The 56,886-nt window shown below is 70.3% G+C and carries 51 protein-coding genes (2 of these 51 running past the window's edge); 30 read left to right on the plus strand and 21 right to left on the minus strand.

What is annotated here, in order from left to right; translation table 11 throughout:
• Positions 1 to 682, minus strand: partial view of a 4-hydroxy-tetrahydrodipicolinate reductase gene (gene dapB / locus METY_RS10040; protein WP_103121352.1) — the 5' portion only. 125 nt of this gene lie to the left of the window's left edge; 682 of the gene's 807 nt are visible here — the first part of the coding sequence; its start codon is at positions 680 to 682; its stop codon lies off the left edge, out of view.
• A gap of 223 nt (positions 683 to 905) precedes the next feature.
• Here dapB and METY_RS10045 point away from each other — a divergent pair, with 223 nt between their 5' ends.
• From METY_RS10045 to ku (METY_RS10065), 5 genes are all read left to right on the plus strand, one after another.
• Positions 906 to 1,934 (plus strand): extracellular solute-binding protein, encoded by a 1,029-nt coding sequence (locus METY_RS10045; RefSeq protein ID WP_103121247.1) that lies wholly within the window; start codon positions 906 to 908, stop codon positions 1,932 to 1,934.
• 13 nt (positions 1,935 to 1,947) lie between these two features.
• Positions 1,948 to 3,651, plus strand: coding sequence for an ABC transporter permease (locus tag METY_RS10050; RefSeq protein WP_103121248.1), 1,704 nt, complete (start codon positions 1,948 to 1,950; stop codon positions 3,649 to 3,651).
• Between the two features lie 114 nt (positions 3,652 to 3,765).
• The gene (gene hemA / locus METY_RS10055) at positions 3,766 to 4,992 is read left to right on the plus strand and encodes a 5-aminolevulinate synthase (RefSeq protein WP_103121249.1); all 1,227 of its coding nucleotides are present in this window, start codon (positions 3,766 to 3,768) and stop codon (positions 4,990 to 4,992) included.
• 48 nt (positions 4,993 to 5,040) lie between these two features.
• Positions 5,041 to 5,553 (plus strand): RNA pyrophosphohydrolase, encoded by a 513-nt coding sequence (locus METY_RS10060; protein WP_103121250.1) that lies wholly within the window; start codon positions 5,041 to 5,043, stop codon positions 5,551 to 5,553.
• Between the two features lie 63 nt (positions 5,554 to 5,616).
• Positions 5,617 to 6,417, plus strand: coding sequence for a non-homologous end joining protein Ku (gene ku / locus METY_RS10065; protein WP_103121251.1), 801 nt, complete (start codon positions 5,617 to 5,619; stop codon positions 6,415 to 6,417).
• A 241-nt stretch (positions 6,418 to 6,658) separates the two neighbouring features.
• Here ku (METY_RS10065) and ligD read toward each other — a convergent pair whose 3' ends face one another.
• From ligD to METY_RS10080, 3 genes are all read right to left on the minus strand, one after another.
• Positions 6,659 to 9,184: a DNA ligase D gene (gene ligD, locus METY_RS10070; RefSeq protein ID WP_103121252.1), complete on the minus strand. Its 2,526-nt coding sequence runs from the start codon at positions 9,182 to 9,184 to the stop codon at positions 6,659 to 6,661.
• Between the two features lie 2 nt (positions 9,185 to 9,186).
• Entirely contained in the window at positions 9,187 to 10,098 is a 912-nt protein-coding gene (ku, locus tag METY_RS10075; RefSeq protein WP_103121253.1) for a non-homologous end joining protein Ku, read from the minus strand.
• A gap of 68 nt (positions 10,099 to 10,166) precedes the next feature.
• Positions 10,167 to 11,192, minus strand: a complete 1,026-nt coding sequence (locus METY_RS10080) for a LacI family DNA-binding transcriptional regulator (protein WP_103121254.1) — start codon at positions 11,190 to 11,192, stop codon at positions 10,167 to 10,169.
• A gap of 203 nt (positions 11,193 to 11,395) precedes the next feature.
• Here METY_RS10080 and METY_RS10085 point away from each other — a divergent pair, with 203 nt between their 5' ends.
• The 4 genes from METY_RS10085 to METY_RS10100 all read left to right on the plus strand — a co-directional run bounded on the left by METY_RS10085 (position 11,396) and on the right by METY_RS10100 (position 15,187).
• Complete coding sequence (locus METY_RS10085; protein WP_103121255.1) at positions 11,396 to 12,307, plus strand: phytanoyl-CoA dioxygenase family protein; 912 nt, start codon at positions 11,396 to 11,398, stop codon at positions 12,305 to 12,307.
• A gap of 128 nt (positions 12,308 to 12,435) precedes the next feature.
• Positions 12,436 to 13,794: an MFS transporter gene (locus tag METY_RS10090; protein WP_103121256.1), complete on the plus strand. Its 1,359-nt coding sequence runs from the start codon at positions 12,436 to 12,438 to the stop codon at positions 13,792 to 13,794.
• A 66-nt stretch (positions 13,795 to 13,860) separates the two neighbouring features.
• A complete protein-coding gene (locus tag METY_RS10095; RefSeq protein WP_103121257.1) occupies positions 13,861 to 14,739 on the plus strand; it encodes a lipid kinase in 879 nt (292 codons plus the stop codon).
• A 1-nt stretch (position 14,740) separates the two neighbouring features.
• Positions 14,741 to 15,187, plus strand: coding sequence for an MEKHLA domain-containing protein (locus tag METY_RS10100; RefSeq protein WP_103121258.1), 447 nt, complete (start codon positions 14,741 to 14,743; stop codon positions 15,185 to 15,187).
• Here METY_RS10100 and METY_RS10105 read toward each other — a convergent pair.
• Positions 15,184 to 16,476 carry an MFS transporter gene (locus METY_RS10105; protein ID WP_103121259.1) on the minus strand — a complete coding sequence of 431 codons (1,293 nt, stop codon included), beginning with the start codon at positions 16,474 to 16,476 and terminating at the stop codon, positions 15,184 to 15,186. The two genes, METY_RS10100 and METY_RS10105, sit on opposite strands and share 4 nt — an antisense overlap.
• Positions 16,473 to 16,955 (minus strand): DUF2938 family protein, encoded by a 483-nt coding sequence (locus METY_RS10110; RefSeq protein ID WP_103121260.1) that lies wholly within the window; start codon positions 16,953 to 16,955, stop codon positions 16,473 to 16,475. The genes METY_RS10105 and METY_RS10110 overlap by 4 nt, the downstream gene beginning before the upstream one ends.
• A 168-nt stretch (positions 16,956 to 17,123) precedes the next feature.
• Here METY_RS10110 and METY_RS10115 point away from each other — a divergent pair, with 168 nt between their 5' ends.
• The 6 genes from METY_RS10115 (at position 17,124) to METY_RS10140 (ending at position 24,021) form a co-directional block, all read left to right on the plus strand.
• A complete protein-coding gene (locus METY_RS10115) occupies positions 17,124 to 17,807 on the plus strand; it encodes an RNA polymerase sigma factor (RefSeq protein WP_244593595.1) in 684 nt (227 codons plus the stop codon).
• Between the two features lie 104 nt (positions 17,808 to 17,911).
• Positions 17,912 to 18,853, plus strand: coding sequence for a FecR family protein (locus METY_RS10120; protein WP_103121261.1), 942 nt, complete (start codon positions 17,912 to 17,914; stop codon positions 18,851 to 18,853).
• Between the two features lie 110 nt (positions 18,854 to 18,963).
• A complete protein-coding gene (locus tag METY_RS10125) occupies positions 18,964 to 21,438 on the plus strand; it encodes a TonB-dependent receptor (protein ID WP_244593596.1) in 2,475 nt (824 codons plus the stop codon).
• A gap of 59 nt (positions 21,439 to 21,497) precedes the next feature.
• Positions 21,498 to 22,496 (plus strand): calcium-binding protein, encoded by a 999-nt coding sequence (locus tag METY_RS10130; RefSeq protein ID WP_103121263.1) that lies wholly within the window; start codon positions 21,498 to 21,500, stop codon positions 22,494 to 22,496.
• 62 nt (positions 22,497 to 22,558) lie between these two features.
• Entirely contained in the window at positions 22,559 to 23,161 is a 603-nt protein-coding gene (locus METY_RS10135) for a biliverdin-producing heme oxygenase (protein WP_103121264.1), read from the plus strand.
• Entirely contained in the window at positions 23,158 to 24,021 is an 864-nt protein-coding gene (locus METY_RS10140) for an energy transducer TonB family protein (RefSeq protein ID WP_103121265.1), read from the plus strand. Before METY_RS10135 ends, METY_RS10140 begins: the two co-directional genes overlap by 4 nt.
• Positions 24,022 to 24,042: 21 nt before the next feature.
• Here the strand turns inward: METY_RS10140 and METY_RS10145 are convergent, their stop codons facing one another.
• Together METY_RS10145 and METY_RS10150 are read right to left on the minus strand one after the other, a co-directional pair.
• Complete coding sequence (locus tag METY_RS10145; RefSeq protein ID WP_103121266.1) at positions 24,043 to 25,458, minus strand: FAD-binding oxidoreductase; 1,416 nt, start codon at positions 25,456 to 25,458, stop codon at positions 24,043 to 24,045.
• Positions 25,459 to 25,616: 158 nt separating this feature from the next.
• Positions 25,617 to 26,939, minus strand: a complete 1,323-nt coding sequence (locus tag METY_RS10150; protein WP_444849081.1) for an MFS transporter — start codon at positions 26,937 to 26,939, stop codon at positions 25,617 to 25,619.
• A 347-nt stretch (positions 26,940 to 27,286) separates the two neighbouring features.
• On the opposite strand from METY_RS10150, the gene cyoA reads away from it, so the two are divergent.
• The 7 genes from cyoA to METY_RS10185 are packed head-to-tail and all read left to right on the plus strand — an operon-like array spanning position 27,287 to position 34,074.
• Positions 27,287 to 28,372, plus strand: coding sequence for a ubiquinol oxidase subunit II (cyoA, locus tag METY_RS10155; protein WP_244593601.1), 1,086 nt, complete (start codon positions 27,287 to 27,289; stop codon positions 28,370 to 28,372).
• Positions 28,373 to 28,390: 18 nt separating this feature from the next.
• Positions 28,391 to 30,394, plus strand: a complete 2,004-nt coding sequence (cyoB, locus tag METY_RS10160; RefSeq protein WP_103121269.1) for a cytochrome o ubiquinol oxidase subunit I — start codon at positions 28,391 to 28,393, stop codon at positions 30,392 to 30,394.
• 4 nt (positions 30,395 to 30,398) lie between these two features.
• Positions 30,399 to 31,019 carry a cytochrome o ubiquinol oxidase subunit III gene (cyoC, locus tag METY_RS10165; protein WP_103121270.1) on the plus strand — a complete coding sequence of 207 codons (621 nt, stop codon included), beginning with the start codon at positions 30,399 to 30,401 and terminating at the stop codon, positions 31,017 to 31,019.
• Positions 31,019 to 31,462: a cytochrome o ubiquinol oxidase subunit IV gene (cyoD, locus tag METY_RS10170; protein WP_103121271.1), complete on the plus strand. Its 444-nt coding sequence runs from the start codon at positions 31,019 to 31,021 to the stop codon at positions 31,460 to 31,462. The genes cyoC and cyoD overlap by 1 nt, the downstream gene beginning before the upstream one ends.
• Positions 31,459 to 32,250 carry an SURF1 family protein gene (locus tag METY_RS10175; protein WP_103121272.1) on the plus strand — a complete coding sequence of 264 codons (792 nt, stop codon included), beginning with the start codon at positions 31,459 to 31,461 and terminating at the stop codon, positions 32,248 to 32,250. The genes cyoD and METY_RS10175 overlap by 4 nt, the downstream gene beginning before the upstream one ends.
• Positions 32,247 to 33,548 (plus strand): ATP-binding protein, encoded by a 1,302-nt coding sequence (locus METY_RS10180; RefSeq protein WP_103121273.1) that lies wholly within the window; start codon positions 32,247 to 32,249, stop codon positions 33,546 to 33,548. Before METY_RS10175 ends, METY_RS10180 begins: the two co-directional genes overlap by 4 nt.
• Positions 33,541 to 34,074, plus strand: coding sequence for a response regulator transcription factor (locus tag METY_RS10185; RefSeq protein WP_103121274.1), 534 nt, complete (start codon positions 33,541 to 33,543; stop codon positions 34,072 to 34,074). The genes METY_RS10180 and METY_RS10185 overlap by 8 nt, the downstream gene beginning before the upstream one ends.
• A 193-nt stretch (positions 34,075 to 34,267) precedes the next feature.
• Here METY_RS10185 and METY_RS10190 read toward each other — a convergent pair whose 3' ends face one another.
• The 7 genes from METY_RS10190 to apaG all read right to left on the minus strand — a co-directional run bounded on the left by METY_RS10190 (position 34,268) and on the right by apaG (position 41,595).
• Positions 34,268 to 35,257, minus strand: a complete 990-nt coding sequence (locus METY_RS10190) for an Ldh family oxidoreductase (RefSeq protein ID WP_103121275.1) — start codon at positions 35,255 to 35,257, stop codon at positions 34,268 to 34,270.
• An 18-nt stretch (positions 35,258 to 35,275) separates the two neighbouring features.
• Positions 35,276 to 36,304, minus strand: a complete 1,029-nt coding sequence (locus tag METY_RS10195) for an ABC transporter ATP-binding protein (RefSeq protein WP_103121276.1) — start codon at positions 36,302 to 36,304, stop codon at positions 35,276 to 35,278.
• On the minus strand, positions 36,304 to 37,848 hold the full coding sequence (locus METY_RS10200; protein ID WP_103121277.1) for an ABC transporter permease: 1,545 nt from the start codon (positions 37,846 to 37,848) through the stop codon (positions 36,304 to 36,306). Before METY_RS10200 ends, METY_RS10195 begins: the two co-directional genes overlap by 1 nt.
• The gene (locus METY_RS10205; RefSeq protein ID WP_103121278.1) at positions 37,845 to 38,864 is read right to left on the minus strand and encodes an extracellular solute-binding protein; all 1,020 of its coding nucleotides are present in this window, start codon (positions 38,862 to 38,864) and stop codon (positions 37,845 to 37,847) included. The genes METY_RS10200 and METY_RS10205 overlap by 4 nt, the downstream gene beginning before the upstream one ends.
• Positions 38,865 to 38,974: 110 nt before the next feature.
• A complete protein-coding gene (locus METY_RS10210) occupies positions 38,975 to 39,895 on the minus strand; it encodes a hypothetical protein (protein ID WP_146035704.1) in 921 nt (306 codons plus the stop codon).
• A gap of 88 nt (positions 39,896 to 39,983) precedes the next feature.
• Positions 39,984 to 41,153 (minus strand): acetylornithine deacetylase, encoded by a 1,170-nt coding sequence (gene argE / locus METY_RS10215; protein WP_103121280.1) that lies wholly within the window; start codon positions 41,151 to 41,153, stop codon positions 39,984 to 39,986.
• A gap of 10 nt (positions 41,154 to 41,163) precedes the next feature.
• Positions 41,164 to 41,595: a Co2+/Mg2+ efflux protein ApaG gene (gene apaG, locus METY_RS10220; RefSeq protein ID WP_020187030.1), complete on the minus strand. Its 432-nt coding sequence runs from the start codon at positions 41,593 to 41,595 to the stop codon at positions 41,164 to 41,166.
• A gap of 308 nt (positions 41,596 to 41,903) precedes the next feature.
• On the opposite strand from apaG, the gene METY_RS10225 reads away from it, so the two are divergent.
• The 3 genes from METY_RS10225 (at position 41,904) to METY_RS10235 (ending at position 45,057) form a co-directional block, all read left to right on the plus strand.
• Positions 41,904 to 43,034, plus strand: coding sequence for a TRAP transporter substrate-binding protein (locus METY_RS10225; RefSeq protein WP_103121281.1), 1,131 nt, complete (start codon positions 41,904 to 41,906; stop codon positions 43,032 to 43,034).
• 77 nt (positions 43,035 to 43,111) lie between these two features.
• Positions 43,112 to 43,726 carry a TRAP transporter small permease subunit gene (locus METY_RS10230; protein WP_103121354.1) on the plus strand — a complete coding sequence of 205 codons (615 nt, stop codon included), beginning with the start codon at positions 43,112 to 43,114 and terminating at the stop codon, positions 43,724 to 43,726.
• Positions 43,723 to 45,057: a TRAP transporter large permease gene (locus tag METY_RS10235; RefSeq protein WP_103121282.1), complete on the plus strand. Its 1,335-nt coding sequence runs from the start codon at positions 43,723 to 43,725 to the stop codon at positions 45,055 to 45,057. Before METY_RS10230 ends, METY_RS10235 begins: the two co-directional genes overlap by 4 nt.
• 85 nt (positions 45,058 to 45,142) lie before the next feature.
• Here METY_RS10235 and METY_RS10240 read toward each other — a convergent pair whose 3' ends face one another.
• Positions 45,143 to 45,832, minus strand: coding sequence for a GntR family transcriptional regulator (locus tag METY_RS10240; RefSeq protein ID WP_160147340.1), 690 nt, complete (start codon positions 45,830 to 45,832; stop codon positions 45,143 to 45,145).
• A gap of 143 nt (positions 45,833 to 45,975) precedes the next feature.
• On the opposite strand from METY_RS10240, the gene METY_RS10245 reads away from it, so the two are divergent.
• The 5 genes from METY_RS10245 (at position 45,976) to METY_RS10265 (ending at position 51,228) form a co-directional block, all read left to right on the plus strand.
• A complete protein-coding gene (locus tag METY_RS10245; RefSeq protein WP_103121284.1) occupies positions 45,976 to 46,965 on the plus strand; it encodes a Bug family tripartite tricarboxylate transporter substrate binding protein in 990 nt (329 codons plus the stop codon).
• Positions 46,966 to 47,051: 86 nt separating this feature from the next.
• Positions 47,052 to 48,194: a mandelate racemase/muconate lactonizing enzyme family protein gene (locus tag METY_RS10250; protein ID WP_103121285.1), complete on the plus strand. Its 1,143-nt coding sequence runs from the start codon at positions 47,052 to 47,054 to the stop codon at positions 48,192 to 48,194.
• 3 nt (positions 48,195 to 48,197) lie between these two features.
• Positions 48,198 to 49,088 (plus strand): fumarylacetoacetate hydrolase family protein, encoded by an 891-nt coding sequence (locus tag METY_RS10255; protein ID WP_103121286.1) that lies wholly within the window; start codon positions 48,198 to 48,200, stop codon positions 49,086 to 49,088.
• Complete coding sequence (locus METY_RS10260; protein WP_103121287.1) at positions 49,081 to 50,067, plus strand: NAD(P)-dependent oxidoreductase; 987 nt, start codon at positions 49,081 to 49,083, stop codon at positions 50,065 to 50,067. The genes METY_RS10255 and METY_RS10260 overlap by 8 nt, the downstream gene beginning before the upstream one ends.
• Positions 50,068 to 50,088: 21 nt before the next feature.
• On the plus strand, positions 50,089 to 51,228 hold the full coding sequence (locus METY_RS10265; RefSeq protein WP_103121288.1) for a mandelate racemase/muconate lactonizing enzyme family protein: 1,140 nt from the start codon (positions 50,089 to 50,091) through the stop codon (positions 51,226 to 51,228).
• A gap of 247 nt (positions 51,229 to 51,475) precedes the next feature.
• On the opposite strand, the gene METY_RS10270 is transcribed toward METY_RS10265, so the two are convergent.
• The 5 genes from METY_RS10270 to METY_RS10295 form a co-directional block, all read right to left on the minus strand.
• Positions 51,476 to 52,897, minus strand: a complete 1,422-nt coding sequence (locus METY_RS10270) for an amidase (RefSeq protein ID WP_103121289.1) — start codon at positions 52,895 to 52,897, stop codon at positions 51,476 to 51,478.
• Positions 52,898 to 53,084: 187 nt separating this feature from the next.
• The gene (locus METY_RS10280) at positions 53,085 to 53,780 is read right to left on the minus strand and encodes a cyclase family protein (protein ID WP_103121291.1); all 696 of its coding nucleotides are present in this window, start codon (positions 53,778 to 53,780) and stop codon (positions 53,085 to 53,087) included.
• 38 nt (positions 53,781 to 53,818) lie between these two features.
• Positions 53,819 to 54,553 carry an ABC transporter ATP-binding protein gene (locus METY_RS10285; protein WP_103121292.1) on the minus strand — a complete coding sequence of 245 codons (735 nt, stop codon included), beginning with the start codon at positions 54,551 to 54,553 and terminating at the stop codon, positions 53,819 to 53,821.
• Positions 54,550 to 56,346: a branched-chain amino acid ABC transporter ATP-binding protein/permease gene (locus METY_RS10290; RefSeq protein WP_103121293.1), complete on the minus strand. Its 1,797-nt coding sequence runs from the start codon at positions 56,344 to 56,346 to the stop codon at positions 54,550 to 54,552. Before METY_RS10290 ends, METY_RS10285 begins: the two co-directional genes overlap by 4 nt.
• A protein-coding gene (locus tag METY_RS10295) for a branched-chain amino acid ABC transporter permease (RefSeq protein WP_103121294.1) crosses the window boundary here: on the minus strand, positions 56,343 to 56,886 show its 3' portion. The gene runs 332 nt beyond the window's last position; the window shows 544 of its 876 coding nt (coding positions 333-876); its start codon lies beyond the right edge, outside the window; its stop codon occupies positions 56,343 to 56,345. Before METY_RS10295 ends, METY_RS10290 begins: the two co-directional genes overlap by 4 nt.

Below are 56,886 nucleotides of genomic sequence, written 5' to 3' on the forward strand. Positions count from 1 at the left end.
GCTCCACACGCTCCCCCGCGCCCGCCAGGATCACGGTGTGCTCGCCCACGACCGAGCCGCCGCGCAGCGTGGCGAAGCCGATCGAGCCCTCGGTCCGCGGCCCGGTGTGGCCGTCGCGCACGCGCACCGAAGCCTCCTTCAGCGCGACCTCGCGGCCATCGGCCGCCGCTTCGCCCAGGAGCAGCGCCGTGCCGGACGGCGCGTCGACCTTGGCGCGGTGGTGCATCTCCAGCACCTCGATGTCCCACTCCGGACCGAGCGCCCGCGCGGCCTGGCGCACGAGGGCGGCGAGCAGGTTGACCCCGAGGCTCATGTTGCCCGAACGCACGATCGCCGCGTGGCGCGCGGCGGCGTCGAGGCGGTCGAGATCCGCCTCCGACAGGCCCGTGGTGCCGACCACATGGACGATCCGCGCCTGCGCCGCGAGTTCGGCGATGGCGACGGTGGCCGCCGGCGCGGTGAAGTCCACCACGCCGTCGGCATGGGCCACCAGCGGCAGGGGATCGTCGGTGACGGGCACGCCGATCGGGCCGAGCCCCGCCAGCTCGCCCGCATCCGCGCCGAGATGGGGCGAGCCCTCGCGCTCCAGCGCGCCGGCGAGCGTCACGCCCTCGATCTCGGCGATCGCCCGGCTCAACGCTCGGCCCATGCGGCCGGAGGCTCCGAGAACGATGAGGCGCATGTCGGTCACGGGCGGACTCCTCGGGCGGGACGGACGGCGGGGCGGCGGCGGCCGCTATAGCATCGCGGGCGGGCGTAGGCGACCGGGGCGCACGAGCTCTGTTGAATTGCTCTAATTCCAGACCTTTGAAATCTTCGCGACGTCGATTGACCGCCCGCCGCGGCGAGTCCTACCAGAGCCTTGCGCCGCTCCGTAGAGACGCGGCCTCGGGGGGACCGACGTCATGACCGCAACTTTCAAGGCCGCCGCCTTCGCCGCTTTCGCCTCGCTCGGGCTGGCTCTGCCGGCCGGCGCCGCGGAGGTGAACGTCTACACGACCCGCGAGCCCGGCTTGATCCAGCCTTTGCTGGACGCCTACGCCGAGAAGGCGGGCGTCAAGGTCAACACCGTCTTCGTCAAGGAGGGGCTCGCCGAGCGCGTGGCGGCGGAGGGCGCGAACTCTCCGGCCGACATCCTGATGACGGTCGACTTCGGCAATCTGATCGACCTCGTCGACCGCGGCCTGACGCAGCCGACGACGTCCGCCGCGATCGCGGCCGCGGTTCCCGCAAGCTTGCGCGACGCCGACGGCCAGTGGACCGCCCTCTCGCTCCGCGCTCGCGTGGTCTACGTCTCGAAGGACCGCCTGCCGGACCTCAAGGCGCTCGCCTACGAGGACCTCGCCGACCCGAAGTGGAAGGGCAAGGTCTGCATCCGCTCGGGCCAGCATCCCTACAACACCTCGCTGATCGCCGCGGTGATCGCGAAGGACGGCCGCGAGGCCGCGAAGTCCTGGCTGACGGGGCTCAAGGCGAACCTGGCCCGCAAGGCCAGCGGCGGCGACCGCGAGGGCGCCCGCGACGTCCTAGCGGGCCTTTGCGACGTGGCGATCGGCAATTCCTACTACGTCGGGCTGATGCGGTCCGGCAAAGGCGGCCCCGATCAGCAGAAGTGGGGCGAGGCGATCAACGTGGTGCTGCCGACTTTCGCCAAGGGCGGCGGCACCCATGTCAACGTCTCGGGCGCCGCGGTCGCCAAAAACGCGCCGAACAAGGAACAGGCCGTGAAGCTGCTCGAGTTCCTGGTCTCCGACGAGGCGCAGGGCCTCTACGCCAAGGCGAACTTCGAATACCCGGTGAAGCCCGGCGCGCCGGTCGATCCGATCCTCGCCTCCTTCGGTGAGCTGAAGGTCGACGACGCCTCGCTCGCGGAGATCTCGAAGAATCGCAAGGCCGCCTCCGCGCTGGTCGACGAGGTCGGCTTCGACGGCTGAGCCGGCGACCGCGGTGACGCTTGCGGCCGAGGCGGCGCCGCGCCTGAGCCGCCCTCCCCGCGACGGCGGCCGCTGGCTTGCGGCCGGCGTCGCGATCGCGTGCCTGACGCTTGCGCCGGTCGCGGGACTTGTGGGACTCGCGGCCAGAGGCTCGGGCGATCTCTGGCCCCACCTCGCGGCCTACGTGCTGCCGCGGGCCGCCTGGGAAACGCTGCAGTTGCTCGCAGGAGTCGGCCTGGTCACCGCCGTCGTCGGCGTCGGGACGGCCTGGCTGGTCGTCGCCTACCGCTTTCCGGGCCGGAAAATCTTTGAGTGGGCGCTGCTGCTTCCGCTCGCGATGCCGACCTACATCGCGGCCTTCGCCTATCTCGACCTGACGCACCCCATCGGCCCGATCCAGACGACGCTGCGCGCCCTGCTCGGGATCACCGACGTGCGGGGGCTGTGGTTCCCGGAAATCCGGTCCATGGGCGGATGCGTCCTGCTGCTCGGCGCGGTGCTCTACCCCTACGTCTATCTCACCACCCGCGGACTGTTCCTGATGCAGTCCTCCGCGACGCTTGAGGCCGCGCGCACGCTCGGCGCCGGCGGCCTGCGGACCTTCCTCACCGTCGCCTTGCCGCTCGCCCGCCCCGCCATCGCGGTCGGCGTGTCGCTCGCGCTGATGGAGGCGTTGAACGACATCGGGGCCGCCGAATTTCTGGGCGTGCGCACCTTCACGGTGGCGATCTATTCGACCTGGGTGAACCGCTCCAGCGTCGAGGGCGCGGCGCAAATCGCGCTCGTCATGATCGCTCTGGTCCTGGCGCTGGTCGCCCTCGAGCGCTGGGCGCGTCGCCGCCAAGGGGTGGCCGGAGAGGCGCGCGCCGCCCGGCGCAGCGAGCCGCGCGACCTCGGCGCCTTGAGCCAGACGGGCTGCGTGCTGGCCTGCGCCGCGCCGATCGCGCTGGGCTTCGTGGCGCCTGCGGCCTACCTCGCCCATGCCGCCGCCGTCCGCATCGCAGCCTTCGGCGTGCCGCCGCAGATCTATGGCGAGATCGCGCGGACCCTCGGCTTCGCGCTGATCGCGACCACGATCGCCGCCGCGCTCGGGTTCGTCCTCGCCTACGCCGCCCGCGTGCGCCGCGGCTTGCCGGCGCGCGCGGCTCAGGTCGCCGCGGGCGTCGGCTACGCCATGCCGGGCACGGTGCTCGCGGTCGGCCTGCTGACGCCGCTCGCAGGCTTCGACAACATGGTCGACGGGGTCGCGCGGCAGGCGCTCGGGATCTCGACCGGCCTGCTGATCTCGGGGTCCGGCGCCGCGCTCATCTTCGCCTATGTCGTGCGCTTCCTCGCGATTCCGTCCGGCGGCGTCGACGCCGGCCTCGCCAAAATCCCGCTGTCGCTGGACCACGCCGCCCGCACGCTCGGCGCGCGGCCGGCGGCCGTCGCCCGGGCGCTCCATCTGCCGCTCGCGGCGCCCGCGCTGGGCGCGGCGGCGCTGCTGGTGTTCGTGGACTGCATGAAAGAGTTGTCCGCGACGCTCTTGCTCCGCCCCCTCAACTTCGAGACCCTCGCGACCCATGTGTACGGCGAGGCGGCGCGGGGCACCTACGAGAGCGGCGCCGTCGCCGCCCTCGCCATCGTGCTCGTCGGTCTCGCGCCCGTCGCTCTCATCGCGCGGGCGTCCTCCCGGAACCGACCGGCGTCGGCCGAAGAACTGGGCGTCGCCCCCTAAGGACGATCCCGGAGTTGACCTCGGGCCCGGCGCGACGTTCTGTCGCGCAGCGTCCTTCGAACGACGACATCGCCGGTTCGAACGATTATGACCTGTCGGCGAAAAGAGAGGCCGATGAACTACGACGACGTTTTCCGTCACGCGGTCGAGCAGCTTCACCTCGAGAAGCGCTATCGCGTTTTCGCAGATCTCGAACGCCGTGCGGGCGACTTCCCGCACGCGACGTGGCACGCGGCCGAGGGCCCGCGCGACGTCGTGATGTGGTGCTCCAACGACTATCTCGGCATGGGCCAGCACCCCAAGGTGCTCGCAGCCATGACCGAGACGGTGAACCGGCTCGGCGCAGGGGCCGGCGGCACGCGCAACATCGCCGGGACCAACCACCCGCTCGTGATGCTTGAGCACGAACTCGCCGACCTTCACGGCAAGGAGGCGGGCCTGGTGTTCTCGTCCGGCTACGTTTCGAACGAGGCCGGCATCTCGACTATCGCCCGGTTGCTGCCGGACTGCGTGATCCTCTCCGACGCGCTGAACCACGCCTCGATGATCGCAGGCGTGCGCGGCTCCGGCTGCGACAAGAAGATCTTCGCCCACAACGACGTCGAGGATCTCGAGCGCCTGCTCAAGGAGGCCGGCGACCGGCCGAAGCTGATCGCGTTCGAGAGCGTCTATTCGATGGACGGCGACGTCGCCCCGATCCGGGCGTTCTGCGACCTCGCGGACCGCTATGGCGCCATGACCTACCTCGACGAGGTCCACGCGGTCGGCATGTACGGCCCGCGCGGCGCCGGCATCGCCGAGCGCGAGGGCGTCATGGACCGGATCGACGTGATCGAGGGCACGCTCGCGAAGGCCTTCGGCGTGATCGGCGGCTACATCACCGGCACCCGGTCGCTGGTGGACGCGGTCCGCTCCTACGCGCCGGGCTTCATCTTCACCACCGCCATGCCGCCGGCGATCGCCGCCGCGGCGCGGGCCTCGGTCGCCCATCTCAAGGCCTCGCAGAGCGAGCGCGACCGGCACCAGGCCCAGGCCGCCCGGACCAAGGCCGCGCTCGCCGACCGCGGCCTGCCGGTGATGGACTCCGAGACCCACATCGTGCCGCTGTTCGTGGGGTGTCCCGAAAAGGCCAAGGCCGCCAGCGACATGCTGCTGGCCGAGCACGGCATCTACATCCAGCCGATCAACTATCCCACCGTGCCCCGCGGCACGGAGCGGCTGCGCATCACCCCGACGCCGTTCCACGACGACGCGCTGGTGGCGAAGCTCGCCCGCGCGCTGGACGCGGTCTGGGCCAAGCTCGACCTGCCGCGCCGCCCGATCGCCCAGGCCGCCGAGTAAGGCGGCCTCCGGGCGGCGGGGCGAGGCGCCCCTTCACGAGGTGCGTCCCTGACCGACGCCGATGCGCTGCCCTACCGTCCGAATGTCGGCGTCGCACTGTTCGACGCAGGCGGCCGCGTGCTGATCGCGCGACGCATCGGCGACGACGGCCCGGAAGTGCTGGTCCCAGGCTGCGAATGGCAGATGCCGCAGGGCGGCGTCGACCCGGACGAGGACATCGAAGCCGCCGCGCGTCGTGAGCTGTTCGAGGAGACCGGGGTGCGCAGCGCCACCCTTATCGGCGCGCACCCTGCGTGGCTGACCTACGATTTTCCGAAGTACGACGGGCCGCCCCACAGGCTCGCGGCCTTTCGGGGCCAGCGCCAGCGGTGGTTCGCGATGCGCTTCCACGGCGTGGACCACGAGATCGATCTGGCGCCGGCCGACGCCGGCGCCGAGCCGGAGTTTTCGGAATGGCGCTGGGAGCGGCTGGACCGGCTCCCGGCAATGGTCGTGCCCTACAAGCGCGCGGTCTATCTGGAGGTCGCCCGCGCCTTCGCGCCCCTCGCTGGGGGCGGCTGACCGAGGTCGGGAACCGCAGCGCCCGCATGGCTGTTCTCCTCCCGCGCAGAGGGGAATTGGGCGATGGCCGGACGGGCGTTCTGGAAGGGATATCTCAAGCTCTCGCTCGTCACCTGCCCTGTGGCGATGACGCCCGCGACCTCCGAGAGCGAAAAGGTCCGGTTCCACACCCTGAGCCGCGCAACGGGCGCGCGGGTGGTGAGCGAATACGTCGACTCGGTCACCGGCGACCCTGTCGAACGCGAGGACGAGGTCAAGGGTTACCCGCGCGGCGAGGATGACCACGTCCTGCTGGAGGACGAGGAGCTCGACGCCGTCGCCTTGGACACCACCCACACCATCGACGTCGAGATGTTCGCGCCCGCCGATTCCGTTGGCTGGATCTGGTACGACAAGCCCCATTACCTCGTCCCCGACGACAAGGTCGGCGAGGAGGCCTTCACCGTCATCCGGGAGGCCATGGCCGCGACCGGCATGGTGGGCATCTCGCGGCTGGTGCTCTACCGCCGCGAGCGCGCAGTGCTGCTGGAGCCGCGCGGCAAGGGCATCGTGCTCTGGACCCTGCGCTACGGCGATGAGGTCCGCGATCCGGAGGACTACTTCGGCGGTCTGGAGGCGGACAAGCCCGATCCCAAACTGATGACCCTAGTCACGTCGCTGATCGACGAGCGCACCAAGTCCTGGTCGCCCAAGATGGTGGACGACCCCGTCCAGGCGCGCTTGCTCAATCTGATCGCGTCACGGAAGAAGGGGCGGAAGACGAAGCCGAAGGCGAAGGTCGAGGAGCCCGCCGAGACCGGCAAGGTCATCAACATCATGGACGCGCTGAGGAAGAGCCTCGCGAAGGAAGGCGGGAAGCGCTGAGCCGACGGCTGCTGCCGGCGTCGCCTTGAATCGGCCTGATCACACACGCCGTCGTGCTTCGGCTTGACCGGACGACCCACCTCGGGCGTCTAGCTTCGTCGAGCCGTGGATGGTCCGGTCAAGCCGGACCATGACGGTGGGGGGTCGAGAAGGGACCTTCCTCGCTGTGGGCGCCATGAATCGCAGGAGCTTCCAGGTCCCGGCTCAAGGCCGAACACGAGTCTGAGCTTGTCGGGGCGGCTTACCGCCTCTTACGACGCGACCCGCTCGTCTCGGCCTTAGGCAGCGGCTTCGCGGCCTTCCAGAAGCCGGCCCAAGGGTCCTTCTCAAGCGCCGCAAGCCGCTGCGGCATGTTCTGGACCGTGAAGTAGGCTGGTCCGATCTCGGACCCCAGCTCGTCCCAGGCGAGCGGCGCGGAGACGGCCGCGCCCGGGCGCGCGCGGGTCGAATAGGGCGCGACGGCGGTCTGTCCACGGCCATTGCGGAGGTAGTCGACCAGGATCTTGCCGCGCCGCTTGGCCTTCGACACCGTCGCGACGTAAGCCTTTGGGTCGTCCGCCGCCATGGCTTCTGCGATCGCCTTGGTGAAGGCCTTCGCCTCCGGCCATTCCGCCCGGGGCTCGAGCGGCGCGACCACGTGCAGGCCCTTGCCGCCCGAGGTCTTGACGAAGGCCGCGAGCCCCGCCGCCTCCAGCCGCGCCTTGGCCTCCTGCGCCGCCTCGATCACCTGGTCCCAGCCCACTCCGTCGCCCGGATCGAGGTCGAGGATGATCATGTCCGGGCGCTCGAGGTCCTTCAGCGTCGAGCCCCAGGGGTGGATCTCGAGCACGCCGCCCTGCACGAGGCCGAGCAGCCCTTCGCGGCTGTCGATCGTCAGCACCGGCTCGTCGTCGGTCGGGTCGGGGGCCTGTCCGATGGCCGCGTTCATGCCTTTCCAACCGTGCTTCTGGAAAAAGCACTGCTCCCCCACCCCGCCGGGGCAGCGCAGCAGCGACAGCGGCCGGCCGACGAGGAAGGGCGCGATCTTCGGCCAGACCTCCATGTAGTAGTCGGCGAGGCCCTGCTTCGTGACGCCGACGTCGGCCCAGTAGACCCGATCAGGATGCGTCAGGCGGACCTTCGGCGCGGAAACCTTCTCGGTGCGCGGCGTCTCGTCCGCGGACCCGGCGGCCTCTTCGCGCTTCACCTCCCCGGCAGGCTTGTCCTCGCGCAGGCCGCGGAACGAGGCGTGACGCAGGTGATGATCGCCGGTCCAGGCCCGGAACTCGACCTCCGCGACGAGATCAGGCCGGACGTAGCGCGCGCCGCGCGCCTCCTCGGCCGTAAGCTTCTGCGCGAAGGGCGAGCGCTTGATCTCGCGCTCCTGCAGCCGCGTGAACAGGTCGCGCGCGATCTTCGCGGAGAACCCGGTCCCGACGCGGCCCACGGGAACGAGCTTTCCGCCCTCGTGCACGCCGAGCACCAGCGACCCGATCGCCTCCTTCGCGCTGGTCGACGGCGTGTAGCCGCCGATCACGAACTCCTGCCGGTGCGTGCACTTGGACTTGATCCAACTCCGCCCGCGCCCCGAGGCGTAGGGGGCGTCGCGGTCCTTCGAGACCACGCCCTCCAGGCTGAGACGGCAGGCGTGCTGCAGCACCAGGCCGCCGTTCTCCTCGAAATGCTCGCTGAGCTTCACGATGGGGCCGCCGGCGCCTACAAGCTTGGCCAGCGCCGCCTTGCGATCGATGAGCGCGCTGGGCCGCAGGTCCTGGCCGTCCAGAAACAGCAGGTCGAAGACGTAGAACACGAAGCTGTCCGTACGCCCCTCGCTCAGCGCCTCCTGGAGCGCCGAGAAGTCGGACGCGCCGGCGTCGTTCTCCACGATCAGTTCGCCGTCGATCATCGCCTCCGTCACCGGCAGCGCCTTCAGCGCCTCCACCACCTGAGGACCGAAGCGATCCGTCCAGTCGAGGCCGCTCCGGGTCAGCAACCGCACCTCGCCGTCGGCGATCCGGGCGATCAGCCGGTAGCCGTCGAACTTGATCTCGTGGATCCATTTCGCCCCGGCCGGCGCCTTGGCGGCGAGCGTGGCGAGGGCGGGCTCCACGAAGTCGGGCATCGGAGCCGTCTTCGCCTTCTTGATTTTCGCCTGCTGAGGGGCCGCGCGGTTCGTCTTCGGGCGGTCGATCTTGCCGGTCTTCGACGACCACCCCGGGGCCTCGCCGGCGATTTCCTCCAGACTACGCCCGGTCTTCACCGACTCCGGCCGCTCCTCCAGGATGTCCGGCGCGCCTTCGTCCCGTCCCGCGTCGTCGTCGCCCTTGATCAGCAGCCAGTTGTCGCGCTTTTCCCCGCGCCGCCGGGCCATCCGCACGAGATTCCAGCGGCCTCCCAGCTTCTCGCCATGCAGCTCGAACTCAAGGTGGCCTTTGGCGAGCCCACGTCGTGGATCGGCCAGCGGCGTCCAGCTGCCGCGGTCCCACAGCACGACCGTCCCGCCGCCGTATTCGCCCTTCGGGATCGTGCCCTCGAAGTCGCCGTAGGCCAGCGGGTGGTCCTCGACCTCGACCGCGAGGCGCTTTTCGCCCACCACGAGGCTTGGCCCCTTCGCCACCGCCCAGCTCTTTAGGACGCCGTCGAGCTCCAGGCGCAGGTCGTAGTGCAGCCGGGTCGCGTCGTGCTTCTGGATCAGGTAGGCGTCGCCGCCGCCGGACGGCGCCTCGTCGCCCGAGGGCTCGCTCGTCTTCTTGAAGTCGCGCTTTTGTCGGTAGAGGTCGAGCGCCATGGTCAGCTCGCCTTGCGGCGCTCCGCGGTCCTTCCGGCCGCGGACTTAGCCGGCGCTTTCGCCTTCGCGGGGGCGGCCTTCTTCGCCGTCTTCGCGGCAGCCTTGGCAGGAGCCTTCGTCGGGGCCTTAGACTTGTCGGCCTTGAGACCTGCGCTCTCGCGCAAAGCCGCCAGCAGATCGGTGACCTTCGCCGGCGCCTTGGGCTTCTTCGGCGTGATCTTGCGGCCCTCGACCTTGGCCTGCACCAGCTCCGCGAGCGCGGCCTCGTAGCGGTCCTCGGTGGCGGAGGGGTCGAAGGTCCCTCTCTTGGTGTCGATGATGTGCCGGGCGAGGTCGAGCATTTCGCCCTTGATCTTGGTGGCCGGAAGATCCCGGAACGCTTCGGTCGCCGAGCGCACCTCGTAGTCGAAGTTCAGCGTGGTGCCGACCAGCCCCTCGCCGTGGGGACGGATGAGCACCGTGCGCTCGCGGCGGAACAGCACCGTGCGGGCGAGCGCGACGACCTTCTTGGCGCGCATGCCCTCGCGCAGCAGCGCGAAGGCCTCCTCCGCAGCGCCGTCCGCCGGCGCGAGGTAGTAGGGCTTGTCGAAATAGACGTCGTCGACGGCGTCGCAGGGGATGAAAGCGTCGACGTCGAGCGTCTTGTCGCTCTCGGGCGTCGCGGCCGCCACCTCCTCGGGCTCCAGGATGACATACTCGCCGGACGACACCTCGTAGCCCTTCACCTGATCGTCGCGCTCCACCGGTTCTCCGGTCTCGCTGTCGACATACCGGCGCTTCACGCGGTTGCCGGTCTCTCGGTTCAAGGTGTGGAACGCGATGCGGTCGGAGGTCGACGCCGCGGTGTAGAGAGCGACCGCGCAGGCGACTTCGCCGACCCTCAGAAAGCCCTTCCAGTTTGCGCGCGGCGCCACGGCGGTCCTCCGTACAAGACGGACTCGAACGTCGGGCGCGGCGTCCGGTTCCCCAAGGCTCTCAGGGCTCAGGCGGAGCTGCGGCGGACCACCTCATAGCCGATGTCGAACACCGCCGGGTCCGGCGTTTCTCCAGCGATGCGCTTCACCAGCATGGCGCCGGCCTCAGCCCCGATGTTGCGGCCGGCGATGCGCATGGTCGTCATGTCGAGCCCGGCCGGCTGGGCGAGGGCGAAATCGCCGAAGCCGGCGATCCCGAGCCGGCCCGGCACGTCGACGCCGCGGCGCCTCGCCTCGAGCAGGGCGCCGGCCGCGAGCGTGTCCACGGAACAGGCGACGGCGTCCGCGCCGGGGTGCCGGTCGAGGAGAGACGCCAGCGCCGCCGCCCCCTCCTCCAGCGTCGCGACCGGGCCGTGCAGCCGGATCTCACGACGCGGCGCGCCAAGCTCGTCCATCGCGCGACGGTAGCCCTCAAGCCGCTTCAGGCCGCGGCGGTCGCGCTCCGAACTCGGCGCGACGAAGGCGATGCGACGGTAGCCGAAGCCATGGAGCGCGAGCGCCATCGCCCGGCCGGCGTCCACGTTCGAGAAGCCGACCACCATGTCGACCGGCTCGGCCGGCAGGTCCCAGGTCTCGACGATCGGCACGCCGGCCGCCGCCAGCAGCCGCCGGGCGCGGGGCGTGTGGAACGCGTCGGTGAGCATGACGCCGTCCGGGCGGCGGCCGAGGATCGCCCGCAGCAGGCGCTCCTCGTCGGTCTCGGAGTAGCCCGAGGAGCCGAGCAGGATGGTGAAGCCCGCCGCCTCGGCGGCCTCGGTCAGGCCTGCGATCGTCGGCGCGAAGATCGCGTTCTCGAAGGTGGAGACGACGGCTGCGATCAGCCCGCTGCGGCGCGCGGCGAGACTGCCGGCGACGAGGTCCGGCACGTAGTCGAGCTGCGCCATGGCGGCTTCGATGCGGGCGCGCGTCTCGGGCGCCACCTTCTCCGGCGTCCGCAGGGCGCGCGACACCGTCATCTGCGACACGCCGGCCAACTCCGCCACGTCGTCCATGCGCAGCCGGCGATCGCCGTCGGGCGTCTTCGCGTTGACCATGTCGCTCCACAGGCGCGCGCGGGCGGCGCTTCCAACCCTGATCGTCTTAGCGGGTTCGGGCGGCCGCGCCGAGCCCTCCAGCGATCGGACGAGGGCTCCGAAAATACCACGCGCCGGGTTGACGGGTGCGACATGTTTGCGCAAGCATCATGACTGAGACCGGCTCAAGCCGGCGAAGCGGCATCACGAGGAGACGCCCCGACATGCTCACCCAGGACCAGATCAAGGCCTATCACGAGGACGGCTACGTGCTCGTGGAGGACGCCGTCACCGGCCCGCTGCTCGAGGAGCTGCGCGCGCTGACCTACGGCATGATCGAGCGCTCCCGCGCGGTCACCGAGAACGACGCGGTCTTCGATCTCGACGAAGGCCACTCCAAGGACAGCCCGCGTCTGACCCGCATCAAGCAGCCGCACGTGCATATGCCAGCCTTCTTCGAGGTGCTGCGCTCCCCGAAGGTCCGCGGGGTGCTCGAAGCCCTGCTCGGCCCTTCGGTGCGGCTCCAGACCAGCAAGCTGAACACCAAGGCCCCCGGCGGCGGCGCGGCGGTCGAGTGGCATCAGGACTGGGCGTTCTACCCCCACACCAACGACGACGTGCTGGCGATCGGCCTCATGCTTGAGGACGTCGAGGAGGCGAACGGCCCGCTTCAGGTCGTCCCGGGCACGCATCAAGGTCCGATCCTCAGCCACTTCGTGAACGGCGTGTTCGCGGGCGCAATCGACCCGAACGACCCGCTGTTCGAGAAGGACAAGATCCGGATGCTGACCGGCAAGGCCGGCTCGATGTCGCTGCACCACTGCCGCACGCTGCACGGCTCCGCGCCCAACATGTCCGACCGCGCCCGGCTGATGTGCTTCTACGAGCTCTCGGCCGCCGACGCCTGGCCGCTGGCCGGGGCCGCCGGCGCCTTCGTCGGCATGAACCAGAACCAGGTCTGGGACACCGTCACCAGCCGGATGGTGTTCGGCGAACAGACCAACCGCCCGCGGCTCAAGGACGTGCCGGTGCTGCTGCCGCTGCCGCCGGCGCCGGACAGCTCCTCCATCTTCAAGGTCCAGAAGAGCGCGGGCGCCGTGTCCGCCTTCGCCAAGCCCGGAGAGCGCGCCGCCTGACGCGACAGGCCGATCGAACGACCCGCCGCCGCGCGGAACGACGGCGGCGGGACAAAAAACGGAAAGCGGAACGACCCGGCGTCCAACGAGGCGCCGGGCGCCAAAACATAAGATCTGGGAGGATCGCCATGTCGGCTGCCGCCGAAGGGAGGCCTGCGCACTCGCGCAGGGTGATCGCCGCGTCCTGCGTGGGCACGGCGCTCGAATGGTACGACTTCTTCATCTACAGCTCGGCCGCGGCCCTGGTCTTCGGCCACCTGTTCTTCCCCAAGCTCGACCCCGCCACCGGCACGCTGGTCGCGCTCGCGACCTTCGGCGTCGGCTTCCTGTCGCGCCCGCTGGGCGGCCTGGTCTTCGGCCATCTCGGCGACCGCATCGGCCGCAAGCCGGTGCTCATCATCACGCTGCTGCTCGTCGGCGTCGGCACCCTGCTGATCGGCCTGCTGCCGACCTACGACCAGATCGGCGTGTGGGCGCCGATCCTGCTCGTGTTCCTGCGGCTGGTGCAGGGGTTCGGCGCCGGTGCCGAGTACGGCGGCGCCGTCCTCATGCTGGTGGAGCACGCCCCGCCCGGCCGCCGCGGCTTCTGGGGCTCGTTCGCGCCGCTCGGCGTCGGCGCCGGCATGATGCTGGCCTCCGGCGTGTTCGCGCTAGTGTCGCGGCTGCCGCAGGAGGACTTCCTGAGCTGGGGCTGGCGCGTGCCGTTCCTGCTCTCGATCGTCATGGTGATCTTCGGCGTCGTCATCCGCATGGGCCTGAGAGAGACGCCCGTGTTCGAGAAGATCGCGGCGGCGCCCGAGACCAAGTCGAAGAACCCCGTCTGGGAGTCGGTCTCGCGCCAACCTAAGAACTTCTTCGTGGTGCTGGGCTCCCGCCTCGCCGAGAACGGCCACGGCTATCTCTTCCCCGTGTTCGGGCTGAGCTACGCCGTGAACAATCTCGGGGTGCCGAAATCGGACGCGCTGTTCGCGATGATGAGCGGCTACGTGGTGCAGATGATCTGCGTGGTGGCCTTCGCCTCGCTGTCGGACCGCATCGGCCGGAGGCCGGTCTACATCTTCGGAGCTCTGTTCGGCTGCCTGCTCGCCTTTCCGTTCTTCGCCATGCTCGAGGCCAAGACCACCTTCTGGCTGTGCGCGGCGTTCTGGCTGGCGCTCGGCGGCAACGCGGCGATGTTCGGCACCCAGGCCGCCTACTTCGCGGAGCTGTTCGGGCCGAAGCGGCGGTTCTCCGGCTTCGCCTTCGCGCGCGAGCTGGGCTCGATCCTCGCCGGCGGCCCGGCGCCTGCGATCGCGACCGCGCTCGTCGCCTGGGCGAGCGGCTCGTCCTGGCCTGTCGCGCTCTACGCGATCTTCCTCGGCCTCGTCACGGCTTACGCGGTCTGGATGGGCCCCGAGACCTACCGCGACGACATCACAGTCGACGCGAGCGAGATCGAACCGGCGCGCGCCGCAGCCGAACCGCGCTTCGTCCGCGCGGTCGCCTGACGCCTCCGCGCCGATCCCTCGGGCGGGCGCTTGAACCCGCGCCCGCCGGAGCCACTTAGGCGCGTCATGACCCGGCGCGCCCTCCTCATCGTAAACGCCAAGAGCCGCAGCGGGCAGGACGCGCGCGACCAGGCGGTCGAGGCGCTCCGGTCCGCAGGAATCACGCCGGTCCCGCTGTCCGCCGACAGCCGGGACGAGCTGTCTCCCGCGATCGCGGGACGGGCCGGCGAGGCGGAGATGATCCTGGTCGCGGGCGGCGACGGCACGCTGAACGCCGCCGCCAAGGGGGTGCACGCCGCGCAGAAGCCGCTCGGCGTGCTGCCGACCGGCACCGCCAACGACCTCGCCCGCACGCTCGGGATACCGCCCGACCTCGACGCCGCCATCCGCATCGTGGCGGAGGGCCGCACGCGCCGGATCGACCTCGGCCAGGTCAACGACGAGCTGTTCTTCAACGTCGCCAGTCTCGGCCTCAGCGTGGACCTCGCGGAAGAGCTAACGAGCGACCTCAAGCGCCGCTTCGGCCGGCTGGGCTACGCGGTTGCGGCGGTGCGGGCGCTCGCCCGGGCGAAGCCGTTCCGCGTCACGATCGAGAGCGACGCCGGCCGGGTGAGCACCATCAGCCTGCAGGTCGCGGTGGGCAACGGCCGCTTCTACGGCGGCGGGAACGTCATCGAACGCACCGCCGCCATCGACGACGGCCGGCTCGACCTCTATAGCCTCGAGTTCGCCCGCGCTTGGCGGTTGGCGCTGATGCTGAAGGCGCTGCGGATCGGCGATCACGAGGCCTGGCGGGAGATCCGGTCGATGAGCGGCCAGTCCTTCGACGTGCGCACCCGAAAGCCGAAGCCGATCAACGCCGACGGCGAGATCATCGCGGAAACGCCCGCCCGCTTCCGGCTGTTGCGCCGGGCGATCGAGGTCTTCGTCCCGGCGGAGGGCTGACGTGATCGATCTGACGCGCGATCCGGCGTTCTTCCGCGTGCTCTCGGACAGCCACGCCCGCTTCGTCGGCCGTCCCCTCGCCCCGGAAGGCGCGGGCGCGGACTGGCTCTATGACGACGCGCCCTTCGCCGTGCTGGCCCACGACGGCGGCGCCGACCCCCGCTTCGTCTACGCCAACCGCATGGCGCAAACCTGTTTCGAGTACGGCTGGGACGAGATCATCGGCCTCCCGTCGCGGCTGTCGGCGGAGGCGCCGGAGCGCGCGGCGCGGCAGGCGCTGCTCGACGGGGTGACGCGGGACGGCTTCACGGAAAACTACCGCGGGATCCGCGTCGCGAAGTCCGGCCGGCGGTTCTGGATCGAGCAGGGGGTGGTGTGGCGGCTGGTCTCGCCCGACGGGTCGGCGGTCGGCCAGGCCGCGACCTTCGCAAGCTGGCGCGACGCTTAAGGCCGCCCCCGCCGCCACATCCACAGGCCGACGGCGCAGCCGAGCGCGGAGAGCGCCGCCACGTAATGCGCGTGGGCGAAGGGGTCGATCCGCAGCAGGAACGGCAGCAGCACCGGCGTGAGCCCGCCGAACACGGCGTAGGCGACGTTGTAAGAGAACGACACGCCGGTGAAGCGCACCGCCGCCGGAAAGGCGCGCACCATCACATAGGGTACGCCCGCCACGACGCCGACCGCGAGCCCCGCGAGCGCGTAGAGCGGCGTGAGCAGCGCGGGGTCGCCCGGCGCGTAGGCGTAGAACGTCCAGACGCAGACGCCGAGCACGGGGGCGCCGAAGGTGAAGAAGGGCCCCGCGCCGATCCGGTCGATCAGCGCGCCGGCCAAGACGCAGCCGATCGCGAGGCCGACGGTGGCCGCGGCGTTCGCCGACAGCGCGGCGGCGATCGGGACCCCGTGCAGCCGCTCCAGCAGCGCCGGCGTCATCAGGATGACCACGACGATCGCCGCCGACAGCAGCCAGGTCAGCAGCATCGAGACGACCACGCCACGGCCATGGTCGCGCAGCGCCGCCTTCAGCGGCAGTTCGGCCGCGACCTGAGACCGCGCCTTCATCTCCTGAAACACAGGCGTCTCGTCCAGCAGACGGCGGAGATAGACGGAGGCGAGCCCAAACACGCCGCCGAGCAGAAACGGCAGCCGCCAGGCCCAGTCCGCGACGGTCTCGGGCGTGAAGGCGCGGTTCACGACGCCGGCGGCGAGCGAGCCCAGCAGGATGCCGACGGTCAGGCCCGCCGTCAGAACGCCGCAGGCCAGGCCGACGCGGTTCGGCGGCGCGTGCTCGGCCACGAACACCCAGGCGCCCGGAGCCTCGCCGCCGATCGCGGCCCCCTGCGCCACACGGAGCGCGAGCAGCGCCAAAGGCGCAGCGACGCCGATCGTGGCGTAGGTAGGCAGCAGGCCGATGCCGAGCGTCGCGAGCCCCATCAGCAGGATCGTGAAGGCGAAGACGCGCTTGCGGCCGACCCGGTCGCCCACATGCGCCATGACCAGGCCGCTCAGAGGCCGCACCAGGTAGCCCACGGCGAACAGCGCGAAGGTCTGCGCCTGCCGGAGCCACTCCGGGATCTCCGGCGGGAAGAACAGCTGACCGATCACGGTCGCGAAGAACACGAACACGACGAAGTCGTAGAATTCCAGCGCGCCCCCGAGCGCGGCGAGACCGAGCGTCTTGCCGTCGCGCGCCGTGAGCGGACGGGCGGGAGCCTGCGCGAGATCGCTCGGCGCGCTCACGCCAGCGCCTCGACGACCACGGCCGCAAGATAAAGCCCCAGTCCGAAAACGGCGTGGCCGGCGACCTGCACCAGACGTATGCGATTGGGGTTCGGGCGCTTGCGGGAGGCGATCCCGGCCCCCATCCCCGGCGCGAGGATCAGCCAGCCCGCGAGCACCGTGACGAGGCCCACCGCCATGGCAGGGCCGAGGGTCGGCGACCGCGCCCAGTCGAGGCCCCAGATCGCCAGCAGCGCCGCGGCGAACAGGATCCCGACGAGGTAGTGCATGGTCCAGCCGACGGCGGTCTCGCCCCTCACCGGCGGCGTCGCCGCAATGTCGGCATGCGCGAAGCGCCCACGTCCGGCGTGCGCGAACCAGCGACCGACGAGCGCCCAATTCGCCGCGGGCAGACGCAGCAGAACGAGCAGCCGGACCCACAGGTCAAACACGGCGGTGGCCCCCGCGCCGATCAGCGCGGCCCTGACGATGAACTCCATGCGGACCGCTCCCTGGCCGAACGCTCCGTGGGGAGGGACGCGGCCGCGACGTCGACGTGACGTCTTGAAGCGCGAACCTTCCGAACATTCAAGCTGGCGGAACCCGTCGCCTGAAGTCACGGCGATGAAAATCCGTCTGGAATTATACCAAATAAACTATGTAGAATAATGCTTGTCTTTGGAGCCGAGTTCGTCTTGATCGTGGGCGGCGCGCGCTCGGCGCCGAAACCCTCCATCGTCTTGCGCCGTTCGCGGCGGCACTGCGGCTGCGCCCATGACCTCCTGCGTTTCAGCGGCCACGCCATGGCGAGCGTAACGTCTTCCACGCCGATGTCGTCCTGGCGCTCGTCTCTCACCCGACTGTTCGAAGGGCACCGCGCCCAGCTCGAACGCATGGTGCGCCGGCGGGTGCGCGACGGCGAGGCCGCGGCGGACATCGTGCAGGACGTTTTCGCGCGGGTCTTCAAGGCCGGCAGCGCGGGCTCCGACGACGACGATCGCCGCATCCTCTACGCCGCCGCCCGCAACGCCGCGATCGACCACAACCTCGCCGCCGGCCGGCGCTCCCGCGCGCTCGCCCAACTCACGCCGGAGCAGCTCGCCACCGAGCCGTCGACCCAGGACGACGCCTTCGCCGCGCGCGAGACGCTGAAGGCGCTCGCACAGGCGCTCGAGCGCCTTCCACCCCGCACCCGCGAGATTTTCATCGCCCGACGGCTGCGGGGCGAGACCAACGCCGAGATCGCGGCGAGGCTTGGCGTCACGGTGCGCGCGGTGGAGAAGCAGCTCGCGCGCGGCCTCGAGCAGTGCCGCGAAGCGCTCGCCGATCACCTCGGCGACGATTTTTCCTAAAACCGCGTTCGGGCTTCGCGCGCTCGATCGTTCTTGAGACAGAAGCTGGAAGCCTTCTAAGGTCGGAACGTGAGAGCACGCGCGCGAAAACCCATAGGCCGCCTATGACGGCGGAACGCCCGACCGAGGCTCACCGCGCCGCCGCCGCGCGATGGCTCGCCCGCCGGGACGGATCGCAGAGCGCCGCCGACGAGGCGAGCTTTGCGGCCTGGCGCGACGCGGATCTTCGCCACGCCCAGGCCTACGATCAGGCCGAAGGGATGTGGGCCGCGCTCGGCGGCCCGCTCGCGGCGATCGCTGAGCGCTCGCCACGCCCGAAGGTCAAACGAGGCGCGGCGTCGTTCCTCCGTCCGCGCTTCGCCGCGCTGGCGCTCGCCGGCGCCCTCGCCGTCTGGGTCGCCGCTCCGCTCGTGACCACGCTGCGCGCGGATGTGGCGACGAGCCCGGGAGAGACCACGCTGCATGTCTTGCCCGACGGCTCGACCGCGCGCCTCGGCCCCGACGCCGCGCTCGCCGCAGCTTTCGAGCCGGGCGCCCGCCGGGTGACGCTGCTGAAGGGCGAGATCTATTTTGAAGTCGCGCCGGACCCTCACCGGCCGTTCACCGTGGACGCCGGCGACGCAAGCGTCCGGGTCGTCGGCACCGCCTTCGACGTGGACCGCGCCGAGGGCGGCGTGACCGTCACGGTGAAGCGCGGCGCCGTCCGCGTTCTCGGCGACGCCGACACGGCGGAGGTGGCGCTCGGCCCCGGACAGCAGGTGGCCGTCGTGGACGGGCGCCCCGGCGAGGCAGGTCCGGCGAACCTCGACGCCGCACTCGCCTGGATGTCGGGCCGGCTCGTGTTCGACAAGGCGCCGCTCGGCCGGGTGGTCGAGTCGCTTCAGCGGCAGACCTCGTCCCGCATCGTGCTGCGGGGGTCGCTGGCCGACCGCCGGGTCTCCGGCACCTTCCCCACGACGGGCGTCGCCCAGAGCCTCGCCGCCGCGGCCGCCGCCGTCGGCGCTCAGACCCTGCGGATCACACCGTGGGTGACGGTCGTCTACTGACGTCCGTCGATGCTTAAGTCTTTTCGCCGCTCGCCGTTCGCAAATCCGGCGCCCGCTCGTTTCTCATCCTGAGAGCTGGGCGACGCCGGCTCGCGGGACGGGACGGCGTGATGCGTTTGGCGATGGGACAGAGCTTCAGGCTCGCGGGATTGGGCGCGTGGCTGCTGGGAGCGAGCGCGCTCACCGCCGCGCCGAGCCAGGCGCAGCAGACGTCCGAGTCCACCTACCGCTTCAACGTCGCCGCCAAGCCGCTGGCGGCCGCGATCGCCGACGTGGGCGCCACGAGCGGCTGGCGCATCGCCTACGCGGCGCCCCTGCCGGCCGGCGCGCGGAGCCGCCCGCTCAGCGGCGTCTACTCGACACCCCAGGCGCTCACGGCGCTGCTCGGCGACACGCCCTTCGGCGTGCGCGTCGTGGGGCCGCGCGCCGTCACGCTGTACGACCGGAGCGCCGCGGCGGTCCCGTCCGGCGTGGACGCTGGCGACGCCATCCTGATCGGCCCCGTCGAGGTGACGGCGAACGCGGGCTCCGCCGGCGGCCCCGGCTGGCAGGGCGCCTCCGACGACGTCTACGAGACGCCAAGCGGCGTCGCGCAGGTCGGCCGGCAGGCGATCGACGACCGCGGCGGCGCCCGCAACACCGCCGACATCCTGCGCAGCGTCTCGGGCCTCAACACGGTGGTCGACCGGCAGAACCCGGGCGTGAACGTCAACATCCGCGGCCTGCAGGACCAGGGCCGCGTGAACATGTCGATCGACGGCGCGCGGCAGAACTTCCAGCAGGCGGGCCACGGCTCGACGGCCTACGTCTATGTCGACCCGGAGCTGCTCTCGCGCGTGGACGTGGAGAAGGGCGCGAGCTCGACCGCCGGCGGCGCCGGCGTCATTGGCGGCGTGGTGAACTTCCGCACCCTCGACGCCTCAGACGTGATCCTCGATGGCAAGACCTGGGGCGCGCGCCTCAACGCCGCGACCGGCACGAACGCGTTCGACTTCAACGGCAGCGCAGCGCTTGCGGCGCGTGTGGGGGAGTCGGTCGAAGTGATCGGAGCCGTAGGACGCAAGAAGCTCGGAGAGTACGATGCGGGCAAGCGGGGAGACGCGCTGGACGAGCGGTCCTCCGAAGGCTCCAGCACGCCGCTTTCCGACTTCGTGACGCAGGACCAATGGTCCTGGCTTTTGAAGGCGACGGCCGAGGTCGCCGAAGACCACACGATCACGTTGAGTTATGTCGGCCTGAACACCGATTTCGGCACGGGCAGCGGCCAATACGTCGACAAGAACACCGTCGAGAACCACACGGCGACGGCGGCGTGGCGCTGGACGCCCGGCGGCCCCTGGGTCGATCTCGACGCGAAGGCATATTACACGCGCACGTCGGACGACCAGTTTCGACCTGCGCGCCTTCCAAGGACCCCGGCGGCCCGGGTCGACTACGCCATCGACACCTTCGGCGGCTCGCTGCAGAACACGTCGCGTTTCGAACTGCCGGGCGTCAACGTGGCGGTGACCTACGGCGGCGAGTACTTCCACGACAAGACAGACACAGCCTCTGTCTGGGCCGACCCCGCCTTCGACCCCGGGAACGTGCAGTTCTCGGGTAGCAACCCAAACGGCAAACGTGGCGTCGGCAGCGCGTTCGGCCAAGTCGAGCTGACCCACAGCACGTGGCTGCAGCTCATCGGCGGCCTGCGCTACGACCGTTACGATCTGAGCGGATCCGGCCTCGTGTTCAGCGACCTTGCGGGCGCCGCCTTCCTCCCGTTCCACGTGGACCGTTCGCAGGGCCGCCTATCGCCGACCGCGACGGTCGCGGTGACGCCGCTCACGGGCGTGCAGGTCTACGGCTCCTACAAGCAAGGCTTTCGGCCGCCGACGATCATGGAGACCTTGCTGGGCGGCTCGCACATCGGCGGCTTCATCTACTTCGCCCCCAATCCCAATCTGAAGCCCGAAATCTCGGAGACCTGGGAGGCGGGCGTCAACCTGAAGTTCGACGGCGCATTGCGTGAGGACGACGCGTTCCGGGCGAAAATCTCGATCTACTCCACCGAGGTCAGGAACTTCGTCACTCAAGCGACGATCTCAAACGGCGGGGAAGGCTATTACTTCGCCAACGTCAACCTGAAGGATCCGGCCAAGCTCAAGGGCCTCGACCTCGAAGCCAATTACGACGCCGGCATGGCGTACATCGGCGCGTCGGTCTCACTCATCGACGGCACGTACGACGAAGACTACGATTCCGGGGGCTACGCGTATCCAAGCCTGCAGAGCCTCTATCTCGCGCCGAAGACGAAGGTGGCGATCGACGGCGGCTTCAGGTTCTTCGAACGCAAGCTGACCGTCGGCGGCCGCCTCACCCGCGTCGTCCCCGAAGACATGCTGGGAGCGGTCAACACCCAGTCGCCGATCTACAAGCCTTACGTGCTGCTCGACGCCTACGCGTCCTACAAGATCAACGACAACTTCACCGTCCGCGCCGCGATCGAGAACATTACCGACCGCGCCTATGTGGACGCGATGGCCTCCCAACTCACCGCGTCGCCGGGCCGCACAGCGACCCTCGGCGTGACGGCGCGGTTCTGAACCGCCGCGCCCGCTTCCAGCCCTCGCCTTGACCGAGGGACGACCAAGGAGATTGCGCCATGGCTCTCACCATCACCGCTTACGACGCTGACGGCGACGGCGTCGGCGTCAACGTCGCGACCTACCTCTCAGGCTTCGACGCCGACTTCGCCCCCAGCGGCTGGGGCTTCTTCAGCGCCAACCCGACGGACTTCTCCGGCGACGAGTTCGCCGTGTCGGACAGCAGCGACACCACGCTGCCGATCGCCGACGGACAGTCGGTGATCTTCGAGTCCGGGTCGGCCGGCGATCTCAACTACAACTTCTCGAACCACACGCTGGGCGGCGCGCTGGACGCGGTGACCTTCGGCGAGGGCCTCACCTACGCCTCGGCCGGCGACGACTTCACCTCCACGGTCGACCTCAGGATCAGCGGGCTGGGACTGACCGGCACGGGCGCGAACAACCCCGTCCATAACCTCGTCTACGACACCATGAACGGCGGCACGTCGGCGCTGAAGGCGCAGCTCGCGGCGAACGCGATCGTCTTCAACGGCAGCACGGGCGCGGACGTCTTTACCGGCTACGGCCACGCTGACACGCTGAACGGCGGCAAAGGAAACGACACGCTCACCGGCGGCGCGGGCAACGACACGCTGAACGGCGGCGCGGGCAACGATCGCCTCATCGGCGGCCTGGACAACGACCGTCTGGTCGGCGGCGACGGCGCCGACGTGTTGAGCGGCGGCAAGGGCAACGACACGATCTACGGCCAGGCCGGCAACGATCGCCTCATCGGCGACGCGGGGAACGACGTCTTGATCGGCGGCGAAGGGCGCGACGTGTTCCAGTTCGCGGCGGGCTTCGGCAAGGACCGCATCAACGACTTCGAGGCGGGGCCGGGCGCCGGCGACCGCATCTCGTTCGCCTCGTCGATCTTCGATAGTTTCGCGGACGTGCTGGCCGCGACGACCGACTCGGGCGCGAACGCCGTGATCAGGGTCGACGCCAACAACACGATCACGCTCCTCGGCGTGCACGCCGCGGACCTTCACGCCAACGACTTCCTGTTCACCTGACCTATTGTTCCAAAGCCGGCGCGGATCTGTTCGCGCCGGCCTCCGACGACGACGAGAGACCCATGGCCGACGCCGCGACCGACCTGATCGACCGCCCCGCGGAGAGCCGCGTCCAGACGCTGCGCCGCGCCACCCACGACATGCATGAGCGCCTCGACGCCCGGATCATGCAGGCCAAGCCCTTCGCCAGCCGCGCGTCCTACGTCCGCTTTCTCGAGGTCCAGCGCCGCTTCCATGCGGACGTCGCGGCGCTCTACGCCGACGCCCGGCTGCAACTGATCGCGCCCGACTTGGCCTCGCGCGCGAAGCTGGCGCTGATCGAGCAGGATCTGCGTGACCTTGGCGCCGAGCCTGCGCCTCTGACGGAGCCCGCGGTCGACCCCTCCGATCTTCCGGCCGCGCTCGGCTGGCTCTATGTGGCGGAAGGCTCCAGCTTGGGCGCCGCCTTCCTGCTGAAGGAGGCGCTCAAGCTCGGGCTCGACCCGGACTTCGGCGCCCGTCATCTCGCCGCGCATCCCGAGGGCCGCGGCCTGCACTGGCGCCGGTTCACCCAGGCGCTCGACGACGCCCCGCTGAACGCCGACGAAGACGCCCGCGCCGTCGCGGGCGCGGCCGCCGCCTTCGCGCGCGTGCGGGCGCTGGTCGACGACCTCATGCCGAAATGACGGCGGCGGCGGCCGCCTTTCCGGTCGCCTCGCCGGGCCCGGGCGCCGGGCGTTGGGCCGCCGCCTTCGCCGTCGCGGCCGCGCTTCACCTTGGCCTGGGCGCCGGAGCGCTGATGCGCTGGGCGCCCGCGCCGACGGAGCCCGCGCCGGAGGCGGCGGCGGTGATGATCGACTTCGCGCCGCTGCCGACCGCCCCCGCTTCGGAGGCGAGCGACGCGGCGCCTGCGGTTCAGTCCGCGACCGCGGCCGCCGACGCGCTCGAGCCGGTCGAGCCCGACGAGGTCCAGGCCGAGCCTTCGACAGACGACGTTCTTGAGGTTCCCCCGGAAAGGGGCGCCGCCGAGACCGCCGCGCTCACCGCGGAGCGCGCGCCGCTTGAGGCCGTGGTCGCCGCCGCTCCGCCCGAGCGGCCGGCGCAGGAGGACGCCAAGCCGCGGCCCGCGGACTCCCGGCCGAAGTCGCAGCGCGCCCGTCCGGCCCCGACCCCGGCGCGCGAGACGACAGCGGCTCCAAAGGTCAACGCGCCCCGGTCGGAGCGGGTCGCCGCCAGCTCCCCCGGCGTCGCCAGCGCCGTAGCGCCCGCCGACTGGACCAACCGCGTCCTCGCGCAGATCAACCGGCACAAGCGCTATCCACTGCCGGCGAAGAGCCGCCGCGAGGAGGGCGTCGCCTACGTGCGCATCACGATCGACCGCGCGGGGGTGGTGCAGGCGGCGGAGCTCGCCCGCGGCACCGGGCATGCCGAGCTCGACCGCGAGGCGGTGGCGGTGACGCGCCGCGCCTCGCCGCTGCCGGCGCCGCCCGCGGAGGTGCGTTCGCTGAAGATCCTGGCGCCGGTGAGCTTCAGCCTGCGGTCCTGAACGAAGGCGGCGCGCCCGCTCTCAGCTCAACGGATCGACCACAGCGCCGGCGTTCATCAGGTTGCCGGGGTCGAACGCGGTCTTGATCCGCCGCATGGTGTGGCGGCGGACCGGATCGCCGTAGCGCTCGAGCAGGCCGCGCTTTAGTCGTCCGACGCCATGCTCGGCGCTGAACGCGCCGTCCATTTCGGCGGCGAGGTCGTAGAGCTGCGGCGCGAGCTCGGTCTCGATCCGCTTCGAGAAGGCGAGCCGCTCCTCGCCCGGGGGCACCAGCACGTTGTAGTGCAGGTTGCCGTCGCCGACATGGCCGTAGACCGAGAGCCGAAAGGTCGCGTCGTAGGCCGCGACGATCTCCGCCCCGCGCACGAGGAAGTCGTCGACGGACGAGATCGGCACCGAGATGTCGTGCTTGATGGAGCCGCCGGCCTTCAGCTCGCCCTCGGGGATGGTCTCGCGCATCCGCCACATCTCGGCGCGCTGGCGCTCGTTGCTGGCGAGCAGGCCGTCTTCGATCCAGCCGCGCTCGGCGAGCTGCTCCACGGCTCCCAGCAGCACGTCGTCGAGCGGAACGCGGTCCGACGACGACGACAGCTCGATCAGCAGCGTCCCGCCCTCGCCCGCGTGCAGGCCCGCCTCCGCGCCGGCGACGAGCCCGAGGGCAGTCGTGGTGATGAACTCGAACGACGAGATCAGGTCCGCGGTCTCCCGCCGCATCAGCGCCAGCATCTCGGCGAGCGGCGCCGCGGCCGCGAGCGGCAGCCAGGCGGTGGCGCGGTTCGAGGCCTGCGGGATCAGCTTCAGCACCGCGCCGGTCACGACGCCGAGCGTGCCCTCGGCGCCGACGAAGCACTGCTTGACGTCGTATCCGGTGTTGTTCTTGCGCAGCCGGCGCATGTCGCGCAGCACCGAGCCGTCGGGAAGCACCGCCTCGATCCCGAGCAGCAGGTCGCGCATCATGCCGTAGCGTAGCACCGAGAGTCCGCCGGCGTTGGTGCCGAGCAGGCCGCCGATGCGCGCGCTGCCCTGCGAGCCGAGGCTCATCGGCAGTGTCAGACCCGCGTCCTCCGCGGCCTTCTGGGCGTCGGCCAGGATCACGCCGGCGTCGAGCGACAGGGTAAAGCCGAGCGGATCCACGGCGCGGATCTTCGCCATGCGCTCGAGGCTGATGACGAACTGACGCCCGCTCTCGTCGGGCGTCGCCCCACCGCAGTAGGAGGTGTTGCCGCCCTGCGGGACCAGCCCAAGCCTGGCCGCGCCGACGATCTCGACGGCCTTCGCGACCTCTTCGGTGGAGGTCGGCCGCAGAATCGCTGGCGACTTGCCGGTGAGGTACTTCCGCATGTCGACGAGGTAGGCGCCCGTCCGCTCGGGGTCCGTCAGGACGCCGGCGTCGCCCAGGGCGTCGCGAAGGGCGGCGAGAACGGTGTCGGTGCTCATGGTCGTCGGATCTCCGGCGGGGTCGTCTTTTGAGGCGAACCTTAAAGCCCGACCGTCCCGGATGAAATCGCGACGTCATCCAGATGTCCGCGCGTCAGCAACGAAAAGGGCGCAGCCTCGCGGCCGCGCCCCTCTCGAACAATCCGGCGATGAAGCCCTCAGTCGACCGCGGCGAGCTGGCGGGCGAAGAACAGCGAGGCCAGCGTGCAGGCGACGCCCGACAGCAGATAGAGCGCCACGAATCCGAGCCCGAACTTGGCGGAGAAGCCGAGCGCGACCAGCGGCGCGAAGCCCGCCCCGATCAGCCAGGCGAGGTCGGAGGTCAGCGCCGAGCCGGTGTAGCGGTTGCGGCGCTGGAAGATCGCCGAGAGCGCGCCGGAGGATTGGCCGAAAGCGAGGCCCAGCAGGCCGAAGCCGACGAGGATGAAGGCGGTCTCGCCGCCGACGCCGCCGCCGAGCAGCCAGGGCGCGAAGAGGCTGTAGACGCCGATCGCGACGGCTGCGGAGCCGAGCACCGTCCGCCGCCCGACGCGGTCGGCGAGCAGGCCGGACGTGACGATCGCGGCGATGAAGACGAAGGCGCCGATGATCTCGATCACGAGGAATTCGCCAGCGTGCCGGTCCGTGAACAGGGTCACCCAGGACAGCGGGAAGATGGTCACGAGGTGGAACAGCGCGAAGCAGGCGAGCGGCGCGAAAGCGCCGGTCAGAACGGTCAGGCCGTCGACCTTCAGCAGCTCGTAGACCGAGGTCGGGTCGAGCTCCTGGCTCTCGAGCGACTCGCTATACTCCTTGGTCACCACGAGCCGCAGCCGGGCGAACAGGGCGACCACGTTGATCGCGAAGGCCGCGAAGAACGGATAGCGCCAGCCCCAGCTCAGGAAGTCCGCCTCGGACAGCACGCCGACGAAGAACAGGAACAGGCCGGAGGCGAGCAGGAAGCCGAAAGGCGCTCCAAGCTGCGGCATCATCGCATACCAGCCCTTCCTGTTCTCGGGAGCCGACAACGCCAGCAGCGACGGCAGGCCGTCCCAGGCGCCGGCGAGAGCGAGGCCCTGGCCGATGCGGAAGGCCGCCAGCAGATAGATCGCGGCGGCGCCGATCTGGGCGTGGCTCGGCAGGAAGCTGATTGCGGCGGTCGAGCCGCCGAGCAGGAACAGCGCGATGGTGAGCTTCACCCCGCGGCCATGCCGGCGACCGATCTCCGTGAATAGGACGGAGCCGATCGGGCGCGCCACGAAGGCCAGCGCGAAGATCGCGAAGGAATAGAGGGTCGCCGTCAGCGGCTCCGCTTCGGGGAAGAGCAGCTTGGGGAACACCAGCACTGAGGCGATGCCGTAGACGAAGAAGTCGAAGAACTCCGACGTCCGGCCGATGACCACCGCAAGCGCGATCTCGCCGGGCGACACGCTCTCATGCCGCTCGGTCTTTCCTTCGTCGGGAGCCATTTCCCCGTGCGTCAAAACCGCCTGCTGGCTCATGGGTGCACCTCGTCCTTTTCCCCGTGCGCGTCCGTTCGGCGGCGCGTCGCCCGGTTCTTTCGAACAGGAGTATGGCGCGCGCCTTCATCGATTCCTACGCTCAACTCGGCGAAGGGCGCCCCGTTCCGGAGCGCCCGCCCCCGGAAGCGCGACGATGCGCGCACTCCAATCCTGTTGCAGCGCAAAAGCCCATGGGACAAACCGTCCAATGTCGCGGCCGCCGCGAGGCGCATAGGCCGTCACGCGAGCCTTCGTCGCACCAACCTGGTCAGGCCGTTACGTTGACACTCCGCAGACTTGTCCTCCTCCCGCTGTTGGGCCTGCTCGCAGGCTGCAACCTGGTCGTGATGAAGCCGTCGGGCGATATCGCGTCGCAGCAGAGCGACCTGATCGTCATCTCGACGATCCTCATGCTGCTCATCATCGTTCCGGTGATGGCGCTGACCGTCCTGTTCGCCTGGCGCTACCGCCAGTCGAACAAGGACGCGGTCTACGATCCCGACTGGCACCACTCGACGCGGCTCGAGATCGTCATCTGGGCGGCCCCGCTCGCGATCATCGTGGCCCTCGGCGCGATCACTTGGGTGTCGACCCACCTGCTGGATCCCTACCGGCCGCTCGACCGCATCGCCGCCAACCGGCCGCTGCCAGAAGGCGTGAAGCCGCTCGTGGTGGAGGCCGTGGCGCTCGACTGGAAGTGGCTGTTCCTCTACCCAGAGCTCGGAATCGCGACGGTCAACGAACTGGCGGCCCCGGTCGACCAGCCGATCGCCTTCAAGATCACCTCGTCGACGGTGATGAACTCGTTCTTCGTGCCGGCGCTGGCGGGCCAGATCTACGCCATGCCGGGCATGGAGACGAAGCTCCACGCGGTGATCAACAAGGCCGGCGAGTACGACGGCTTCTCCGCGAACTACAGCGGCGCCGGCTTCTCGGACATGCGCTTCAAGTTCCACGGGCTCGCCCGCGAAGACTTCGACAAGTGGGTGCAGTCCGTGAAGGACGGCGGCGGCTCGCTGGACCGGGCGGGCTACCTCGAGCTCGAGCGTCCAAGCGTCAGGGAGCCGGTGAAGCGTTTCGCCGCGGTCGATCCCGCGCTCTACGACGCGATCCTCAACATGTGCGTCGACACCGCCAAGATGTGCATGAAGGACATGATGCGCATCGACGCCAAGGGCGGCATGGGCATGGCCGGCATCGGCAACGTGTTCGCGCTCAAGTACGACAGGCCGCGCGCCCGCGGCGGCGAGCAGGCCGCCACGGTCAAGCGCTTCGTCGCGGCCGTCTGCACGCCTGAGGCGCCTCGCGACGGGGAGACTCCGGAGGTCGCGACCCCGCGGCCTGCAGCCGCCGGCCGCGCTTCGCTCGAAACCCTTACGCCCCGCATGTCGGTCGCCGAGCGCGCTCAGGCCGACCGGCCGGTCGCGGAATGACCGACGAGAGTTTGTGAGATGACCCCAAGTCCGGCCCCCGAGAGCCTCCTGTTCGGCCGCCTCTCGCTTGAAGCCATTCCGCTGCACGAGCCGATCCTGCTCATCACCTTCGCCGCCGTCGCCGTCGGCGGCGTGGCCACGCTCGGCGCGATCACCTACTTCCGCCTCTGGGGGTGGCTCTGGCGCGACTGGCTGACCTCGATCGACCACAAGAAGATCGGGATCATGTACATGATCCTCGGCGTCGTCATGCTGCTTCGCGGCTTCGCCGACGCGCTGATGATGCGCGCCCAGCAGGCGATCGCCTTCGCCGGCTTCGAGGGCTATCTGCCGCCGCACCACTACGACCAGATCTTCACCGCCCACGGCGTGATCATGATCTTCTTCGTGGCGATGCCGATGGTCACCGGCTTCATGAACTACATCGTGCCGCTGCAGATCGGCGCGCGCGACGTGGCGTTCCCCTTCCTCAACAACTTCAGCTTCTGGATGACGACCGGCGGCGCCGTGCTCGTCATGACCTCGCTGTTCGTCGGCGAGTTCGCCGCCACCGGATGGCTGGCCTACCCGCCGCTGTCGGGAATCGCCTACAGCCCCTGGGTCGGCGTCGACTACTACATCTGGGCGCTGCAGATCGCGGGCGTCGGGACCCTGCTCTCGGGCGTCAACCTGATCGCCACCATCGTTAAGATGCGGGCGCCGGGGATGACGATGATGCGGATGCCGGTGTTCACCTGGACCGCGCTCTGCACCAACGTGCTGATCGTCGCGTCCTTCCCGGTGCTGACCGCCGTCCTCGCGCTGCTGTCGCTCGACCGCTACCTCGGCACCGCGTTCTTCACGAACGACATGGGCGGCAGCCCGATGATGTACGTGAACCTGATCTGGATCTGGGGCCACCCGGAGGTCTACATCCTGATCCTGCCGGCCTTCGGCATCTTCTCCGAGGTGGTCTCGACCTACTGCGGCAAGCGCCTGTTCGGCTACGCCTCGATGGTCTACGCGACGGTGGTCATCACCATCCTGTCGTACCTCGTGTGGCTCCACCACTTCTTCACGATGGGGTCGGGGGCGAGCGTGAACTCGTTCTTCGGCATCACCACGATGATCATCTCGATCCCGACGGGCGCGAAGATCTTCAACTGGCTGTTCACGATGTACCGCGGCCGCATCCGCTTCGAGCTGCCGATGATGTGGACCGTCGCCTTCATGCTGACCTTCGTCATCGGCGGCATGACGGGCGTGCTGCTGGCGGTGCCGCCCGCCGACTTCGTGCTGCACAACTCGCTGTTCCTGATCGCGCACTTCCACAACGTGATCATCGGCGGCGTGCTGTTCGGCCTGTTCGCCGGCATCAACTACTGGTTCCCGAAGGCCTTCGGTTTCAAGCTCGACGAATTCTGGGGCAAGATCTCCTTCTGGTGCTGGGTGGTCGGCTTCTACGTCGCGTTCATGCCGCTCTACATCCTCGGCCTGATGGGCGTGACCCGGCGGATGTCGAAGTTCGACGATCCCTCGCTGCAAATCTGGTTCGTCATCGCGGCCTTCGGCGCCGTGCTGATCGCGGCCGGCATCGGCGCGTTCCTGATGCAGATCTTCGTCAGCGTCCTGCGGCGGGAGAAGCTCAAGGACGTCACCGGCGATCCGTGGAACGGACGCACGCTGGAGTGGGCGACCTCGTCGCCCCCGCCGGCCTACAACTTCGCCTTCACCCCTGTGGTGCACGACCTCGACGCCTGGAACGACATGAAGCGGCGCGGCTACGTGCGGCCGACCTCGGGCTTCATCCCGATCCACATGCCGAAGAACACCGGCGCGGGCGTCGTCCTGTCGGCCCTCAGCGTGATCTGCGGTTTCGCGCTGATCTGGCACATCTGGTGGCTCGCGATCGCCAGCCTGCTCGCGCTGATCGTCTCGGCGATCGTCCACACCTTCAACTACGACCGCGACTTCCACATCCCGGCGTCCGAGGTCATCGCCTCGGAGCGGGCGCGGACGAAGCTGCTCGAAGGGCGGGCCTGACGCCATGACCACTGCCACGATCGCCTCCGGCGCCTCCGCGCCGCAGTTCTACACCACCGAGGAGCACCATCCGGAGAACGGCACCCTGCTGGGGTTCTGGCTCTACCTGATGAGCGACTGCCTGATCTTCGCGGTCCTGTTCGCCTGCTACGGCGTGCTCGGCCGCAGCTACGCCGCGGGGCCCTCGGGCAAGGACCTGTTCGACCTCGGTCTGGTGGCGCTCAACACCGCCTTCCTGCTGCTGTCGTCGATCACCTACGGCTTCGCCATGCTCGAAATGGCGAAGAACCGGAAGGGGTCCACGCTGTTCTGGCTCGGCGTGACCGGCCTGTTCGGCGCGGCCTTCCTGTGCGTCGAGATCTACGAATTCGCGCATCTCATCCATGAGGGCGCGACGCCTCAGCGCTCGGCGTTCCTGTCGTCCTTCTTCACGCTGGTCGGCACCCACGGCCTGCACGTCACCTTCGGCATGATCTGGCTGATCACGCTGATGGTTCAGGTGACCCGCCGCGGGCTGATCCCGGAGAACCGCCGCCGCCTGGCCTGCCTGTCGATGTTCTGGCACTTCCTCGACGTCATCTGGATCGGCGTCTTCACCTTCGTCTATCTGATGGGGACGCTGTGATGAGCTCCGCACCGCCCGCCGCTCACGGTCACGACGCCGCCGGCCACGGCCACGACGCGCACCACGACCACGACGAGCACGGCGCGTCGCACGGGACCTTCGGCGGCTACCTCGCCGGCTTCCTGCTGTCGATCCTGCTGACCGCGATCCCGTTCTGGCTGATCATGGGCGACGTGTTCCGCAGCCCGACGACGGCCGCGATCGTGGTGCTGGTGTTCGCCGCGATCCAGATCGTGGTGCACATGGTCTACTTCCTCCACATGAACTCGAAGTCGGAGAGCGGCTGGACCATGCTCGCCCTGATCTTCACCGTCGTGGTGGTGGTGATCACGCTCGCCGGCTCGTTCTGGGTGATGCACCACCTGAACGCCAACATGATGCCCATGGCCCCGCACGACGACACCATGCCGATGTCGCCCGAGGGCATGCGCCAGATGCGATGACGGCGGCGGGCGGGCCCGTCCCGCCCGCTCCGGCGCCGGAGCGGGTCGCGCGGCCGCGGTCGGCCGCGACGCTCACGATCCTGGCCCTCCTCGGCCTCGCGCTGATCGCGGGCTTCTCCGCCCTCGGCGTCTGGCAGGTTGAACGCCGCGTCTGGAAGCTCGACCTGATCGCGCGCGTGGACGCCCGGGTCCACGCGGCCCCCGTCCCCGCGCCCGGCCCGGACGTCTGGCCCGCGATCTCCGCGGCCTCCGACGAGTACCGCCGCGTCGCGCTGACGGGCGTCTTCGACCATTCCAAGGAGACGTTGACCCAAGCGGTCACCGACCTTGGGGCCGGCTTCTGGGTGATGACGCCGCTTCGCACGAGGGACGGCTTCACCGTGCTGGTGAACCGCGGCTTCGTCTCGGCCGACCGAAAGGGGCCCGCCTCCCGGCCCGACGCCCAGACCGCGGGCGGGACTACGGTGACGGGGCTGCTGCGCGTCACCGAGCCAAAGGGCGGGTTTCTGCGGGCGAACGATCCGGCGCAGGATCTCTGGCGTTCCCGCGACGTCGCCGCGATCGCCGAGCGCCGTGGGCTGTCTGACGTCGCGCCCTACTTCGTGGACGCGGACCGCACGCCGAATCCCGGCGGCTGGCCGGTCGGGGGCCTCACGGTGATCGCCTTTCCCAACAGCCACCTGGTCTACGCGCTCACCTGGTTCGGCCTGGCGCTGATGGTCGCCGCGGCGGCCGTCGTGGTCGTCCGGCACGAGCGCCGCCTTCGCCGCGAAACGCGCGCGACGTGACCGCGTCCCTCGGCCGCCCCGCGGCGGGCCCGGGGGCCGGCCGCAAGAACCTGATGCAGCTGATCCAGCTGCGCTGGATCGCGGTCGTCGGCCAGATCGCGACGATCGCCTTCGTCGAATGGGCGCTCGACATCCGCCTTCCGCTCGCGCCCATGGCCGCCGTCCTGGCCGCGCTCTTGGCGCTCAACCTCGTCAGCATCCTGCGGCTGAAAGCCTGGCCGCAGGAGGTCTCGAACCAGGAGCTGTTCCTGGCGCTGACCTTCGACGCTGCGGCGCTGACCGCCCTGCTCTACCTAAGCGGCGGCGCCACCAATCCTTTCGCCTTCCTCTACCTGCTGCAGGTGACGCTCGCCGCCGTGCTGCTTGCGGCGTGGTCGACCTGGGCCATGGTGGTCGTCACCGTCGCCTGCTTCGGCGGGCTGGCGCTCGCCTACCGGCCGCTGGCGCTCGCGCCGGGCGCGGACCTGTTCGAGCTTCACGTCATCGGCATGCTGGTCTGCTTCGCGCTCGACGCCGCGCTGCTCGTGATCTTCGTCGGCCGCGTCAGCGCGAACCTCAGGGAGGGCGACGCGCGGCTCGCGGCTCTTCGCCAGCAGGCCGCCGAGGAGGCGCACATCGTCCGCATGGGCCTGCTCGCTTCGGGCGCCGCGCACGAACTCGGCACGCCGCTCTCGACGCTCGCCGTGATCCTCGGCGACTGGCGCCGCATTCCCGCGATCGCCTCCGACGCCGAGCTGATCGCGGACGTCGACGCCATGCAGGCCGAGGTCGCGCGCTGCAAGGCGATCGTCACCGGCATCCTGCTCGCCGCCGGCGAGGCCCGCGGCGAAGCGCCGGCCGTCACCACCATGCGCGCCTTCCTGGCCGAAATTGTCGAGGACCGGCGGACCGCCCGCAGCGTCGACGCCCTGATCTACGACGACTGCTTCGGCGACGACGTCGCGATCGTCTCGGACTCCGCTCTGAAGCAGGTGATCGGCAACGTCATCGACAACGCGGTCGAGGCCTCGCCGCGATGGGTTGGCGTGCTGGCCGAGCGGCGCGGCGGGACGCTGGCGATCACGGTGCGCGACGCCGGCCCGGGCTTCGCCCCGGAGATGATCGAAAACCTCGGCCGGCCGTACAATTCCACGAAGGGGCGCCCCGGCGGCGGCCTTGGCCTCTTCCTCGTGGTGAACGCCCTGCGCAAGCTCGGCGGAACCGTCGAGGCCCGCAACCGCCCGGAGGGCGGCGCCGAGGTGCTGCTCACCCTGCCGCTCGCGGCGCTGATGCTGGAGAAGCCGGCGAGCCATGGCTGACGACCGCATTCTCGTGATCGTCGACGACGACGCCAAGTTCGCGGCGACTCTCCGCCGCTCGTTCGAGCGCCGCGGCTACGAGGCCCATGCGGCCGCAGGCCCCGAGGAACTCGACGCGCTGCTGACGACGGTGTCGCCCGGCTACGCCGTGGTCGACCTCAAGCTTGCGGGCTCCTCCGGCCTCGCCTGCGTGCAGCGGCTGCACGCGCACGATCCCGACATGCTGATCGTGGTGCTGACCGGCTTCGCAAGCATCGCGACCGCGGTCGAGGCCATCAAGCTCGGCGCCTGCCACTATCTCGCCAAGCCTTCGAACACCGACGACATCGAGGCCGCCTTCGCGCGCGTCGAGGGCGACACGGAGATCCCGCTGACCGAACGCCCGACGTCGATCAAGACTCTGGAGTGGGAGCGGATCCACGAGACGCTGATCGAAACCGACTTCAACATCTCCGAGACCGCCCGTCGCCTCGGCATGCACCGCCGGACGCTCGCCCGGAAGCTGGAGAAACGCCCGGTGAAGTGAGGAGCGGCGCTGCGGCGCCGTCAGAGCGACGGCGAGCTTCACGCCGCGCCAAGCGCGTCGTCATCCCTGGCTCGTCCGGTGGATCCATCGGTCCGCCAGGCGCTGCGGCCAGCCTATAGCTGGATGCCCCGGACAAGCTGGGGCATGACGACTGGGCGCCGGTCGCGGACATGGGGCCCCAGCCCCGCCGACCTCATAACCCTTCGATCGTCGCGATCGTCGCTTCGTCCAGCGTCACCCCTTCGGCGGCGGCCTTGGCGCGGGCGGTGATGCGCCTCGATCCCGGCAGGCGGGCGCCGTCCTGGGACTCGACCGCCTCCGCGAGCACGGCGAAGCGCTCCGGGCCAGAGCCGGAGAATGCCGCGGGGTCGATGGCGATGATCAGCTGGCCGACGTCGGGCGGACCGCCGGTCCCGTCGAACATCGAGGAAGCCTCGTGGCCGAAGCTCGCGCCGACGAGGCCGGCGGCCAGCAGCTCCACCATCATGGCGAGCGTCGCGCCCTTGGCGTCGCCGGCGGGGACCATGGTTCCGGCGAGCGCCGCCGCGGCGTCTGTGGTGGGCCGCCCTTCGGCGTCGAAGGCCCAACCCTCGGGGATCGGCTCGCCGCGCTGGTGCGCCGCCATGATGTTGCCGCGCGCGACCTTGGAGACCGACATGTCGATCACCACAGGCTCCCGGCCCGGCAGCGGGCAGGCGAAGGCGATGGGGTTGGTGCCGAACAGCGGGACCTTGCCGCCCCAGGGCGCGATCGAGGCCGGGGCGTTCGCGACCATCAGCGCGACGAGGCCCCGCTCCGCGAGCGCCTCGACGGTGTGGCCGGCGGCGCCGCAGTGGTTCGAGCGGCGGATCGCGGCCGCCGCGATCCCCTGCTCCGCAGCGGCCGCCGGCAGGGCCTCGATCGCGAGCGTCAGCGCGGGATAGGCGAAGCCGTGGGCGGCGTCGATCGCCAGCACGCCGGGGCGGGGCCGGGTCAGGGTCGGCGTGACCTTGCCGTCGACCTTGCCCGCGCGGAGATGCGTCACGTAGGGCAGCACGCGGGCGAGGCCGTGGCCCTTGAGCCCGTCGGCCTCTGACGCCACCAACGCTTGCGCGACGCGGGCCGCGACCTCCTCCCGCGCGCCGTTGCGGAGAAACGCGGTCGCGGCGAGGGCGTGGGCCTCGGCGAGTGAGAGCTGCGGCATGCGGAAGGCCTTTGCGGATCAGGAAGGGCGGAAGGCGACGCAGGGACCGGCGATCGCGAGATGCACGAGGCCCGAGGCGTCGGCCTCGAAGGCGGCGGGCGCGCGTACGTCCAGGCGCCGGTCGTCCACAACCACTGTGAGCAGGCTGTGGTCGCCGCGGAAGCTCATGTCCACCACTTTGGCCGCGCGTCCGGCGTCGGAGGCGGCGAGCACGATCTGCTCCGGCCGCAGGCAGAGCGACGCGCGGCCGTTAACACCCTCCGCTCGCTTGCCGATATCCGCGTCCCCGAGCGGCGTCGTCGCCCGGCCGGCGGAGACCGTCGCCTCCAGGAAGATCGCGGCGCCGGTGATGCGCGCGACCTCGGGGCTCGCCGGCGTGAGATAGACCGTGCGCGGGTCCGCGGCCTGGGCGATGCGCCCGGCGTGCATCACGGCCACGAGGTCGGCGGAGGCGAAGGCCTCTTCCGGGTCGTGCGTCACCAGGATGGCGGAGGCCCGGGTGCGCCGGAGCGTGGCGGCGACGTCGGCGGCGACCGCGCGGCGGAGGTCGAGGTCGAGACCGTTGAACGGCTCGTCCAGCACCACCAGTCTCGGCCGGGGCGCGAGAGCCCGCGCCAGCGCGACCCGCTGCTGCTGGCCGCCGGACAGCTGGTGGGGATAGCGGTCGCCGAGCGCCGCGCAGCCGACGAGGGTGAGCGCCTCGGCGATCCGCGCCGGCGTGCGGTCCTTCCGCGCGAGCCCAAAGCCGACGTTGCCGGCGACGGTGAGGTGCGGGAACAGCGCGCCTTCCTGCGGCACGTAGCCCACGCGGCGCTTCTCCGCCGGCTCGTGCCGCCCCTCGCCTGAGACGACCTCGCCGTCGATGGCGATCGACCCGCCGTCGACCCTATCGAACCCCGCGATCAACCGCAGCAGCGTGGTCTTCCCGCAGCCCGAAGGCCCAAGCAGCGCCGCGATCCGGCCGTCGCCGACCGCAAGGTCGACGCCGTTCAGCACCGGATGGCCGGCGTAGGCCTTGACAACGTTCGAGACGACGACGCTTCGCATCAGAGGTCGTGGAGCTCCAGGCTGCGGCGCGTGAACACGTAGACGGGCAGGGCCGAAAGCGCCACCAGCAGCGCAGCGAAAGGGGCCGCTGCGGCGTACTGTCCATCGTTCGCCCGCGACCAGACCTCGGTCGCCAGCGTGGTCACGCCGATCGGCGCGAGCAGCAGCGTCGCCGTCAGCTCCCGCACGAGCTCCAGCGTCATCAGCGCAAGCGACGCCCCGACGCCGGGGAGGATGTTGGGCAGCGTCACGGTCGCGAAGGCCATGAGCGGCCCCCGGCCGAGGCTGCGCGCGACCTCCTCGAGGCCGGGCGGCGCGAGCTCCACCGAGGCACGGAGCGCCGACTGGGCGAGCGGCAGGAACAGAACGGCGTAGGCCGCGAACAGCAGCGCGGTGGTCTGGTAGAGCGCGGGCACGTAGCGGATGGCGAAGAAGGTCAGCGCCAGCGCCACCACCAGACCGGGCAGGCCGTGGACCACGTAGGGCAGCCGGTCGAGCAGCGCCGTCAGGGGGCTTCGCCTGCGGGTCGCGGCCAGCACGAGCGGCAGCGCGAGCGCGGTGACGATGACGGCGCCGGGAAGCGCAAGGCCGAGCGAGCCTTCGACCGCCGGCCAGATGTCGACGACGCCGCGCGCCGCGGAACGTCCCACCGCGAGCCAGTAGGCCAGCATGCCCGCCGGAACGCCTGTGCCAAGCGCCACGAGGACGGCGAAGGCCACGACGACGAAGGGCTTCAGCCGCCCGAGGGCGAGCAGCCGCGGTTCGCGGCGGCCGCCCCGGCCGCTTCGGGCGAAGCGCACGCCGCGCCGAAGCCGCATCTCGAACAGAGCCGCCGGGAGGCTGAGCGCCAGAAGCACCGCCGATTGCAGGGCGGCGGTCGAGCTGTCGAACTGGAGCTCATAGGAGGCGAAGATCGCGGTCGTGAAGGTCTGCACCCGCAACAGCGCCAACGCGCCGAACTCCGCCAGCATGTGGGTGAGCGCGAGCAGCGCCCCCGCCCCCAGCGCCGGCCAGACCTGCGGCAGCGCGACCCCGAAGAAGGCGCGCCACGGGCCGCGGCCGAGCGAGCGCGCCACGTCCTCATAGGCCGGGTCCATGCTGCGGAGCGCCGCGGCCACCGGCAGATAGACAAGCGGGTAGTGCGACAGCGACAGGATCAGGACGGCGCCGCCCATGCCCTGGAACGCGACGTCGAGCGAGGCCCAGGCGAAGCTCGCAACAAAGGCGGGGATCGCGAGCGGGAGCGCCAGCAGGATGCGCCAGGCGCTCCGTCCCGGCAGGTCGCAGCGCTCCACCACCCATGCGCAGGCGACGCCGAGGACCGCGGAGATCGCCGTCACCGTCAGCGAGAGCGTCAGCGTGTTGACCAAAAGCTCCAGCGTGCGGGGCCGCAGGAGCTCGCCCGTCACGCCCGCGGCCCCGACGCCCCAGGCCCGCAGCGCGACATAGCCGAGCGGCAGCGCGATCAGCAGGCAGGTCGGAGCCGCGGCGAGCAGCAGCCAGACCGGCGTCCCTGGGCCGCGCCGCGGAAGCGCGAGACTCACGCCAGGCCCGCCTCGCGCTGCAGGGCGAGCGCCTCGGCGGCGTCGCTGACGTCGTCCGGCGTCAGGTCGGGCGGGTCGAGCTCGGAGAGCGGCTTGAGCTTGTAGGGCGAGACCACACCCGGCCGCACCGGATACTCGGCGACGGCGTCGACGATCGCCTGCTGCCCCTCAGCGCCGGTCATGAAGGCGACGAAGCGCTGCGCCAGCTCCGGCTTGCGGCTGGAGGCGAGCACGCCGGCGGCCGACAGCGTCACCAGCGCGCCCGGGTCCTTGGCCCCGAGGTAGTGCAGCTGGCAGCGCATGTTCTCCTCGCCGATCTCGTCGGCGACCGCGTACCAGTAGTAGCTGTTGACCAGCGCGGTCGCGATCTCGCCCCGCTGCACCGCCTGCACGGCGGCGACGTTGCCGTTGTAAATCCGGCCGTTGTCCTTCAGGCCCTTGAGCCAGGCGATCGCGGCGTTGCGGCCGCGGAGCTTCACGATCGCGAGCGCCTGGCTCTGGAACTCGCCGCTGGTCGGCACGTAGGCCACGCGGTCCTTCCAGGCGGGGGTGGCGTAGTCCAGCACGGAGGTCGGCAGCTCGGAGGGCGTCACTTGCTTCGCGTCGTAGGCCACCACGCGGCAGCGGGCGGTCACGCCAATCCAGCGGCCGTCGTTCGCGGCGTAGGTCGCCGGGATCTGCCGCAGGGTCTCCGCCGCGACCGGCGCCAGCAGCCTGCGCGCCGCGAGCGTGGTCACCGGGGCGGTCTCTTCCGAGAAGAACACGTCCGCGGGCGAGGCCGAGCCTTCCTCAATGATCTGGTTCGCGAGCTGAGCGCTGCCGCCCTTGCGGATCGCCACCTGCACGCCAGTCGCGGCCATGAAGGCCTGCACCACGGCGGTGGCGGGCTCGGCGTGCTGGCCGTTGTAGAGCGTCAGAACGTCGGCCGCCTTGGCGCGCGGCGCAACCGGGGAGACCGTAACGGCGCCCAGGGCCATGCCGGCGCGCAGCAGAGCTCGCCTGTCCAGCCGGCTCATTAGAATCCCTCTAAACGACTGCGTTTGCTCACGAAGTCGTTAGAGCGCCCCTTTGCGCGCCGCTGTCAACCGTCAGCGCCGGCTTCCCTCCGCTGCTGAGAGGCGCAGCATTAGGACAGCCAGAGCTCCAGCGTGCCGCGCCGGGGCGGCGCGCCATACCGGCGGAAGTCCTGGGCCCGGGGAGCGACGCCGACCGCGCCTTCGACGGCGCGGCTCAGGGCGCCGAGCGAACCCCGATCGGCGTCATAGAAGTAGCGCATCGCGTCCTGGCGCACCGGGAAGGGCACGCCGCGGATGCCGGCGACTGCGACGCCCTCGCGCTCGAGCTCCGCCGCGACCGCGCGCGCCCGGGCGATGGCGCGGGCGTCCGACGCGCGCACATGGATGAACACTCGCACTGATCCCACGGCTTCGGCCGTCAGCGGAGCGTCGACAATCGCGGCCGAGCGGGCGGGCTCATCACGCTCTGTGGAGACGCGGGCGACCGTCGGTTCCTGATCCGTCCGCGCGGCTCGCGCGACCGGCGCTTCGCCGGCCTCGTCGGCGGGCGCTTCCGCGACGTTCGGTTCGGCCTCGTCTGATCGGGCCGGGGCTTCCGCCTGCGCTGCGGGCTGCTCTGGGGCCGAGAGCGGCGCTGCGAGCTCGGCGACCTCGCGTTTCAGAGCGTCGCGCTGGCGCTCCAGCTCGGCCAGTTCACGCTCCACGACCGCCTTGCGCGCGGCGTCGTCGAGGCGCTTCGCCTCACGCCGGGCCGCTTCGTCCGCCGCTCGCTCGCGCTCGGCGTCCAGAGCGGCGTTCTTCTGTTCGGTGGCAGGCGCGGCGGCGGTTTTCGCCGGGGCGGGCGACGCGTCGCGCTCAATCAAACTCGAGCCGGCGTAGGCCGCGGCCAGCGACGTCGCGCTTACGACGCCGAGGACAAGCGCGACGCGTCTAAGGCGACGACCGGCCGTCGTAGCGGAGCGCCGGCGCAACGGGTCGCCGCCCATGGTGGTTGCAGGAACGCGGCTCTGGCCTTTCACGCTGTTGGACATGCTCGTGCTCCGGGGCTTTCGGCCCGCTCGTCTCGCCCTTTCCTTTGATATAGGACGCGCGAGTCCCACGCCGAGCCCCTGCCGTCGATCAAAGACCCGACGCGCAGCGCTCCGCGAGCCGCTCGAGGAAGCGTTCGAGCGCAACCAGCTGGGAGACCTCGAGGAATTCGTCGGTCGTATGCGCCTGGGCGATCGAGCCCGGCCCGCAGACGACCGTCGGCACGCCCGCGCGCTGAAAATGTCCGGCCTCGGTGCCGTAGGACACGGCGAAGGAGCGGTTTTGGCCCGCGAGCGCGAAAGCGAGCGTTTCTGCGGGAGACCCTGGCTCGGGCGCGAGCTCCGGCACCACGACCAGCGCGGTCGTCACCACGTCGGCCTCGGGCGCCGTGTCGCGCAGCGAGGGAAGCACGTGACGGCGCGCGAAGTCGGCGAGCCGCGCGGGCGGTCCCGCGCCGTCGAAGCCCGGAAGCCCGCGGAAGCCCCAAGAGATGCGGCAGCGCTCCGGTACGATATTGCTCGCCTCGCCGCCTTGCACGAGGCCCACCGTGATGGTGCTCTCCGCGGGCGTGAAGCGGCCGGAGGGGTCGCCGTCCATGGCGAGGGCCTCGCGCATGTGGTCGAGCTCGACGAGCAGCTTTCCCGCGGCCAGCACGGCGTTGGCTCCGAGCTGCGGCATGCTGGCGTGCGACGATCGCCCGGTCACGACGGTATCGAAGGCGTAGACGCTCTTGTGCGCGTCGACGACCGTCATCTCGGTCGGCTCGCCCACGAGGCAAAGCTTCGGCCTCGGCAGATCGACGCCGAACCGCGCGATCGTCCCCTCCACGCCGATGCAGCCGACCTCCTCGTCGTAGGAGAAGATCAGGTGGATCGGGGTCGCGAGGTCCGCCGCCAGAAAGCGCGGGACTGCCGCAAGCACGCCCGCGAGATAGCCCTTCATGTCGCAGGCCCCGCGGCCGTAGAGCCGGCCGTCGCGCTCCACCAGAGTGAAGGGGTCCGAGGTCCACCGCTGGCCCGCCGCCGGCACCACGTCGGTGTGGCCCGAGAGCAGGACGCCGGAGCCGTCCGCCGGACCGATGGTGGCGAACAGCGCCGCTTTCGTCCCGGTCGCGTCCGGCGTCCGCACGGAGGCGACGCCGACGGAGGCCAGCAACGCCTCGACGTAGCCGATCAGAGGCAGGTTCGATTTCGAGCTGACGGTGTCGAAGGCGACAAGGCGCGCGAGGATCTCGCGCGCGTCCGGAAAGGCGGCTGTCATGGCCGCGAGGTCAGTGCAGGGTGCGGACGGCGTGCGGACTTTCCAGCGCGAAGGCCGGGATCGCCACCTCGAACGGCTGACCGGCGTCGGTCTGCATCTGGTAGGCGCCGACCATGATGCCGGACGGCGTCGGAAGAGGCGCGCCGCTGGTGTAGGTGTAGGACTGGCCCGGCGGCAGAAGCGGCTGCTCGCCGACGACGCCAGGCCCCCGCACCTCTTCGGTGCGGCCGCGGCCGTCGATGATGCGCCAATGCCGCGCGACCAACCGCACCGTCTCCTCGCCCTCGTTCACGATCTCGACTGTATAGGCGAAGACGTAGCGCTCCTCTTCCGGCGCGGACTCGCCGGGCATGTAGCGCGGTTGCACGGTCACGCGGATGGCCCGCGTCACCGCGGTCCAGCTGTGGTCGTCGTTCGATTCCAAGGGCGCGGACGTGCTCATTCCCGCAGCATAAGCTCCCACGCGCGCAGGCCGTCAACTGTCCCGCCGTCGCGGGCGCGGTCCAGGCGCTCCCCGGTCACGTTTTCGGCATCAGGCATACAGAACGCCACTTCGCGACGAACGGATACCCCCTCCTCCCTTGATCGCCATGTTGCGGTCACATTTACTGACGCTCGCGAACCGCCAGGAGCCGGAAACCGGCCAAGAAGGAGCGGACGCGAGGGAAACGCCAGGATAAGCGCAACCGCGCTCATCCGAACCGCTGCGAGGGGGCCGCCGGCCCTGTCGTCGCGTCAGGGGAGGACCACATGACCGAAACGACCGACGCCCGAGATGCGCCCGAAGCCGGGCGCAGTCGGCGGCGCTTTCTCGCCGCCGGCGCAGCCGCCGTGGCTGGCGGCGTCGCGGCCCCCTCCGTGGTGAGGGCGCAAGCCGCGGTGCGGCTTAAGTTCCAGTCGACTTGGCCGAACAAGGACATCTTCCACGAGTTCGGGTCGGACTTCGTCAAGCGCGTCAACGAGATGGGCGCCGGACGGATCCAGCTCGAACTGCTGCAAGCGGGTGCCGTGGTGCCGGCGTTCCAGCTCCTGGACGCGGTCAACGCGGGCATCCTCGACGGCGGCCACGGCGTCTCGGCGTACTGGTACGGTAAGAACAAGGCCTTCTCCCTGTTCGGCACCGCGCCGCCCTTCGGCTGGAACGCCAACCAGCTGCTCGGCTGGATCAACTACGGCGGCGGCCAGCAGCTCTACGACGAACTCGTTCAGGGCGTCCTGAAGCTCAACGTGAAGGGCTTCCTCTCCGGACCGATGCCGTCGCAGCCGCTCGGCTGGTTCAAGAAGGAGATCAAGACCGCCGACGACCTCAAGGGCATCAAGTACCGCACGGTCGGGCTGTCGGCCGACGTGTTCAAGGAGATGGGCACCGGCGTCACCATCCTTCCGGGCGGCGAGATCGTGCCCGCGATCGACCGCGGCCTGATCGACGGCGCCGAGTTCAACAACCCGTCTTCGGACAAGGTGCTGGGCTTCGCCGACGTCTCCAAGATCTACATGGTCCAGAGCTACCATCAGGCGCTCGAGAGCTTCGAGATCCTGTTCAACAAGCGCAAGTTCGACGGGCTGCCGGCCGAAGTGCAGGCGATCATCAAGTACGCCGCCGAAGCCGCCTCGGCCGACATGTCGTGGAAGGCGCAGGACCGCTACTCGAAGGACCTCCAGGCCCTGAAGGACGCCGGCGTGAAGGTGCTGCCGACCCCGCGGCCGGTGCTGGAGGCTCAGCTCGCCGCCTGGGACAAGGTGATCGCCGCCCAGACAGACCCCTTCTTCCTCAAGGTCATCGAGAGCCAGAAGGCCTGGGTCAAGCGCGTGGTCGGTTTCACGCAGGAGTACGAGGTCGAGACCAAGCTCGCCTACGAGCACTTCTTCAAACAGGCCTGACGGCCTTGATCGCGGCCGGCCTCCGGGCCGGCCGCGCCGTTTCCGTGGCGCTCCGCCTCCGGCCGAAGGCATGTCTCATGCAGTCCTATCTCCTCGCCGTGGACCGCTTCAACGCGGCCGTGGGCAAGCTGTTCGCGTGGTCGATCGTCGTCCTCACCTTCGTCATCGTGTTCGAGGTGGCGTCACGCCGCATCATGGGCGCGCCGACCACCTGGGCCTTTGACGCGAGCTACATGCTCTACGGCCTGCTGTTCATGATGGCCGGCGCCTACACGCTGTCGCGCAACGGCCATGTCCGCGGCGACTTCCTCTACCGGCAGTGGACGCCGCGCACCCAGGCCGGGCTCGACCTCGTCCTGTACATCCTGTTCTTCTTCCCCGGCATTCTGGCGATGGTCTACGCCGGCTGGGTGTTCTTCGACCTGTCCTACCAGACCGGCGAAACCAGCTCGTTCTCGCCCGACGGACTGAAGCTCTGGCCCTTCAAGCTCGTCATCCCCGTGACCGGCGTGCTGATGACGCTGCAGGGAGTCGTCGAGGTCATGCGCTGCGTGATCTGCCTGCGGACCGGGGACTGGCCGCAGCGGCTCAGCGACGTGGAGGAGACGGAGCAACTGATCCTCGCCGAGGCCGCGGCCAACAAGGTCGCGGTCGAACCGTCCAAGATCGAGCTCGACGAGGCCAAGATATGATCTCGGATCCCATGATGGGCGTGATCATGCTCGCCCTCTTCGTCGTGCTCCTGCTTCTAGGGTTCCCCATCGCCTTCACGCTGATGGCGCTCGGCGTCGGCTTCGGCTTCTACGCCATGGGCGACACCGTGTTTCAGCTGTTCGTGCAGCGCGCCTACAGCGTGATGTCGAGCGACGTGCTGATCTCGGTGCCGCTGTTCCTGTTCATGGGCTACCTCGTCGAGCGCGCGAACATCCTCGACCGGCTGTTCCGCTCAATCCAGCTCGCCGCGGGCGGCCTGCCCGGCTCGCTTGCGATCGCGACGCTCGCGACCTGCGCGCTGTTCGCGACCGCGACCGGGATCGTCGGCGCGGTGGTGACGCTGATGGGCCTGCTCGCCTTCCCCGCCATGCTGAGGGCCGGCTACGACACGAAGCTCTCGGCCGGCGTCGTCTGCGCCGGCGGTTGCCTCGGCATTTTGATCCCGCCGAGCGTGATGCTGATCCTCTACGGCGCGACCGCAGGCGTCTCGGTGGTGAAGCTCTACGCCGCCGCGTTCTTCCCCGGCCTCATGCTGGCCGGGCTTTACATGCTCTATGTGGTGATCCGCGTGCTGATCACGCCGTCGCTCGCGCCCAAGCTTCCGCCGTCGGAACGCGCCGCCTCCTACTGGGCGGTGATGTGGGCGCTCGCCACCTCGTTCCTGCCGCTCGCGCTGCTGATCTCGGGCGTGCTCGGGGCGATCATCGGCGGCTTCGCCACGCCGTCGGAAGCCGCCGCCGTCGGCGCGCTCGGCGCCATGGTGCTCGCCGTGGCCTACCGGCAGCTCACCTTCAAGAAGCTGCAGGAGAGCGTCTACCTCACCGCCCGCGCCTCGGCGATGGTGTGCTGGCTGTTCGTCGGGTCGTTCGTGTTTTCGGCGGTGTTCGCCTATCTCGGCGGACAGTCCGTGGTCGAAAACTTCATCATCGGCCTCGATCTGACGCCGATCCAGTTCCTGCTGCTGACCCAGGTCATCATCTTTGTGCTCGGCTGGCCGCTGGAGTGGACCGAGATCATCGTGATCTTCCTGCCCATCTTCCTGCCGCTGCTCAGCCACTTCAACATCGACCCGCTGTTCTTTGGCATCCTGGTGGCTTTGAACATACAGACGTCGTTCCTGTCGCCGCCGGTCGCCATGGCGCCGTTCTACCTCAAAGGCGTCGCGCCGAAACACGTCACGATCAACGAGATCTTCTCAGGCGTCATGCCGTTCCTTGTGATCGTGATCTTCTCGATGGTGCTGTACTACACCTTCCCCGCGATCGGCCTGTGGCTGCCGAACTACATGTACGGAGGCGGGGCGAACTGAGGGCGGCCAGCCCTCCCACCCGGCCGACGCCGCAGGGCGGCGGCCGGGCCGCCGATCTCGTCGCGCCGCCGCCTGACGTGGCTCGTCAGGCGCGCCGGATCCGGCCGTCGGGGCCGGCGAGGCTTCGGAGATAGGCGTCGGCTTCGACGATGTCGGCCGCGGTCTCCTTGCGCGCAAGCGCGCCGTCGCCGCGCGCGATGGCGTCGACGATCGCGGCGTGCCGGTCGGTGCCCTTCAGCGTCAGCACATAGTCCGGCACGACGAGCGACAGCACGGGGCCGGCCCTCAGCCACAGGTTCTCGATGATCCCCGAGAGGATGGGGACCTCGGCGAGCGCATAGACGCTGAAGTGGAAGCGCCGGTGAAGATCGAGATAGGTCGCGAAATCCTGCGCGCGGATGACGGCGCGCATGGCGTCGAGCTGCGTCGCCAGGTTGGCCGACTCGCGCCGGCCCGCTCGGGTCGCGGCCTCGAACGCCGCCCTCCCCTCGAGCTCGGTTCGCACCATGGTGATGTGCGCCAGGGCGTCGATCTTCACGTCCGGCACCACGGCCGCCCCGCGCGGCCCGAGCTCCAGCACGCCGAGCGCGACCAGGCGGGAGACGGCGTCGCGCACCGGCGTGACGGAGACGCCGAAGGTCTCGGCCAGGTGCCGCAACGTCAGGGTTGAGCCCGGCGCGAAGCGGCCGCCGAGCAGCGCGTCGCGCAGCTGGGTGTGCGCCAGCTCGCCCAAAGGCTCCCGCTCGATCCGCCGCAGCGCGACCTCACCCGCCATGTCTCGCATCCTCCGACTGATCTCTCCGGCCACGGTAGCCCCGCTTCGCGGCTCCGCGAACCCGGCGACGCACGCGACCGCCGCTTGACAGCTCCATTTTATCGATGTTTGTTATAACAAACAACAAGACCTAGGGAAACGCCATGATCCTTTCACGCCGCTCGCTTCTCGCGGGACTGGCCGGCGCCGCAGCCCTCGCGGGGTCCGGCGCCTCGATCCGGTCCGCCCATGCCCAGGCCTTTCCGGCGCGCGAGGTGACGCTGATCGTGCCGTGGAACGCGGGCGGCTCCAACGACATCGCCGCGCGGATCCTGCAGCCCATGCTGCAGCAGGACGGCATGCGGATCATCGTCGAGAACATGCCCGGGGCGACCGGCGCGATCGGGATGCGGCGCGTCGCGAGCGCCGATCCGGACGGCTACACCCTCGGCATGGGCACCAGTTCGACGCTCGCCGTCATCGCGCAGGGCCTGGCGCCGCTGAAGAACGAGCAGTTCACCCATCTCGCGCGCGTCTCCACCGATCCGCTGATGCTGCTGGTGGCGACCTCGTCGCCCCACAAGACGATCGAGGACTTCCTCGCCTTCATGGGCAAGGACCGCGTGGCGACGATCGGCACGCCGGGCAACAACAACCTCAACCACATCTTCGCCGAGATGACCGCGCGCGCGGCGAAAGCCTCCTACACCAACGTGCCCTACCCCGGCGGCGCGAAGGTGATCGCCGACCTCTCCGGCGGCCAGATCGACGCGGCCGTGCTCAAGCCCTCGGAAAGTCTCGGACAGATCCGCAGCGGCTATGTCCGGCCGCTCGGCGTGTTCGCGAACGAGCGGCTCGCCGTCTTCCCGGACCTGCCGACGTTCAAGGAGCGCGGCTTCGACGTGTTCCCCTATGGCCCGCTGGTGCAGATGGCCTACCTCGTCGCCCCGGCCGGCCTCCCCGAGGCCACGCGCTCGGACCTGATCGCGCGGCTCCGCAAGGCGATCCAGAGCGACGCCTTCAAGACCTTCGGCAAGGACAACGGCTTCCTGGTCGACGATCTCACCGGCGACGCCCTGACGAAGGAGGTCATGGAGGTCCAGACCTCGCTCAACGCGGTCGCAAGCCAGGTCTTCAAGGCCGCCGCGAAGTAATCCGCGTTCGTCCTCAATCGCGGAAGCGGCCGAGGGCCGTCGATCCGCACTGCTCCGGCGTTCCCGCCTGAAAGGCTTCGAGCTTCGTGTCCAAGGTCAAAAAAGTCACCTCCCACGTCATCGCGGCCCCGGTGGAGCAGCCCTTCACCTCCTCGCGCGGCTGGCTCTACAAGACGCGCGGGACCTGCCTCGTCGAGATCGAGACCGACGACGGCGTCGTCGGCTGGGGCGAGTGCTACGGTCCGTCCGCCGTCGCCAAGGCCTTCATCGACACGCAGCTCGGGCCGCGGATCATCGGCCGCGACCCGTTCGACGTGGAGGTCGTCTGGGAGGACCTCTACAACCGGATCAAGGACTACGGCCCCAAGGGCATGTCGATCGCCGCCATCAGCGGCATCGACATCGCGCTGTGGGACATCGTCGGGAAAAGCTGTGGGAAACCTGTTCACAAGCTGATCGGCGGCGCGTTCCGCACCGAGGTCCAGTCCTACGCCACAGGCCTCTACTTCATCGACTTCGACAACCTGATCGGCGAGGCGGTCGAGGAGGCGGAAGGCTACGTCCGGGACGGCTTCACCGCGATCAAGATGAAGATCGGCCTCGGCTCCGTCGCCAAGGACTTCGAGCGCGTGAAGGCGGTGCGCGACGCGATCGGGTCGGACATCCGCCTGATGGTCGACGCCAACCACTGCTTCTCGGTGCCGACCGCGATCCGTCTCGGACGCAAGCTCGAGGAACTCGACATCGAGTGGTTCGAGGAGCCGATCTCGCCCGAGGACATCGACGGCTACGTCGAGGTCAGCCGAGCGCTCGACATGGCCGTCGCGGGCGGCGAGAACGAGTTCACCCGCTGGGGCTTCAAGGACGCGATCGTGCGCAAGGCGATGGACATCGTGCAGCCGGACGTCTGCGCCGCCGGCGGCATCACGGAATGCAAGAAGATCGCGACGCTCGCCTCCGCGCACGGCGTGGAATGCGTGCCGCACGCCTGGGGGTCGGCGGTGGGCCTCGCCGCCACGCTGCACTTCCTCGCGGCGATCCCCGACCAGCCGCCGAGCCTGTTCCCGGCGCCTCCCTTGCTCGAGTTCGAGCAGTGCGAGAACCCGTTCCGGGACCATCTCGCCAAGGAGCCGATCGTGCAGGTCCGCGGCGTGGTGCAGATCCCGACGGCGCCGGGCCTCGGCGTGGACGTGGACCGGTCGATCATCGACAAGTATCGCGTGGCTTGACCCATGCGCTTCGTCACCTTCCGCGACGCGCATGGCGTCCGCGCCGGCGTTCTGCTCGACGAGCGCGAGGCCGTGCTCGACCTTCGCCACGCTTCCATGGCGGAGGCGCTCGGGGGTCTCGCGCCTGAGGTCGCCGACTTCGTGGCGGAGGGCCTCGCCGCGGTCGCCGCGCGGATCGCCGTCGCGACTCCCGCGCCCGAGGCGGTCCTGCCTCTCGCCGGGGTGACGCTGCTCGCGCCCTTCACGCCCCGCCGCATCTTCGGGATCGCGCACAACTACGTCTGCGCGTTGAAGGAACGCGGCATGCCGCATCCCGCGCGGCCCCCGCTGTTCATGAAGTCGCCGGACACGGTCGTCGGGCCGGGCGAGGCGGTCGCGCTGCCGGCCGGCGTCGGCGGCTGCACCTATGAGGCCGAGCTCGCCGTGGTCATCGGGCGTCGCGCCTCCCGGGTGTCCGCGGAGGAGGCGCGGGCCCATGTGGCCGGCTACGCGGCGTTCAACGACGTGAGCGCGAGTCAGCTGATCCGCGCGGACGGCTCGTTCGACCGCGGCAAGAACATCAGAACCTTCGGCCCGTTCGGACCCTATCTCGCGACCGTCGACGAGATCCCCGATCCCCACGCGCTCCCCGTGACGCTCACGGTCGACGGCGTCACCCGCCAGAGCGGGACCACCGCCGACCTGCTCTTCGACGTCGACCAGCTGATCGCGATCCTGTCGCAGGACGGTCCGCTGGAGCCGGGCGACGTGATCGCGACCGGCACCCCGGCCGGGGTCGCGCCGGTCCAGACCCCGCCGACCTGGCTCACGCCCGGCGCCGTCATGCGCGCGAGCGTCGCTGGACTTGGCGTTCTCGAAAACCCCGTCGTGGAAGGCGCCCCCTGGAATGGCTGACGTCGATCCGGCCGGCCGGCCGAAGCTGCTTCTGACCAACGCCGTCCACCCGGACGCGGAGGCCCTGCTCGCCGCGGCCGCCGAGCTTGTCGTCGCCCCGGACGTCGCCCCCGATACGCTGCGCCGGCTCGCCGGCGACGTCGACGGCATCGTGGTGCGGGCGAAGCTCCCCGACGACATCGTCGCCCATGCGCCCCGGCTGAAGGGCATCGTGCGCCATGGCGTAGGGCTCGACTTCATTCCGGTGGCGGCTGCGACGGCTGCGGGCGTCCCGGTCGCGAACCTCCCCGGCAGCAACACGCAGGCGGTCGCGGAGTATGTCATCGGCGCGCTGCTCGCGCTGCGGCGGCCGCTGGCGGGGCTCGACGCCACGCTGCGTCGCGACGGCTGGGCGGCGGCGCGCCCGCTCGCCGACGGGACCGGCGAGATCGCGGGTTCGACGCTCGGGATCCTCGGCGTCGGCGAGATCGGCCGCCGCGTGGCGGCGATCGCCCGGAACGGCTTCGGGATGCGGGTGCTCGGCGCGTCGCGGACGCTCGCGAACCTCCCCGAGGGCGTGGAGCCCGTCGCCATCGACCGGCTGTTCGCGGATAGCGACGCCGTCGTCATCGCCTGCCCGCTCAACGAAACCACCCGCGGGCTGGTCGACGCGCGTCTGATCAGCCTGATGAAGCCCGGCGCTCTTCTGGTCAACGTCGCCCGCGCCGCCGTGGTCGACACCGCGGCGCTGGTCGCGGCGCTCCACGAGGGCCGGATCGGCGGCGCGGCCGTGGACGTCCACGACGTCCAGCCGCTCGCGCCCGACGCCGCGATTCTTGGGGCCCCGAACGTGCTGGCGACGCCCCACGTGGCGGGCGTCACCGCGACCAGCCTGCGCGCCATGAGCATGGGCGCGGCGGAGGAGATGCTCCGCATCCTCGCCGGGGAGCGCCCCAGGAACCTCGTCAATCCGGACTGCTACGGCGCGGTCCGCGCGTAATCCTCCGAAAGGCCCGCCCCCATGAAGATCCGATCGATCCGCGCCGTGCCCGTGTCCTACCGCGTGCCGGAGGGCCAGAACGTTACGCTCGGCATCGGGCGAGCCGTGAAGCGCGACGCGGTGCTGCTGAAGGTCGAGACCGACGAGGGGCTCGTGGGCTGGGGCGAGGCCCATCACGGCCGCTGCCCCGGCGCGGTCGCGAAGCTCATCGACACGACGCTGTCCGAGCTGGTGCTGGGCATGGACGCGCTCGACGTCGTCGCGGTCTGGGCGCGCGTCTATAAGATGCAGCTCGCGAGCCACGGCATGGGCGCCGCCGCGGCCCTCGCGCTGTCCGGCCTCGATCTCGCCCTTTGGGACATCCGCGGAAAGGCCTGCGGCTGGCCGCTCTACCGGCTGCTGGGCGGCGCGTCCCGCTCGATCAAGGCCTACGCCGGCGGGATCTCGCTCGGCTGGCAGGACCCGGCCTCGCTCGCGGAAGAAGCGCAGGGCTACGTGGCGGAGGGCTACAAGGCGCTGAAGCTCCGGGTCGGCGACACGCCCTCCCGCGATGTCGCCCGCGCCCGCGCCGTTCGGTCGGCGGTCGGCCCCGACATCGACATCCTGGTGGACGCCAACACCGGCTACACCCTCGACGACGTCCGCCGCGTCATGCCCGCCTATGACGAGCTGGCGATCGGCTGGCTCGAGGAGCCGTTCTCGCCCCACGACTATCGGGCCTACATCCAGGCCGCGAAGCTCGGTCGGACGCCCCTCGCCGCCGGCGAGAACCACTTCACCCGGTTCGAGTTCAGCCGTCTGCTGGAGGACGGCGCGGTGTCCTTCGTGCAGCCGGACCTGTCCAAGACCGGCGGCCTGACCGAGTCGCTGCGCATCGCGGCCATGGCGTCGGCCCAGCGGATCACGGTCAACCCGCACACCTCCGCCACCGGCATCAACATGGCGGCGACGATCCACATGCTGGCGGCGGTCGACAACCCCGGCTACTTCGAGGGCGACGTCGCCAAGGCGAATCCCTTCCGCGACGAGATCGGCGGGACGCCTTACGTCATCGGCGCGGACGGCGGCGTCCGCCCGCAGGAGAAGCCGGGCCTCGGCCTCGAGATCGACGAAGCCTTCATCGCCGCGCACCCGCTGATCGAGGGCCCCTGCTACGTCTGACGATGGTAGCGCCAAGCGATCGCCGCGCGGGTCCTTGGAACGTTTTTGGGTCTCGTTGACGCAGTGAACCCCGCCGTCATTCCGGGCGAAGTCCCGGAATCCATAGCCCGCCGGTGGAGACCAATCTCGACAGGCGGGCTTATGGGCCCCGGGACAAGGCCCGGGGCGACGGCGGAGCATGAAACAGCGTGGCGTCCACTGACCCGAAGCGGCCTTAGCGACGTCGGCTGCGTCGTGGACCTCCGCGTCAGCGGAGGCTCGGCGATAGCCTCCGGAGGTGGAGATCCTCCTCACCGGGCCAACCGCGCTCCACCGCGGCGGCGGCCGCGACGACGTCGGCCTCGCGGAGCGCGCGTCCCACGATTTGCAGGCCGACCGGCATGCCGTCCGAGGAGAGCCCCGCGCGCACGGACGCCGCAGGCTGGCCCGTCAGGTTGAACGGGTAGGTGTAGAACACCCAGCTCACCAGGGTGCGGTCTTCCAGGCCCTCGGGCACGTCGACTCCGGTAGGCACGCTCGTCTTGGGGAGCGTGGGCGACAGCAGCAGGTCGTAGCGTTCGAAGAAGCGCCGCATCTGGTCGCGCAGCGCATAACGGCGGAATACCTTGTCGTAGTAGTCGCGCATCTCCTGCGCGAGCGCGGCCTCGAGCACGACGGCGACGGCCGGATCGAGCAGCTCGCGCTTGGTTTCGACCACGGACCGGAGCCGCGTGCCGACGCCGGCGTAGAACTCGGCCATCCACATATCTTCCGGGTCGGCGTCGAACACTCGCTCGACCTCCTCAACGATCGCGCCGGCGTCAGCCAGCCGCTTCGCCGCCGCTTCCGCGATCGCCACGACCTCGGGATCAGGGCGAGCGTAGCCGAGCGTTGGGCTCCACGCGATCCTCATCCCCTCCACGCCCCGGCCGAGGGCGCCCAGCACGTCCGGAACCGGACCCGCCACCGAGAACGGGTCGCGCGGATCGTAGCCGGCGATCGCCGAGAACAGCAGCGCCGCGTCCTCGATCGAGCGCGCTAGCGGACCCACGTGCGCGAGCGTGGGCGTCGCTGACGTCGGCCAGACGGCGACGCGCCCGAACTGGCCCTTGAGCCCGGCGAGCCCGGTCACGCTGCACGGAATTCTGATCGATCCGCCGCCGTCGGTGCCGAGCGCGAACGGCGTGATCCCGGCCGCGACCGAGGCCGCGGCGCCGGCGCTCGAGCCGCCGGGGGTCTTGCTCAGGTCCCACGGGTGGCGGGTGATCCCGGTGAGCGGGCTGTCGCCGACCGGCTTGCAGCCGAACTCGGACGTCGTGGTCTTGCCGATCAGGATCGCGCCGGCGGCCTTGGCGCGTTCGACCGCGGGCGCATCGACCTCCGCCACGTTGTCGGCCATGGCTCGGGATCCGGAGGCGTAACGCTGCCCCTTCACCGCCATCAGGTCCTTGGCGGAGAACGGCAGCCCGTGCAGGGGCCCGAGCTCCGCGCCGCGCACGACCGCCGTCTCGGCCTCGCGCGCGGCGCTCATGGCCTCGTCCTCCATCAGCAGGAAGAACGCGTTGAGCGAGCTTTGCGTCGCCGCCGCCCGGTCGAGCGCGCGCCGGGTCAGCTCCACCGGCGAGACCGCCTTCGTCGCCACAAGCCGCGCGAGCGCGGTCGCGCTCATGAAGTCGAAGTCGGCGGACATGGCGTCGCTCCCGGGCGTTGGTGCGTGTTTTCTTTAACGAGGCGCGGCCATCTCGGCCGTCATGCCCGCCTCTTCGCGGGCATCCACGACTTGGACGTCGAGCGCTGCGATCGCAGCAAGTCGTGGATGCCCGTCTCCGCCGGGCATGACGGCGCGTGGGAGGCGGCCTCCCGCGCGCTCTCCGGCGTCAATTCAAGATGGCGAAGGCGCGGACCGGGGAGCCCGAGCCGCCCTTGAACTTGATCGGCGCGCCGAAGAACTGAAACTCGCCGGCGCCGACCAGCTCCTCCAGGTTCACGAGCCACTCCCAGTGGCTGACGCCGAGGTCGCGGCAGAGCCGGTGCTGGGCGAAGATGTTGTCGGTCGGCTTGTCGGTCGACGGCCCTTCGACGCCGTGCATCTTGGAGCCGCGGTCGTAGAGCCACTGGGTGGCCTCGACCGTCAGCAGCGGGTTCTTCCAGACCGAGTCCAGGCTCGGATAGTTGCGAGCGTGGAAACCGGTGCAGAGCAGCACGATGTGGCCGTCGACCTTGACGCCGGCCTTCTCCTCGGCCGCCTCCATGTCGGCGACGGTGATGTCGCCGAGGTCGGGGATGTGGCGCAGATCGAAGCAGAGCGCCTTCCCCATGAACATCTCGAGCGGCATCTCGTCGATCGGCGCGCCGTTCGGGTTCACGTGCTTGTAGGCGTCGACGTGGGTTCCGACGTGGTCGAGCATGGCGATGAAGTTGGTCTGGAACGTCATCGCGTCGCCGGGCACGCCGAGGTCGAAGGCCTTGGAGCTTTCGTGGCTGAGATGCGTGGTGATGACCGGCCGCTGGAACAGCTTGTGGGCCGGCATGTTGTCTTCGACGGTCAGGCTGAGATCGACGACGCGGGACATGGATACGCTCCTTGGGGTGGTGTTCGATCGCGGCGGCGCTAGTGCGCCTTGCCGAGGAAGGCGGCCATCACCTCCGGGTCGCGGGCGAGAGCCGCGGACGGGCCGTCCTTCGCGACGACGCCGTTGGAGATGACGTAGGCGTGGTCGGCGATGCTGAGCGCATGCGCCGCGAGCTGCTCCACGAGCAGGATCGTGAGGCCCTGCCGGTTGAGCTCCCGCAGCACGCCGATGAGTTGGTCGACGATCTTCGGGGCGAGGCCGAGCGACAGCTCGTCGATGATGAACAGCTCCGGCTCGGCCATCAGGCCGCGGGCGATGGCGAGCATCTGCTGCTCGCCGCCGGACATGCTGCCCGCGAGCTGGCCGAGCCGCTCCCGCAGGCGCGGAAACATCTCCAGCACCCGCTCGCGCGTCTCCCGCGCGAGGGCGCTCTTCAGGCCGCCGTGGACGTAGGCGCCGAGGATCAGGTTGTCGTCGACCGTCTGGTCGGGGAACAGCAGCCGCCCCTCGGGCGCCATCACAAGGCCGCGGCGGACCTTGGCGTCGGCGGTAAGCTTGGTCGTGTCCTCGCCGCGGAACAGCACCTCGCCGCCGCTTGGGCGCACAAGGCCAGTGGCCCCGCGCACCAGCGAGGACTTGCCGGCGCCGTTGGCCCCGATCACCGCGACCAGCTGGCCGCGCTTCACGGTCATCGACACGTCGCGCACCGCGACCGCCGCGCCGTAGCGGATCTCGAGGTTGCGGATCTCGAGCAGGACGTCGTTCGCGCTCATGCCGGGACCTCCGCGAAGTCGCCGTGGGCGACGGGGGAGCCGAAATAGGCCTCGATCACCCGCGGGTCGTTCTGCACGACGCCGGGGCGGTCGCTCGCGATCACCTGGCCGTAGTCGAGGACGGTGACGGTGTCGGCCACCGCCATGATCAGGTCGACGTGGTGCTCGATCAGCAGCACCGAGACGCCCGCCGCGGCGACCTTGCGGATCATGTCGGCGAGCGAGCCGATCTCCTGGGTGGTGAGGCCGGCGGCGGGCTCGTCCAGCAGCAGCAGGCGCGGGCGGGCGGCGAGCGCGCGGGCGATCTCGAGCCGGCGCTGGAGGCCGAAGGGCAGATGCCGCGCGGCCTCTTTGGCGTGGTCGGTGAGGTCGACGAAGGCGAGCAGGCCGACTGCGGCGGCCCGCAGGTCGCGCTCCTCGCGCCGGCGCCGCGGCGTCCGCAGCAGCGCGTCCGCGAGACCGTAGGACAGCCGCGACTGACCTCCGACCAGCACGTTCTCCAGCACGGTGAGGTCGCCGAACAGCTCGGTGTTCTGGAAGGTGCGGGAGAGGCCGAGGCGCGCGATCTGGTGCTGGCGCTTGCCTGTCAGGTCTTCGCCGTCGATGCCGAAGGCGCCTTCGCTGGGCTGGTAGACGCCCGAGATCGCGTTGACGAAGGTGGACTTGCCGGCGCCGTTCGGGCCGATCAGCGCGTGGATCTCGCCGCCCTTCACCCGTAAGTTCGCGGCCGAGAGGGCCGTCAGGCCGCCGAAGCGGACCGTCAGGCCCTGCGTCACCAGTTCCGCGGTCGCGCCGCGGGCGGCCGCCGGCAACCCGACCCTAGCCATCTCCATATCCGCCGCGGACAGGCCGCGCGCAGGGGGCCTCAGCCGCTTCAGCACGAAACCGGCCGTTCCCAGCACGCCGCGCGGCAGCACGAACATGACGGTGAGCAGCAGCGCGCCATAGGCGAACTTCTGCCAGAGCTGGAAGTCCTGCAGGTACTCCGGCAGGTAGGTCAGCACGAAGGCGCCGAGCACCGGGCCGAAGGTCGTCGCCGCGCCGCCGAGGATCACCATCAGCAGGAAGCGCACGCTGTCGGAGAAGGTGAAGATGTCGGGCGAGATGTAGGCGTTGAGGAAGCTGTAGAACGCGCCCGCCACGCCGGCCGTCACCGCGGCCGCCACAAAGGCGAGGATGCGCATGGCGGTGGCGTCGATCCCGAGCGAGCGCGCCGCGATCTCGCTCTGCGACACCGCCAGCATGGCTCGGCCGTAGCGGGAGTCCTTGAGGTTGTGGGCGGCGAGCGTCGCGAGCAGCAGCGTCGCGGCCAGCACGCCGTAGAAGCCGTAGCCCGAGAGCTCGTAACCGAACACGTTGGGCGTCGGGATGCCCGAAAGCCCCGTGGTGCCGCCGGTGAGCGCGCTCCACTCGATCGCGACGTTCTCGACGATGATGCCGAAGGCGATGGTGACGACGGCGAGATAGACGCCGCGCACCCGGACCGTGGGATAGGCGAGGGCGACGCCGAAGATGGCCGCGATCGCGGCGGCCCCGAGGGACGCGGTGATCAGGTCGGCGCCGAGCCGCACCGCGAGGATCGCGCCGGCGTAGGAGCCGAGCGCGAACACGCCGGCCTGGCCGAGCGAGACGAGGCCCGTGAGCCCCACCAGCACGTTCAGGCCCACGGCGATCAGGCCGTAGATCAGGAACAGCATGAACAGCCGCAGTTCGTACTCGTTGTCCGCCGTCAGCGGCACGGCGACGAGCAGGGCCGCGAGGGCGAGGAACCCGAGGGCGTGGAGCCGGCTCATACCTTCACCGTCTCGCGCTTGCCGAACAGGCCCTGCGGGAAAACGAGCAGCACCGCGATCATCACGCTGAAGGCGACGATCTCCCGGGCGGCGGTCGAGATGTACCCCTCGACGAACTTCTCCAGCACCCCGAAGAGGAGGCCGGCGACGAGCACGCCGGGCGCGCTGGTGATGCCGCCGATGATCGCGACCGCGAAGCCTTTGAGGCCGAGCAGCACGCCCATGGTGGCGGAGGCCTGGATGACCGGGGCGACCAACACGCCGGCCCCGGCGCCCAGCAGCGCGGAGAGCCCGAAGGAGATCGCGACGATGCGGCCGACGTTGACCCCCATCAGGGCGGCGGCGCGCTTGTCATGGGCGACGGCCCGCATGGCGCGGCCGATCAGCGTGCGCTTCTGCATCAGCCCGAGACCGAGGGTGAGCGCGACCGCGACAGCCGGGATCAGAAGCTCCTGCGCGTAGACGCCGGCGCCGAACACGTTGAGCGGGCGGTCCACGCCGGGCGAGTGAAGGGCGCGCGAAAAGCCGCCGAACTGCATG

It is taken from the genome of Methylopila sp. Yamaguchi, from assembly GCF_002897035.1.
In the GTDB taxonomy this organism is placed as follows: Bacteria; Pseudomonadota; Alphaproteobacteria; order Rhizobiales; family Methylopilaceae; genus Methylopila.

Coding starts and splice junctions, on each gene's coding strand:
- METY_RS10255 (WP_103121286.1), top strand. CDS start 48,198: ATGCGCTTCGTCACCTTCCGCGACGCGCATGGCGTCCGCGCCGGCGTT.
- METY_RS10205 (WP_103121278.1), bottom strand. CDS start 38,864: ATGAGCCGGCTGGACAGGCGAGCTCTGCTGCGCGCCGGCATGGCCCTG.
- apaG (WP_020187030.1), bottom strand. CDS start 41,595: ATGAGCACGTCCGCGCCCTTGGAATCGAACGACGACCACAGCTGGACC.
- METY_RS10240 (WP_160147340.1), bottom strand. CDS start 45,832: ATGGCGGGTGAGGTCGCGCTGCGGCGGATCGAGCGGGAGCCTTTGGGC.
- hemA (WP_103121249.1), top strand. CDS start 3,766: ATGAACTACGACGACGTTTTCCGTCACGCGGTCGAGCAGCTTCACCTC.
- METY_RS10265 (WP_103121288.1), top strand. CDS start 50,089: ATGAAGATCCGATCGATCCGCGCCGTGCCCGTGTCCTACCGCGTGCCG.
- METY_RS10190 (WP_103121275.1), bottom strand. CDS start 35,257: ATGCCGCAGCTCTCACTCGCCGAGGCCCACGCCCTCGCCGCGACCGCG.
- METY_RS10260 (WP_103121287.1), top strand. CDS start 49,081: ATGGCTGACGTCGATCCGGCCGGCCGGCCGAAGCTGCTTCTGACCAAC.
- cyoB (WP_103121269.1), top strand. CDS start 28,391: ATGACCCCAAGTCCGGCCCCCGAGAGCCTCCTGTTCGGCCGCCTCTCG.
- METY_RS10145 (WP_103121266.1), bottom strand. CDS start 25,458: ATGAGCACCGACACCGTTCTCGCCGCCCTTCGCGACGCCCTGGGCGAC.
- METY_RS10125 (WP_244593596.1), top strand. CDS start 18,964: ATGCGTTTGGCGATGGGACAGAGCTTCAGGCTCGCGGGATTGGGCGCG.
- METY_RS10095 (WP_103121257.1), top strand. CDS start 13,861: ATGACCCGGCGCGCCCTCCTCATCGTAAACGCCAAGAGCCGCAGCGGG.
- METY_RS10285 (WP_103121292.1), bottom strand. CDS start 54,553: ATGAGCGCGAACGACGTCCTGCTCGAGATCCGCAACCTCGAGATCCGC.
- METY_RS10195 (WP_103121276.1), bottom strand. CDS start 36,304: ATGCGAAGCGTCGTCGTCTCGAACGTTGTCAAGGCCTACGCCGGCCAT.
- METY_RS10130 (WP_103121263.1), top strand. CDS start 21,498: ATGGCTCTCACCATCACCGCTTACGACGCTGACGGCGACGGCGTCGGC.
- METY_RS10135 (WP_103121264.1), top strand. CDS start 22,559: ATGGCCGACGCCGCGACCGACCTGATCGACCGCCCCGCGGAGAGCCGC.
- METY_RS10110 (WP_103121260.1), bottom strand. CDS start 16,955: ATGGAGTTCATCGTCAGGGCCGCGCTGATCGGCGCGGGGGCCACCGCC.
- cyoA (WP_244593601.1), top strand. CDS start 27,287: ATGAAGCCGTCGGGCGATATCGCGTCGCAGCAGAGCGACCTGATCGTC.
- argE (WP_103121280.1), bottom strand. CDS start 41,153: ATGACAGCCGCCTTTCCGGACGCGCGCGAGATCCTCGCGCGCCTTGTC.
- METY_RS10270 (WP_103121289.1), bottom strand. CDS start 52,897: ATGTCCGCCGACTTCGACTTCATGAGCGCGACCGCGCTCGCGCGGCTT.
- METY_RS10090 (WP_103121256.1), top strand. CDS start 12,436: ATGTCGGCTGCCGCCGAAGGGAGGCCTGCGCACTCGCGCAGGGTGATC.
- METY_RS10280 (WP_103121291.1), bottom strand. CDS start 53,780: ATGTCCCGCGTCGTCGATCTCAGCCTGACCGTCGAAGACAACATGCCG.
- METY_RS10230 (WP_103121354.1), top strand. CDS start 43,112: ATGCAGTCCTATCTCCTCGCCGTGGACCGCTTCAACGCGGCCGTGGGC.
- METY_RS10185 (WP_103121274.1), top strand. CDS start 33,541: ATGGCTGACGACCGCATTCTCGTGATCGTCGACGACGACGCCAAGTTC.
- ku (WP_103121251.1), top strand. CDS start 5,617: ATGGCCGGACGGGCGTTCTGGAAGGGATATCTCAAGCTCTCGCTCGTC.
- METY_RS10045 (WP_103121247.1), top strand. CDS start 906: ATGACCGCAACTTTCAAGGCCGCCGCCTTCGCCGCTTTCGCCTCGCTC.
- METY_RS10210 (WP_146035704.1), bottom strand. CDS start 39,895: ATGTCCAACAGCGTGAAAGGCCAGAGCCGCGTTCCTGCAACCACCATG.
- METY_RS10175 (WP_103121272.1), top strand. CDS start 31,459: ATGACGGCGGCGGGCGGGCCCGTCCCGCCCGCTCCGGCGCCGGAGCGG.
- METY_RS10235 (WP_103121282.1), top strand. CDS start 43,723: ATGATCTCGGATCCCATGATGGGCGTGATCATGCTCGCCCTCTTCGTC.
- METY_RS10120 (WP_103121261.1), top strand. CDS start 17,912: ATGACGGCGGAACGCCCGACCGAGGCTCACCGCGCCGCCGCCGCGCGA.
- METY_RS10115 (WP_244593595.1), top strand. CDS start 17,124: ATGCTTGTCTTTGGAGCCGAGTTCGTCTTGATCGTGGGCGGCGCGCGC.
- cyoD (WP_103121271.1), top strand. CDS start 31,019: ATGAGCTCCGCACCGCCCGCCGCTCACGGTCACGACGCCGCCGGCCAC.
- METY_RS10140 (WP_103121265.1), top strand. CDS start 23,158: ATGACGGCGGCGGCGGCCGCCTTTCCGGTCGCCTCGCCGGGCCCGGGC.
- METY_RS10085 (WP_103121255.1), top strand. CDS start 11,396: ATGCTCACCCAGGACCAGATCAAGGCCTATCACGAGGACGGCTACGTG.
- METY_RS10245 (WP_103121284.1), top strand. CDS start 45,976: ATGATCCTTTCACGCCGCTCGCTTCTCGCGGGACTGGCCGGCGCCGCA.
- METY_RS10225 (WP_103121281.1), top strand. CDS start 41,904: ATGACCGAAACGACCGACGCCCGAGATGCGCCCGAAGCCGGGCGCAGT.
- ligD (WP_103121252.1), bottom strand. CDS start 9,184: ATGGCGCTCGACCTCTACCGACAAAAGCGCGACTTCAAGAAGACGAGC.
- METY_RS10080 (WP_103121254.1), bottom strand. CDS start 11,192: ATGGTCAACGCGAAGACGCCCGACGGCGATCGCCGGCTGCGCATGGAC.
- METY_RS10150 (WP_444849081.1), bottom strand. CDS start 26,939: ATGAGCCAGCAGGCGGTTTTGACGCACGGGGAAATGGCTCCCGACGAA.
- METY_RS10290 (WP_103121293.1), bottom strand. CDS start 56,346: ATGAGCCGGCTCCACGCCCTCGGGTTCCTCGCCCTCGCGGCCCTGCTC.
- cyoC (WP_103121270.1), top strand. CDS start 30,399: ATGACCACTGCCACGATCGCCTCCGGCGCCTCCGCGCCGCAGTTCTAC.